Annotated in this window: 40 protein-coding genes and 2 tRNA genes; 19 read left to right on the forward strand and 23 right to left on the reverse strand. The window is 74.3% G+C overall.

The features are described from left to right. Nucleotides 1–218: 218 nt before the first annotated feature. The 4 genes from FHR78_RS06105 to FHR78_RS06125 all read left to right on the forward strand — a co-directional run bounded on the left by FHR78_RS06105 (nt 219) and on the right by FHR78_RS06125 (nt 4,725). Nucleotides 219–740 (forward strand): GNAT family N-acetyltransferase, encoded by a 522-nt coding sequence (locus FHR78_RS06105; protein ID WP_166759750.1) that lies wholly within the window; start codon nt 219–221, stop codon nt 738–740. A 202-nt stretch (nt 741–942) separates the two neighbouring features. After that, nucleotides 943–2,016, forward strand: a complete 1,074-nt coding sequence (locus FHR78_RS06110) for a hypothetical protein (protein WP_166759534.1) — start codon at nt 943–945, stop codon at nt 2,014–2,016. A 129-nt stretch (nt 2,017–2,145) separates the two neighbouring features. Further along, nucleotides 2,146–4,188, forward strand: a complete 2,043-nt coding sequence (locus FHR78_RS14835) for a chaplin family protein (protein ID WP_208392766.1) — start codon at nt 2,146–2,148, stop codon at nt 4,186–4,188. Nucleotides 4,189–4,326: 138 nt separating this feature from the next. Beyond that, nucleotides 4,327–4,725: a hypothetical protein gene (locus FHR78_RS06125; RefSeq protein WP_166759535.1), complete on the forward strand. Its 399-nt coding sequence runs from the start codon at nt 4,327–4,329 to the stop codon at nt 4,723–4,725. Nucleotides 4,726–4,906: 181 nt separating this feature from the next. Here FHR78_RS06125 and FHR78_RS06130 read toward each other — a convergent pair whose 3' ends face one another. Then, on the reverse strand, nt 4,907–5,296 hold the full coding sequence (locus FHR78_RS06130; RefSeq protein ID WP_166759536.1) for a YchJ family protein: 390 nt from the start codon (nt 5,294–5,296) through the stop codon (nt 4,907–4,909). Between the two features lie 163 nt (nt 5,297–5,459). Further along, the gene (locus FHR78_RS06135) at nt 5,460–5,879 is read right to left on the reverse strand and encodes a VOC family protein (RefSeq protein ID WP_166759537.1); all 420 of its coding nucleotides are present in this window, start codon (nt 5,877–5,879) and stop codon (nt 5,460–5,462) included. Nucleotides 5,880–6,127: 248 nt separating this feature from the next. On the opposite strand from FHR78_RS06135, the gene FHR78_RS06140 reads away from it, so the two are divergent. From FHR78_RS06140 to FHR78_RS06150, 3 genes are all read left to right on the forward strand, one after another. After that, nucleotides 6,128–6,544, forward strand: a complete 417-nt coding sequence (locus FHR78_RS06140; protein WP_166759538.1) for a hypothetical protein — start codon at nt 6,128–6,130, stop codon at nt 6,542–6,544. A gap of 157 nt (nt 6,545–6,701) precedes the next feature. Beyond that, nucleotides 6,702–7,664, forward strand: coding sequence for a metallophosphoesterase (locus FHR78_RS06145; RefSeq protein WP_166759539.1), 963 nt, complete (start codon nt 6,702–6,704; stop codon nt 7,662–7,664). 274 nt (nt 7,665–7,938) lie between these two features. Further along, nucleotides 7,939–9,012 (forward strand): NAD-dependent epimerase/dehydratase family protein, encoded by a 1,074-nt coding sequence (locus tag FHR78_RS06150; protein WP_347878072.1) that lies wholly within the window; start codon nt 7,939–7,941, stop codon nt 9,010–9,012. A 345-nt stretch (nt 9,013–9,357) separates the two neighbouring features. Here FHR78_RS06150 and FHR78_RS06155 read toward each other — a convergent pair whose 3' ends face one another. Beyond that, nucleotides 9,358–10,026, reverse strand: a complete 669-nt coding sequence (locus tag FHR78_RS06155) for an HAD-IA family hydrolase (protein ID WP_243862016.1) — start codon at nt 10,024–10,026, stop codon at nt 9,358–9,360. Between the two features lie 663 nt (nt 10,027–10,689). On the opposite strand from FHR78_RS06155, the gene FHR78_RS06160 reads away from it, so the two are divergent. Next, on the forward strand, nt 10,690–11,592 hold the full coding sequence (locus FHR78_RS06160; protein ID WP_166759540.1) for an aminodeoxychorismate lyase: 903 nt from the start codon (nt 10,690–10,692) through the stop codon (nt 11,590–11,592). A 237-nt stretch (nt 11,593–11,829) separates the two neighbouring features. Beyond that, nucleotides 11,830–12,105, forward strand: a complete 276-nt coding sequence (locus FHR78_RS06165; protein WP_166759541.1) for a hypothetical protein — start codon at nt 11,830–11,832, stop codon at nt 12,103–12,105. 197 nt (nt 12,106–12,302) lie between these two features. Here FHR78_RS06165 and glgX read toward each other — a convergent pair whose 3' ends face one another. The 8 genes from glgX to FHR78_RS06205 form a co-directional block, all read right to left on the reverse strand. Next, complete coding sequence (gene glgX, locus FHR78_RS06170; RefSeq protein WP_166759542.1) at nt 12,303–14,366, reverse strand: glycogen debranching protein GlgX; 2,064 nt, start codon at nt 14,364–14,366, stop codon at nt 12,303–12,305. Between the two features lie 225 nt (nt 14,367–14,591). Beyond that, nucleotides 14,592–15,527 (reverse strand): hypothetical protein, encoded by a 936-nt coding sequence (locus tag FHR78_RS06175; protein WP_166759543.1) that lies wholly within the window; start codon nt 15,525–15,527, stop codon nt 14,592–14,594. A gap of 303 nt (nt 15,528–15,830) precedes the next feature. Next, the gene (locus FHR78_RS06180) at nt 15,831–17,645 is read right to left on the reverse strand and encodes an APC family permease (protein WP_243862240.1); all 1,815 of its coding nucleotides are present in this window, start codon (nt 17,643–17,645) and stop codon (nt 15,831–15,833) included. Between the two features lie 350 nt (nt 17,646–17,995). After that, entirely contained in the window at nt 17,996–18,691 is a 696-nt protein-coding gene (locus tag FHR78_RS06185) for a response regulator (RefSeq protein ID WP_166759544.1), read from the reverse strand. 229 nt (nt 18,692–18,920) lie between these two features. Continuing rightward, nucleotides 18,921–21,515 carry a sensor histidine kinase gene (locus FHR78_RS06190; protein ID WP_166759545.1) on the reverse strand — a complete coding sequence of 865 codons (2,595 nt, stop codon included), beginning with the start codon at nt 21,513–21,515 and terminating at the stop codon, nt 18,921–18,923. A gap of 158 nt (nt 21,516–21,673) precedes the next feature. Further along, nucleotides 21,674–21,763, reverse strand: a tRNA-Ser gene (locus FHR78_RS06195). 730 nt (nt 21,764–22,493) lie between these two features. Beyond that, nucleotides 22,494–23,957 carry an LCP family protein gene (locus tag FHR78_RS06200; RefSeq protein ID WP_166759546.1) on the reverse strand — a complete coding sequence of 488 codons (1,464 nt, stop codon included), beginning with the start codon at nt 23,955–23,957 and terminating at the stop codon, nt 22,494–22,496. Between the two features lie 158 nt (nt 23,958–24,115). Further along, nucleotides 24,116–25,309, reverse strand: a complete 1,194-nt coding sequence (locus FHR78_RS06205; protein ID WP_166759547.1) for a mannosyltransferase family protein — start codon at nt 25,307–25,309, stop codon at nt 24,116–24,118. Nucleotides 25,310–25,500: 191 nt separating this feature from the next. On the opposite strand from FHR78_RS06205, the gene FHR78_RS06210 reads away from it, so the two are divergent. Together FHR78_RS06210 and FHR78_RS06215 are read left to right on the forward strand one after the other, a co-directional pair. Then, the gene (locus tag FHR78_RS06210; protein WP_166759548.1) at nt 25,501–26,304 is read left to right on the forward strand and encodes a sugar phosphate isomerase/epimerase family protein; all 804 of its coding nucleotides are present in this window, start codon (nt 25,501–25,503) and stop codon (nt 26,302–26,304) included. Nucleotides 26,305–26,393: 89 nt separating this feature from the next. After that, entirely contained in the window at nt 26,394–27,470 is a 1,077-nt protein-coding gene (locus tag FHR78_RS06215) for a Gfo/Idh/MocA family protein (RefSeq protein ID WP_347878092.1), read from the forward strand. A 536-nt stretch (nt 27,471–28,006) separates the two neighbouring features. On the opposite strand, the gene FHR78_RS06220 is transcribed toward FHR78_RS06215, so the two are convergent. Together FHR78_RS06220 and FHR78_RS06225 are read right to left on the reverse strand one after the other, a co-directional pair. Next, nucleotides 28,007–29,305: a glycoside hydrolase family 6 protein gene (locus FHR78_RS06220; protein ID WP_208392767.1), complete on the reverse strand. Its 1,299-nt coding sequence runs from the start codon at nt 29,303–29,305 to the stop codon at nt 28,007–28,009. A gap of 649 nt (nt 29,306–29,954) precedes the next feature. Beyond that, entirely contained in the window at nt 29,955–30,671 is a 717-nt protein-coding gene (locus tag FHR78_RS06225; protein WP_166759551.1) for an MBL fold metallo-hydrolase, read from the reverse strand. Nucleotides 30,672–30,724: 53 nt separating this feature from the next. Here FHR78_RS06225 and FHR78_RS06230 point away from each other — a divergent pair, with 53 nt between their 5' ends. From FHR78_RS06230 to arfB, 3 genes are all read left to right on the forward strand, one after another. Beyond that, nucleotides 30,725–31,288, forward strand: coding sequence for a TetR/AcrR family transcriptional regulator (locus FHR78_RS06230; protein ID WP_166759552.1), 564 nt, complete (start codon nt 30,725–30,727; stop codon nt 31,286–31,288). A gap of 198 nt (nt 31,289–31,486) precedes the next feature. Next, a complete protein-coding gene (locus FHR78_RS06235) occupies nt 31,487–31,939 on the forward strand; it encodes a hypothetical protein (RefSeq protein ID WP_166759553.1) in 453 nt (150 codons plus the stop codon). A 351-nt stretch (nt 31,940–32,290) separates the two neighbouring features. Beyond that, nucleotides 32,291–32,713, forward strand: a complete 423-nt coding sequence (arfB, locus tag FHR78_RS06240) for an alternative ribosome rescue aminoacyl-tRNA hydrolase ArfB (RefSeq protein WP_166759554.1) — start codon at nt 32,291–32,293, stop codon at nt 32,711–32,713. Nucleotides 32,714–32,734: 21 nt separating this feature from the next. Here arfB and FHR78_RS06245 read toward each other — a convergent pair. From FHR78_RS06245 to serS, 3 genes are all read right to left on the reverse strand, one after another. After that, nucleotides 32,735–32,822 (reverse strand) — tRNA-Ser (locus FHR78_RS06245). Nucleotides 32,823–32,975: 153 nt separating this feature from the next. Then, complete coding sequence (locus FHR78_RS06250; protein ID WP_347878073.1) at nt 32,976–33,878, reverse strand: HAD family hydrolase; 903 nt, start codon at nt 33,876–33,878, stop codon at nt 32,976–32,978. Beyond that, entirely contained in the window at nt 33,875–35,140 is a 1,266-nt protein-coding gene (serS, locus tag FHR78_RS06255; protein WP_166759555.1) for a serine--tRNA ligase, read from the reverse strand. The genes FHR78_RS06250 and serS overlap by 4 nt, the downstream gene beginning before the upstream one ends. Nucleotides 35,141–35,266: 126 nt before the next feature. Here serS and FHR78_RS06260 point away from each other — a divergent pair, with 126 nt between their 5' ends. Beyond that, nucleotides 35,267–36,286: a diacylglycerol/lipid kinase family protein gene (locus FHR78_RS06260; RefSeq protein ID WP_166759556.1), complete on the forward strand. Its 1,020-nt coding sequence runs from the start codon at nt 35,267–35,269 to the stop codon at nt 36,284–36,286. A gap of 70 nt (nt 36,287–36,356) precedes the next feature. Here the strand turns inward: FHR78_RS06260 and pheA are convergent, their stop codons facing one another. Next, nucleotides 36,357–37,307 carry a prephenate dehydratase gene (gene pheA / locus FHR78_RS06265; protein WP_166759557.1) on the reverse strand — a complete coding sequence of 317 codons (951 nt, stop codon included), beginning with the start codon at nt 37,305–37,307 and terminating at the stop codon, nt 36,357–36,359. A 69-nt stretch (nt 37,308–37,376) separates the two neighbouring features. Here pheA and pgm point away from each other — a divergent pair, with 69 nt between their 5' ends. Then, on the forward strand, nt 37,377–38,996 hold the full coding sequence (gene pgm / locus FHR78_RS06270) for a phosphoglucomutase (alpha-D-glucose-1,6-bisphosphate-dependent) (protein ID WP_166759558.1): 1,620 nt from the start codon (nt 37,377–37,379) through the stop codon (nt 38,994–38,996). A gap of 194 nt (nt 38,997–39,190) precedes the next feature. On the opposite strand, the gene FHR78_RS06275 is transcribed toward pgm, so the two are convergent. Then, the gene (locus FHR78_RS06275) at nt 39,191–40,063 is read right to left on the reverse strand and encodes a M15 family metallopeptidase (RefSeq protein WP_166759559.1); all 873 of its coding nucleotides are present in this window, start codon (nt 40,061–40,063) and stop codon (nt 39,191–39,193) included. 294 nt (nt 40,064–40,357) lie between these two features. Between FHR78_RS06275 and FHR78_RS06280 the strand changes: the two genes are divergently transcribed. Together FHR78_RS06280 and FHR78_RS06285 are read left to right on the forward strand one after the other, a co-directional pair. Beyond that, nucleotides 40,358–42,163, forward strand: a complete 1,806-nt coding sequence (locus FHR78_RS06280) for an MDR family MFS transporter (RefSeq protein ID WP_166759755.1) — start codon at nt 40,358–40,360, stop codon at nt 42,161–42,163. Nucleotides 42,164–42,395: 232 nt separating this feature from the next. Further along, a complete protein-coding gene (locus FHR78_RS06285) occupies nt 42,396–43,001 on the forward strand; it encodes a MarR family winged helix-turn-helix transcriptional regulator (protein WP_166759560.1) in 606 nt (201 codons plus the stop codon). 238 nt (nt 43,002–43,239) lie between these two features. Here the strand turns inward: FHR78_RS06285 and FHR78_RS06290 are convergent, their stop codons facing one another. Beyond that, nucleotides 43,240–44,127, reverse strand: coding sequence for a DNA-methyltransferase (locus FHR78_RS06290; RefSeq protein WP_166759561.1), 888 nt, complete (start codon nt 44,125–44,127; stop codon nt 43,240–43,242). A 59-nt stretch (nt 44,128–44,186) separates the two neighbouring features. Between FHR78_RS06290 and FHR78_RS06295 the strand changes: the two genes are divergently transcribed. After that, nucleotides 44,187–44,471: a GNAT family N-acetyltransferase gene (locus tag FHR78_RS06295; protein WP_166759562.1), complete on the forward strand. Its 285-nt coding sequence runs from the start codon at nt 44,187–44,189 to the stop codon at nt 44,469–44,471. Between the two features lie 186 nt (nt 44,472–44,657). On the opposite strand, the gene FHR78_RS06300 is transcribed toward FHR78_RS06295, so the two are convergent. The 4 genes from FHR78_RS06300 to FHR78_RS06315 form a co-directional block, all read right to left on the reverse strand. Further along, the gene (locus FHR78_RS06300; protein WP_166759563.1) at nt 44,658–45,707 is read right to left on the reverse strand and encodes a lipoate--protein ligase family protein; all 1,050 of its coding nucleotides are present in this window, start codon (nt 45,705–45,707) and stop codon (nt 44,658–44,660) included. Between the two features lie 9 nt (nt 45,708–45,716). Further along, entirely contained in the window at nt 45,717–46,592 is an 876-nt protein-coding gene (locus tag FHR78_RS06305) for an alpha/beta fold hydrolase (protein WP_166759564.1), read from the reverse strand. A 150-nt stretch (nt 46,593–46,742) separates the two neighbouring features. Beyond that, on the reverse strand, nt 46,743–48,170 hold the full coding sequence (locus tag FHR78_RS06310; protein ID WP_166759565.1) for a DUF418 domain-containing protein: 1,428 nt from the start codon (nt 48,168–48,170) through the stop codon (nt 46,743–46,745). A gap of 366 nt (nt 48,171–48,536) precedes the next feature. Beyond that, nucleotides 48,537–49,265 carry a PepSY domain-containing protein gene (locus FHR78_RS06315; RefSeq protein ID WP_208392768.1) on the reverse strand — a complete coding sequence of 243 codons (729 nt, stop codon included), beginning with the start codon at nt 49,263–49,265 and terminating at the stop codon, nt 48,537–48,539. Between the last annotated feature and the right edge of the window lie 402 nt (nt 49,266–49,667).

A 49,667-nucleotide genomic window follows, 5' to 3' on the forward strand; every position in this document is an offset into this window, starting at 1 on the left:
GGCCCCCCCCCCCCCCCCCGGGCCCCCGGGCCCCCCCCCCCCCCCCCCCTTTGGCCCCCCCCCCCCCCCCCCCGCGGGGCCCACCCCCCACTTCGGGGTTCGGCGGCGGGAAGGCCGACGGCGGGGCGGCGGCAAGGCGGACGGCGGGGCGGACGGCGGGGCGGCGGGCGACGCGACGACGCGCGGCCGGGCCGGGCCGCGTCTGGCACCCTGGCGAGATGAGCCCGCGCACCCCGAGCACCGTCACGATCCGCCGCACGACCGCCGACGATTGGGAGCGGGTGCGCGACCTGCGGCTCGAGATGCTCGAGGACACCCCGCTCGCCTACGGCGAGACCCTCGCGACGGCCCTCACGCACGGCGAGCCCGAGTGGCGCTCGCGCGGAGCCCGAGGCCAGGCCCCCCACAGCGTGCTGCTCGCGGCGATCGACGACGAGACGGGCGAGTGGGTCGGCACCATGGGCGGCTACCTCGACGCCCCCGGGGTGCCGATGCTGATCGGCGTCTACGTGCGTCCGTCTCACCGAGGCAAGGAGGCGGGGGTCGCCGACGCCCTGCTCGACACGGTCGTCGAGTGGGCCCGGTCCGAGGGCACGTCGCTGACGCTCCACGTGCACGAGGACAACCCGCGCGCGGTCGCCTACTACCGGCGCCGGGGCTTCGAGTCGACGGGCGTGACCGTGCCCTACGTGCTCGACCCCGCGAGCCGCGAGCTCGAGCTGCGCCTGCCGCTCGGCTGACCTGCTGCGGACGGGGGCGTCCCCAGGGGCTCGGCCCGCGCCTCCTCCCCAGGAGATCCCCAGGTGCCGTCAGGGGTACAAATGAGGCAATCTCGTGGACATCGCCGGACCACGAGCGTAGAAAAGGGGCACAGCGGGACCAACCACCCCGTCGTCGGGCCTCACGACCCGGCAGCAGCTCAGCGACCGAAGAAGGTGCGCCGTGGATCAGACGGCCGAGGGGACGACACGGCGACCCGCCGCGCTCTCCCTCGTGCGCCTCCTCGTGGTCTCCGGCCTGGCCGCGCTCGCGGTCGTCCTGCTGAGCTTGTTCTTCTCGTCGACCTCCGCGTCGGCCGCACCCGCCGCTCCCCCGGCCGACCCGTCGCTGCTCGGCGGCGTCACGTCGGCCGTCGGCGGCGTCGCCCAGTCGCTCGACGCCCCCGTGGCCGCCGTCGGGACGACCGCAGGAGGCGCGGTGTCGTCGGTCACGCAGGTCGCGACGCAGGCCACCGCGGTGGCTCCCCCGGTGCAGCAGGTCGTCCAGGCCGTCGCTCCCGTGGTGCCGCAGGCCGTGCAGCAGGTGGCCGCCGCGGCTCCGGTCTCGCAGGTCGTGGCCCCGGTCGCGCAGGTCGTCGACTCCGTCGTCGCCGCCACCCCGGTCGTGCCCGCCGTCGTCGGCAAGGCGCCCGTCGGCACGGTGACGGCACCCGTCGCCGAGGTCGTCGACACGGCTGTCGGCAGCGTCGCCGACGCGGCCGACGCCGCCGCTCCCGGCCTTCCCCTCCCGCCCGTCACGACGCCGCTGCCCGGCACCTCGACCGGCGCCGTCGGCGACGGCACGACTCCCGCGACGCACGCTCCGGCGGGCCTCCAGGCGGGCCTGGCGGGCGACGACGTGACGGCCGCCGACCTCTCCGACACCGCCGCCGCACCGGCCGCGGACGTCGTGACCACCGACCCCGCGAGCGCCCTCCGCGCCGCGATCGCCGCGCACTCCGCCGGCTCGGCGCAGGGCGCCACGACCACCGGCGGCGCCTCGGCGCCTGCCGCCCCGATGCCCGCCGACCACCGCTCGCCCCTCGGCGACGACGGCCTGCCGGGCCTGCCCTCGGGCAGCACCGGCTCGGCCGGCTCGGGCTCCGCCGGCGCAGGTGCCGGCTCGGCGGGAGCCGTCGTCGGAGACGCGGCCCGCCCCTCCTCGCTCCCCGGTCTCGCCGTCTCGGCGGGCTCCGCGGACGGCGACGACGACCTCCCGTCGACGCCCACGTACGACACCGACAGCTCCCCCGACTGAGGTCGGTCGCGTCGTCAGGGCCCCGCTGCACCCGCAGCCGGCCCGAGACCTGGCACTCGCCGGTCGACGACACACGCGACCACGCCGCGAGACCGCGGCACCACACCTCATCTCATCTTGGAGTTCGTCATGAACAAGCACGTCTCGAGAGGGCTCATGGGAGCGCTCTTCGTCGGGGGCATCTGGGCCCTCGGAACCACCGCCGCCAACGCGGCACCTGCCACCACCGGCGACGACGGGCTGCTCTCGGGCACCCAGGTCCAGGCCGTCGTCGACGCCCCCGTCTCGGCTCTCGGGAACGCGGTGTCCGTCGTCGGCGACAGCACGGCGGCAGCCCCGGTTGCTGCTCCGGCCCCGGCTCCGGCCGCGGCTCCGGCTCCGGCTCCGGCTGCTGCTGCGCCTGCCACCGCACCCGCGGCTGCACCGGCCGCTCCGGCGCCGGTCACGACCACCAGCGGAGACTCCGGCCTGCTCTCGGGCACCCAGAGCATCGTCTCGGTGGACGTCCCGATCACCGTCACCGACACCGCGATCTCGGTCCTCGGGGACGCGGCCAGCACGTCGGCAGCCCCGGCCGCTCCGGCAGCGCCCGCTGCACCCGCCGCGACCTCCTCGGGGAGCGACTCGGTCGGCGGGGGCTCGCAGGCCCTGGTCGACGCCAGCCTGCCGGTCACCGTGTCGGGCAACGCCCTCTCGGTGCTCGGCGACAGCGCGAGCACGGGAGCAGCCGCACCGGCGACGAGCGCCCCGGCGTCGTCGGCTCCGGCATCGGCCGGCTCGACGACCACGGGTGAGGACGCCGTCCTCGGCGGCACGCAGATCGTCCCCGGCGTCTCGGTGCCGGTCACGGTCGGCGGCAACGCGATCAGCGTCCTCGGCGACAGCAGCTCCACCGGCACCGGCACGACCGGCACGGGCACCGCGCCCGCCGCCGGCACGGGCACCGGCGGCAGCACCTCGGGCGACGACGGCATCGCCGGCGGCACCCAGGTGATCCCCGCCGTGGACGCTCCCGTCACGGTCGGCGGCAACGCGATCAGCGTCGTCGGCGACAGCAGCAGCACCGGCACGACCACCGGCAACGGCACCGGCACCACGCCCGCCGCCGGCACCGGCAGCACCACCACGGGCGACGACGGCATCGCCGGCGGCACCCAGATCATCCCCGTGATCACCGCACCCGTCACCGGAGGCGGCAACGCCGTCAGCGTCATCGGCGACAGCAGCAGCACCGGCACCACCACCGGCACGGGCACCAGCACCACGCCCGGCACCGGCAGCACCACCACGGGCACCGACGGCATCGCCGGCGGCACCCAGATCATCCCCGTCATCACCGCACCCGTCACCGGAGGCGGCAACGCCGTCAGTGTCATCGGCGACAGCAGCAGCACCGGCACCACCACCGGCACGGGCACCAGCACCACGCCCGGCACCGGCACCGGCACCGGCACCGGCAGCACCACCACGGGCAACGACGGCATCGCGGGCGGCACCCAGATCATCCCCGTGATCACCGCACCCGTCACCGGAGGCGGCAACGCCGTCAGCGTCATCGGCGACAGCAGCTCCACCGGCACCACCACGGGCACCGGCACCACGCCCGGCACCGGCACCGGCACCGGCGGCACCACCACCGGCGAGGGCAGCATCGGCGGCGGCACGCAGATCGTGCCCGTCATCACGGTGCCGATCGACCTCGGCGGCAACGCGGTGAGCGTCGTCGGCGACAGCGACACCACCGGCACCGGCACCGGCACCGACACCGGCACCGGCACCGAGCCGACGGACCCGACGGTCCCGACGGTCCCCGCCGTCCCGGTCGTCCCCGTCACCCCGGTCGTCCCCGTCGTCCCCGTCGTCCCCGTCACCCCCGCCACCCCGTCGGACCCCACCACCCCGACGACCGGTGACGACGGCGACGTCGTGACGATCGGCGGCGACGTCGCGACGACCGACACCGGCGCCGGCGTCGTGACCGCCTCGACGACGGGACGCACCGTGTCCGTCTCGACCGCCTCCTCGGCTTCGCAGCCGTTCACGACGGCGGCCGACTCCACCTCCCTCGCCTACACGGGCAGCGAGTCGACGGGCGGCCTCGCGGCGGCCCTGCTGGCCCTGCTCGCCGGCCTGGGACTGCTGCTGACGGCTCGTCGTCGGGCTCGCGCCTGAGCGGCGACGAGGCAGCCAGCCGCACGGCGGCGCACCGCAGACCGGTTCAGGGTCTGCGGTGCGTCGCCGCGCGCGGGCGCTCGCGCTAGGTTGTCGACCAGCGCTCGACCGGGCGCGAGGGGACGACGCGGGGGACGCATGGCCGACAGCAGCTACGACTACTTCTTCACCGGGCCGCACGACGAGTCGCGCCGGCTCGTCGACCACGTGGCCGGGTCGCTGGGCTTCCGGCTCGAGCAGATGCCGAACGGCAGCACGAAGGCCTCGCGGGGCGACCTCACGAAGACGCTGTTCCTCGGGGTGCTCGCGGGCAAGTCGTTCCACGTCACGCTCTGGCTGCAGTACTTCGTCGACGACGCGGGCCGCCTCGTCGTGCGGCTCAGCCGCGACCTCGGCACCGGCCTCGTCAAGGGCGGCGCGCTCGGCGCGGCCCGCTCACAGGAGGCGTTCGCCGAGCTCGCCCACGCCCTCGGCCGCGCGTCGACGGGCGGTCAGCTCGACCCCGGCGGGCAGCCTGGCGGCAGCGCGCAGGCCTAGTCGCACGGGTGGGGCGGACCAGCGGTCCGTCCGGTGCGGGCCGTGCCTGCGAGTGCGGCGGGTCGCCGTGGCCTACGGCGGGCGGGCGCCCACCCGCCGGCGACGACGGGGACCCGCCGACACCGGGCACCGCGCCCCAGCACCCAGCACGCAGATCGACGCACCGCGCCCCGCACCAGCCCTACCCCGCCACCCCGTCGACGTACAGCCACCGCCGCTCACGGTCCCGGACGAACCGGCTGACCTCGCGCTGCACCTCCGCGCGCCCGTCGACCCGGTGGTGGGCGGCGAACTCGACCACGCCGCGGTCGTCGAGCGGCCCGCCCCGCTCGGTCCGGAGCACGTCGAGCCGGTACCACCGCACCTCGGGGTCGAGCTCCAGCTCCTCCGGACGGGTCGACGGGTGCCACGTCTCGAGCAGCCACGCGACGTCGCCGACCACGAAGGCCGAGTACCGCGAGCGCATCAGCCGCTCGGCGGTCGGAGCGGGTGCACGATGCGCGTGCAGGGGGCCGCAGCACGCCCCGTAGGTCTCGCCGCTCAGGCAGGGGCAGCGCGCGGAGTCGTCCATCCCCCCATCATCCCCGAGCCCCGAGCCCCGCCGGGCGACCCACCGCAGGAGGCGCCGCGCATGCCCCAGCCGACCCGCACCTCCTCGGATCCCGCCGTCCCGACCCACCGCAGGAGGCGCGGCGCACGCCCCAGCCGACCCGCACCTCCTCGGGTCCCCGCCGTCAGGCCGCGGCGCCCCCGATGTTCACCATCCAGTGGATGCCCCAGCGGTCGTCGACCTGGCCGAAGCTGTCGCCCCACGGCGCCTGGGCGAGCGGCAGGTTCACCTGCCCGCCCTCGGCGAGCGCCGCGAACCAGCCGGTGAGGCGCTCGGAGTCGTCCGCGTCGCCGAAGAGCGACAGCGAGATCGCGTTCTCGCCCTCGAGCGGCACCGCGTCGGGCCGGTCGGCGGCCATCAGCACCAGCCCGTGCGGAGTCGCGAGGTGGCCGTGCATGACCTTGCCTCCCTCGTCGTCGCCGCCCATGCCGTACTGGGCGTAGGTGACGCAGGTCGGCTCGCCGCCGAAGACGGAGGCGTAGAAGTCGAGCGCCTCGCGCGTCTCCGAACGGAACGCGAGGTAGGGCGTGAGCTGGACGGTCATCGGGACTCCCTGGGGCACGACGCCGGCGGGTCAGGTCGGCGGCGTGCACCGGCGACCACGCTGCCTCCCCGCATGATGGCACCGGCGAGGAGGCGGCACCAGCCCCGTCCGCACCCGCCGACGACCCGAGGAGGCGCCCGTCGCCCCGGCGCCGCCGCCCACGCCCCTAGACAGGTCGCTCCACCCCTGCCCGGGTCGGCCCCGAACTGGGCGTCGCCGCAGCTCGGCTGTCCTGTCACAGTGGTCCGATGACCACCCCTCCGCCCCCTGGCACCCACCCCGTGCTCGAGCCGGAGCTGGTGTTCGCGCACGAGCGGGCGCGCCTCGAGGCGAGCACGATCCACGGCGACCCGGGCGACGGCCGTCGTCGGCTGCCGCGGCTGTCGCGGTCGGCCACGGCGAAGGCGCTCACCGCGGGCGGGTTCCGCACGCTGACCGGGCTCAACGTCACGGCGTCCGACCTGAGCCGCGACGGCACGCAGTTCCTCGACGACACCGAGACGGTGCTGCTCGAGACCCTGGCGCTCGGTCGCCGCTTCTACGGCCTGTACGTCGAGCCGCAGAACCCGTCGCACGAGCAGTGGGACGCGGTCACGGCCATGTTCAGCGAGCTCGGCGCCAAGCTCGACGCGCGCCTCGGGCCCGTCGAGCAGTTCCTCGCGTAGCGACCGTCGAGGGCGGGCGCGGCCTCGCCGTCCGCCGGTGCTTCACCGTCGAGGGCGGGTGTTCCGGGCCGAGGGCGGGTCGGCGGCGACCCGCCCTCGAGCCGGAAGACCCGCCCTCGGCACCGGCCGGGGCCGCGCGCGCGGGTAGGGTCGGCGCATGTTCGCCCTGCCGCCCGGATCGCTGCGCCTCGTCCACCTGAGCGACTCGCACCTGACCGGCGACGGCCGGCTGCACCAGGGCTCCGTCGACACGCTCGCCGCGCTCGACCGGGTCCTCGCCGAGGCGGCCCGCGTCGAGGGAGCCCGGCTGCTCGTCGGCTCGGGCGACCTGTCGGACGACGGGAGCACCGCCTCCTACGCCCTGCTGCGCGACCGCCTCGAGGCGTGGGCTGCGGCACGGGCCGCGGCGCACACGCCCGACGCCGTGTCCGCGCCCGACGCAGCGCCCGCACCCGCACCCGCACCGGCGCCCGCCGTCGTGCTCGTGCCCGGCAACCACGACCTGCGCGGCGGCTTCGTCGAGGTGCTCGGCGACGGCCACCTCACGCACCCGGACTCCGACCGGCCCGGCCCCGACCCGGAGCACCCCGTCGACGGCGTCTCGCTCGTCGACGGCTGGCGGATCGTCACGCTCGACACCTCGGTGCCGGGTGCCGGCTACGGCCTGCTGCGCCCCGCCCAGCTCGAGGGGCTGCGCGACCTGCTCGCCGAGCCCGCCCCGCGAGGAACCGTGATCGTGCTGCACCACCCGCCGCTCCCCGCGCCGACGACCCTGCACGAGTCGCTCGCCCTGCAGACGCCGGAGGCGCTGGCCGCGGTGATCGAGGGCACCGACGTCCGCGTCGTCCTCGGCGGCCACTACCACCGCCACGTCGTCGGGTCGACGGCGGGCGTGCCCGTGCTCGTCGCGCCGGCGATCGCGAACGAGACCGACGTGTGCGCGCCCCACGGCACGGAGCGGGCCCTGCGCGGCTCGGGGTTCCTCGTCGTCGACCTGCTGGCCGACGGCACCGTCTGCTCGACTCCGGTGCGCGTGCACGACGAGCACGACGGCGACGAGGTGTTCGTCCTCGACGAGGAGGCGGTGCTCGCGATCGCCGCCGCGGCCGGCGCCCCCTGACCCCTGCCCGCCCTGCACCCGCACCCTCATCCCCTCCCGCACCCGCACGCACCCGCAGGCACGCCCGCACCAGGGAGGAGTTGCCCCGAACGGTCGCCTCGCCGCTTTGCCGGCGACCGTTCGGGGCAACTCGGGCGATCGGGCGATCGGGCGATCGGGCGACCCGGGCAACTCGAGGCGGCCGGGGCGGCCGGCGACCGGGACGACTCGTCCTCGGGCCGACGGCGGGCCGCCGATCAGGGGGGTCGCGTAGGGTCGAGACGACGTCCGGTCCGTGAGCACGGAGCGGCACGTCGACACCGTCCGAGAACCGTCCGAGGGAGCCCGCAGCATGCGCGTGGTCGTCGTCGGAGCCACCGGCAACCTGGGCACCGCCCTGTTGACGCGGCTCCAGTCCGAACCGGCCGTCACCGAGCTGGTCGGCGTCGCCCGGCGCGCGCCGCGCACCGCCTCCCCGCCCTACGGCGACGTGCAGTGGTTCACGATCGACGTCGGCGCTGACGCGTCGCCCGCCCGCCTCGCCCGCGCCTTCGTCGGGGCCGACGCCGTCGTGCACCTCGGCTGGGCCCTGCAGCCCAGCCACGACCGCGACGCCATGTGGCGCACGAACGTCGTCGGCACGCGGCACGTGCTCGACGCGGTCGCCCTGGCCGGGGTGCCGCACGTGCTCGTCGCGTCGTCCGTGGGCGCCTACAGCCGGGGGTCGAAGACCCGCCGCGTCACGGAGTCGCACAAGACCAAGGGCGTCCGCCGGTCGAGCTACTCGCGGCACAAGTCGGTCAACGAGCGGCTGATGGACGCCTGGTCGGCGAAGCACCCCGACGTCGTGCTCACCCGCATGCGCCCCGGCCTCGTCTTCCAGCCCGCCGCCGCGAGCGAGATCATCGGGCTGTTCCTGGGCCGCTGGGTGCCGACGCGCTGGATGCAGCACCACCGCCTCCCCTTCCTGCCCCTCGCGCCGCGCTTCGTGTCGCAGGTCGTCCACGCCGACGACGTGGCCGACGCCTTCTGGCGTGCCATCGACCGTCACGTCGGCGGAGCGTTCAACCTCGCCGCCGAGCCCGTCGTCGACCCGCACATGGTCGCCGAGGCGTTCGGCACGCGGATGCTGCCCGTGCCCTACCGCGTCCTGCGCGCCGCCGCCCTGGTCACGTGGCTGCTCCGCCTGCAGCCCACCGAGCCCGGCTGGCTCGACATCGCCGCGAAGGTGCCCGTCATGTCGACGGACGCCGCGCGCGAGCAGCTCGGCTGGGCTCCGCGGCACAGCGCGGGCGAGACCCTGCGCGCCTTCGCGCGGGCGATCGGCCGCCGCGACTCGCACCCCGGGTCGCACCCCCTCAGCGGCTAGCCGCCGCGCCTGCTCGCCGCGCCCGCCCCGTACGTCCCCGCACCCGTGCGCGCCGCCCTGCACCTCCCGACACCGCCGAGTGAACGGAACACCGCCGTAGTGGGCGGTGTCCGGTTCACTCCGCGGTGTCAGCGCGCGGCGGCGTCGAACCGGGCTACTCGAGGCAGGCGCGCCGGCGCACGCGCTGCAGCTCCCGACACCGCCGAGTGAACGGAACACCGCCGTAGTGGGCGGTGTTCGGTTCACTCGACGGTGTCAGCGTGCGGCGGGGCCGACGGGCCAGTCCGGCGAGCAGGCCCGGGCCGGTGGGTACAGGGCGGGCACTCGCGGCGCGCCCGCGCCGCGTCAGAGCGTGAGCGTCAGCAGCCCGTCGTCGGCGACGGCGACGCCCGCGCCGCGGTAGTCGGCGATGCGCGGCAGCCCCTCCGCCGCCGGCCCGTCGTGGTCGCCCACGACCACGACCTGGGCCCCGGAGGCGCGTGCGGCCCACAGCCCCGCCTCCGCGTCCTCGAACACGACGACGTCGCCCGGGTCGACGCCCAGCAGCTCGGCGGCCCGCAGGTACCCGTCGGGCGCGGGCTTGCCGACGGCGACGTCCTCGGAGGCGAGGACGACCGCGGGCAGGGCGACCCCGGCCACCGCCGTGCGGCTGTGGGCGATGCCCCCGGGCGCGCTCGTGACGAGCGCCACCTGGGCCGCGGGCAGGGCGGCGACGAACGCGGCCGCTCCGGGGATCTCGACCACGCCGTCGGGGGCCGACCCCTCGACCGACAGCAGGGCGTCGACGTGCCGGAGCACCGCCTCCTCGTCCAGGTCGGGCTGGAAGCGCCGCACCGTGTCGGCCGTCTGGCGGCCGTGCGCGAAGGCGAGGACCTCGCCCGGGTCGAGGCCGAGCGGACCGCACCAGTCGGTCCAGATGCGCTCGACGAGGGCGGTCGAGTCGACGAGGGTGCCGTCCATGTCGAAGACGACCGCCCGGGCGGTCAGGGTCGTGGGACGCGGCTCGGGGCTCATGGCGACAGTCTGCCCCACGCGTCCGACGGGACCGCGGCCGGGCGCCGGACGCAGAGCCCATCCGACGGCGGACAGGAGGCCGCCCGACGGCAGACGACGAGCCGCCCCGACGGCGGACGACGGGGCCTCCCCGCGCGGGACGGGCGCACCGTCCGGGGCACATGCGTTCCTGTGCATGCCGTGCACGTTCACGGACCCCCGTCCGGGGGCTACGGCGACACGCGTAGCCTTGCCTCGTGGGGGCCTTCACCGGCCCCGCACGGTGTCGGCCGTCGCGAGCGTCCCTGCCCGTGAAGCTCAGGTTCGCGACCCGGCACCGGGGCCGCGCCCCTCCTCGGGGGGCGTGGCCCGCCTCCGGTCGCCCGCCCCTCCGGACACGACACGGAGGAGGGGGACGGAGCAGTTCGTCGTGACTCCCCGCAGCGAACGTCCCTGCGTGAAGCTCCGACGGAGCGGAGAGCCACGTGCCTGCACGAGGCGGGCTCCGCCAGCCTACGACGGCGAGGCCCCCGCCGACAGGGGTTGACTCCTCCCGAAAAGGCTGGTCAGCATCCGTTTTCGCTAGACAGTCTCGCTACCTGCGCAGGCGGGCGGCGGCGCTGCTAGCGTCGGGTCGTCGCGCCCCGGCCGGGGCCCGCGCCCCGCCTGCCCGATGAGGACCCCATGACCGACGCCCCGCCTCCCGTTCTCGTCGTCATCGACCGGGCCGCCGCCGGCGGGCCCCCGCTCGGCCCGGGCGAGACCGGCTTCCGGGTCGTCGACCCGGCCGCCCCGACGATCCACGTCACCGACCTGGGCGTCACGCGCGGCGACGGCATCTTCGAGGGCCTCGGCGTCTCGCACGGGTCGATCCAGGCGCTCGAGCCGCACCTCGCCCGCCTCGCCCGCTCGGCCGCGCTGCTCGACCTGCCCGAGCTCGACCTCGACGTGATCCGCGCCGCGTGCCTCGAGTCGGCCCGGCTGCACGAGCCCGCGCCGCTCCTCCTGCAGAAGCTCGTCGTCACGCGGGGCGTCGAGGGCGGCGACGGCTCCCCCACGGCCTGGGTGCGCACCGAGCTGATGCCCGACCACGACCGGGAGCGCCGCGAGGGCATCCGCGTCGTCTCGCTCGACCGCGGCTACCGGCACGACGTCGCGCAGACGTCGCCGTGGCTGCTGCAGGGCGCGAAGACGCTCTCGTACGCCGTCAACAAGAGCGTGCTGCGCGAGGCCGCCCGCCGAGGCGCCGACGACGTGCTCTTCGTGAGCAGCGACGGGTACGCCCTCGAGGGGCCCTCGGCCTCGCTCGTCGCCCGCGTCGACGGCCGCTACCTCACGCCGCGCACCGACCAGGGCATCCTCGAGGGCACGACGCAGGCCGACGCCTTCGAGGTGCTGCGCTCGCTCGGGCACGACGTCGCGGAGGAGCTGCTGCCGATGGACGTCGTCCGCCGGGCCGACGCCCTCTGGCTGCTCTCGAGCGGCCGGCTGATCGCGCCCGTCTCGGCGCTCGACGACGTGCCCGTCGCGATCGACGCCGAGCTGACCCGACAGCTCGGCGACGCGCTGGTCGACCGGCGGGCCTGACCGGCGGGCCTGACCGGCGGGCCTGAGCGGCGCGAGCGGCGTGCCCGACGGGCGCGCCGCCCCGGACGCGAGACGCCCTCACGTGGTAGTGGACGGTATCCGCCACGCGAACAGTAGTTAGGCGAGCTAGACACCTGCCGGTGCGGCTGCGACAGTGAGACCGTGCCGATTCACGGCGGCACGACCATCATCCGCAGTTCGATCAGGCGTTCGCAGGGCGCCAGGAATGAGCCGAACATGAACACCGACGCACCCCGTCCCACCGTCCGATCCGTGTCCGCCCGCGAGCTCGCAGGCCTCGGCGCGGAGCAGCTCGTCGAGCACGTCCGCAGCCGGGTCGACGTGACCAGCGGCAGCTCCTACCAGCGGCAGTCCGGCGTGCCGGCCGCCCGGGTCGGCGCGTACCCCAAGCGCCGTCGCACCTCGACGGCGCCCCGCGTGCCCGTCGTCTCCGAGGGCCCCTCGTACGCCGACTTCTTCGTCGAGCCGGCCCGACAGCTCGTCTCGGCCTGACCGCCGCGGGCCAGCCCCGACACCGCCGGAGGGCGGGCACCGATCCGGTGCCCGCCCTCTCGTCGTCTCAGCCCTCGACCGTCCGCCCGGCTCCCGACGCCCGCTGACCGGAGCCGAGGAGGCGACGCGCGCCTCCTCGGGTCCGGCCTGCCGCCTCCCCCGGTCCCGTCCTGCGTCCGGTCGGGCCCGGGTCGTGCCTAGGAGGCGCGGCTGCGGAGCAGCGTGAAGCTGGCGTCGCGCACGAGCAGCGTCGTGACGGGGCCCTCGACCTGCTGGTCGGGGTCGCTCGAGCTGGCGAGCTCCCACTCGCCGTGCGGCGCCTCGGGCACCTGGAACTCGACCACGCTCGTCGAGCCGTTGGTGAGGAACGCGAACGCGTCGGCGTCCTTGTGCGTGAGCACGAAGGTGATCGCCTTGTTCTCGCCCTGCTGCCAGTCGCCGGTCGAGAACGAGTGGTCGTCGGCGCGGCGCACCTGCACGTGGTCGTCGCTCTCGACCTCGGGCGCGTAGCGGAACCAGTCGGGGCGCAGGGCGGCGTTCTCGCGACGCAGCGTGATCAGCTCGGTCGTGAAGGCGAGCAGGTCGCGGTCGGCGCGCTCCCAGTCGAACCACGAGATCTCGCTGTCCTGGCAGTAGGCGTTGTTGTTGCCGCCCTGGCTGCGCGCGATCTCGTCGCCGCCGAGGATCATCGGCACGCCCGCGCTGAGCAGCAGCGTGCCGAGGAAGTTGCGGCGCTGACGGTCGCGGTACTCGTTCACGGCGCCGTCGTCGGTGGGGCCCTCGATGCCGCCGTTGAACGACTTGTTGTCGCTCTCGCCGTCGGCGTTGTCCTCGCCGTTGGCCTCGTTGTGCTTCTCGGCGTACATCGTCAGGTCGGCCAGCGTGAAGCCGTCGTGCGCGGTGACGAAGTTGACGCTCGACAGCGGCGAGCGGCGCGAGTCCTCGTAGACGTCGGGGCTGCCGAGCACGCGGTCGGAGAACGTCGACAGGACGCCGGGCTCGCCGTTCCAGAACTCGCGGACGTCGTCGCGGAACTTGCCGTTCCACTCCGACCAGTCAGCGGGGAAGCCGCCCACCTGGTAGCCGGCGGTGTCCCATGGCTCGGCGATCATCTTGACGCTCTGCAGCACCGGGTCCTGGTGGATCAGCGTGAGGAACGCGCTGTGCTCGCTGGCCTCGCCGCCCTGACGCGTGAGCGTCGTGGCGAGGTCGAAGCGGAAGCCGTCGACGTGCATCTCGGTGACCCAGTAGCGCAGGCTGTCCATGATCAGGCCGAGGGCCGCGGGGTGGCTCACGTTGAGGCTGTTGCCGGTGCCGGTCGTGTCGAAGTAGGCCGACTCCTCCCCCTCGACGAGGCGGTAGTAGGCGGCGTTGTCGATGCCCTTGAACGAGATCGTCGGGCCCATGTGGTTGCCCTCGGCGGTGTGGTTGTAGACGACGTCCATCCACACCTCGAGGCCGGCCTCGTGGAAGGCCTTGACCATGGCCTTGAACTCGGCGACCTGGCCGCCGCGCGTGCCCGCGGCCTCCGACGCGTACTCGTCGTGGGGCGCGAAGAAGCCGATGGAGTTGTAGCCCCAGTAGTTGCGCAGGCCCTTCTCCTCGAGGTGGCTGTCCTGCACGAACTGGTGCGTGGGCAGCAGCTCGACCGCGGTCACGCCGAGGTCGGTGAAGTACTTGATCGAGGCGGGGTGCGCGAGGCCCGCGTAGGTGCCGCGGATATCCTCGGGCACGTCGGGGTGCTGCTGCGTGAAGCCCTTCACGTGCACCTCGTAGACGACCGTGTCCTCGAGGGCGGTCAGCGGACGCTCGTCGTCCGCCCAGTCGAAGGCGCGGTCGGCGATGACGTTGCGGGGCATCGCTGCCGCCGAGTCGGTCTCGTCCATCGTCTCGGGGTCGTCCATGTCGTGGCCGAAGACGGCCTGGCCCCAGTCGAAGCGGCCGTCGAGGGCCGTGGCGTACGGGTCGAGCAGCAGCTTCGCCTCGTTGTGGCGGAGGCCCGAGGCCGGGTCCCAGGGGCCCGCGACACGGAGGCCGTAGCGGGAGCCGACCCGCGCCTCCTCGACGACGGTGTGGAACACGTGGCCGGTGCGCTCGGTGAGCTCGAAGCGCGTCTCGGCGCCGGCGCTGCCGTCGTCGGCGTCGTCGAACAGGCAGAACCAGATCTTGTCGGCGGTCTCGGAGTACACGGCGACGTGGGCGCCGCCGCCCTCGAGGGGCGCGACGCCGAGGGGGTAGGGCAGGGAACGAGAAGCGGTCATGCCTCAGACATACAGGAACCCCGGAGGCGCGGGCCAAGCTGAGCGCCCCTCCGCCGCCCCGTACCCCGCGCCGCGCGCCGCGCGCCCCGGGCGCCGCCCCCGCCGCCCGCCGCGCGCCCGCCGCCCCCGCGCCCGCCGCCCGCCGCCCGCCGCCCACCGCCGGCATCGAACCCCGTTCCGTTCAAAGAACCACGTTGCACGGTGGTTCTTTGAACGGAACGGGGTTCAGAGCGGTCTGGCGGCGAAGCGACGGGCCGCCGCGCGCACGGAGTGCGTCACTCGACGCGGATCCACCGTGACGCCGGCTCGGCGCAGATGACCCGTCAGTCGCTCGGGGTGGACCACGTCGTCGTACTCGCAGTGCACCACCCGCCGTACGGACGGCGCAGCGAGGAGGCGCTGGTCACGTCGGTTCTGATCACGAGCTGCCTCGGCAGGCGTGCGTCCGGCGAGCATGGCCGGATCGGTCAGCTTGACGAAGCCGTCGAGCTCGACGGCCGTGTCGTGGTCCTCGAGGAAGGCGTCGACGCGACCGGCCGCACGACCGCCGACCCTCACGACGCGCTGCAGGGTCACCTCACCGACTCCGAGTTCGTGCAGGACGATCCGGAGCAGGGACTCGCCCCCGTTCTCGGCCCACGGCGAGGCGAAGGCGAGGGCACGACGTGCCGAGGTCCCGCCACGGCGCCCGGGAGGGCCCAGCCGGTCGCCGAGGACGCCCCGCCATCTCGCGAGACGTGCCTCGACGGCGGCGCCCTCCGCGTGGCCGCGGGGCAGGACCAACCGACGCAGGACGCCGTCCAGGCAGAGCACGGCCTGCTCGAACGACGCGGTGAGCGCGACGTCGGTCGCCGTCCGGACCAGCGACGTGACCTTGATCTCGCCGACCCGTTCGACCTCGTCGGCGGGCACGGTGCCCGGCCTACGCCGGAGATGGGTCGAGACGCGAACGGTCTCACGGCGCGGGTCGACGACGTCGACGACGCTCGCGGGCGGGTGCACGCGCGGCAGGCCCAGGGCCTCCACCGCCGACGCGTGCGAGACGACGCACCGTGGTCCGAGGGCGGCGACGACGGCCCGGCAGAGCAGCACGTGGCGCCCCCGCGGGTCGAGGGCGGCCACGTCCGGCGCAGGCGCGTAGACGCCACGGTGGACCCTCACCAACGCGCCGCCGGCAGACCCCCGACGCAGGGCGAGCGTCTCCTTCGCTCCGTCCCCGTGGGTCGCGGCGAAGGACAAGGGGACGCGGAGGGGATCCGGAGCGGACGGCATGCCCCGAGCATGGCGACGGTGGTCCCTCGGAGGCGACGACCGCCTCCGTGGCCTGTCGACAGCTCGGCCGTCGCCGGCCCTGTGGAGGAGCGGCGATGAACCCCGTTCCGTTCAAAGAACCACGAAGGAACGTGGTTCTTTGAACGGAACGGGGTTCTCTGCGGCGCGGGGCGCGGCGGCGGCCCGGGCGGGCTAACTGACGTGCACGTCGGGGCGGCGCGAGCGGTGCGGCTCCGCCTGCCGCAGCACCTCGCGCGTCACGGGCGCCACCTCGCCGGCCCCCGTCACGAGGAACCGCCCCATGTTCGACAGCGGGCTGCCCTCGGTCCACTCGAAGTAGACGTCGGGCACGACCCCGGTCTCGTCGCGCACCGCGAGCAGCACCGAGGCGATCGTGTTCGGCACGGCCCCGCTCGTCACCCGGAGCACGCGGTAGCCGTGCACGACGCAGCCGGTGACGACGAGGTCCTCCTCGAAGTCGGACGAGTCGCCGGGGTGCACCTCGAGGAAGATCACGGGCGACCGCTGCGGGATGCCGCTGTACTTGCGCTCCGCGCTGAGCTTCTTCTTGTAGATCTCGGCGACCTCGCGGCCCGGCTCGTGGGCGATGACGCGGATCGAGCCGTACTCGTCGGCGTCCTCGCGCACGTAGCCGAGCGCCGTGTCGTCGAACGAGATCGACGTCGCGCGCAGCTGGAAGGACCGCCGCACCCGCGAGACCAGCGACACCGCCATGATGCCGACGATGAAGATCGCGGCGATGCGGACGCCGTCGGGCCGCTCGACCACGTTGACGACGGTCGTGTAGACGAACACGAGCGCGATGACGCCGAAGGCGACGGTCCGCTTGCGCTGGCGCGCACGTCGCGCCGAGAGCGTGACGGCCACGGAGGCGCTGGTGATCAGCACGAGCACTCCCGTCGCGTAGGCCCCGCCCTGGGCGTCCACGTCGGCGTCGAACACGATGGTGATGACGAACGCGATCGCGGTGAAGACCAGCACGAGCGGCCGCACCGCCCGGGCCCACTGCGGCGCCATGCCGTAGCGGGGCAGGTAGCGCGGCACGATGTTGAGCAGGCCGGCCATCGCGGAGGCGCCCGCGAACCACAGGATGCAGATCGTCGCGACGTCGTAGAGGGTGCCGAACCCGTCGCCCAGGTAGGCGTGCGCGAGGTAGGCGAGGGCACGGCCGTTCGCCTCGCCTCCTGCCTGGAACTCCTCCTGCGGGATCAGCAGCGTCGTCGCGAAGCTCGACAGGATGAGGAACGAGCTCATGATGATGGCGGCCGACGTCAGGAGGCGACGTGCGCCGCGGATGCGCCCGACCGGCTGCTGCGGGGTGTCGCTCGCGTCGCCGGTGATCTGCGGCATGACGGCGACGCCGGTCTCGAAGCCGGACAGGCCGAGCGCCAGCTTCGGGAACACGATCAGGGCGATGCCGACCATCACGAGCGGGTTGCCGTGCTGCACGGTGAGCGCCTGCCACCAGTCGCCGATGACGACCGGGTTCTCGGCGACGTGGGCGAGCGACACGGCGATCACGACGAGGTTGAGCGCCAGGAACACGCCGACCAGGACGACGGCGATGCCGATCGCCTCCTTGAACCCGCGCAGGAACACGGCGGCCAGCAGCGCGACGAGGAACAGCGTGAGCGGCACCTCCGCCCCGTGGAACCAGGCGGGCGCGAAGGGGTTCTCGACGGCGTGGGCGGTGGCGTCCGCCGCCGACAGCGTGATGGTGATCATGAAGTCGGTCGCGGCGAAGCCGAGCAGCACGAGCACGAACACCTTGCCGCCCCACCAGGGCAGCAGCCGCTCGAGCATCGCGATCGAGCCCTCGCCGCGGGGGCTCTCGCGGGCGACGCGCCGGTACACCGGCAGGGCGCCGAACAGCGTCAGCAGCACGAGCACGATGGTCGCGAGCGGCGACAGCAGGCCGGCCGCGACGGCGGCGATCGCCGGCTGGTAGCCGAGGGTCGAGAAGTAGTCGACGCCGGTGAGGCACATCACGCGCCACCACGAGTGCGTCTTCTCGACGGTGCTGGCGTGGGGGCCCTGGTGGGCGCCGCTGTTCTCGGTGAGGCCGCCCAGCAGCCAGCCACGGAGGCGCGATCCCGACGTGCGGGAGAGCTGCGGTTCCAGCGCGTCGGCGTCGCGCTGCTCGGACGTCGTGGACACGGTGACCTCTCGTCGCTCGTCGCGCTCGGGACGGCACGACGGAGCAACGGTACGCCCGCCGCGACGCCGTCAGGGGCGTCGGGCGTAAGGATGTCGTGAGGATGTCGCGCGGCGGCGCGGCGAGCCCCGCCTGCGGGGTCTCGACCCGCGGCGCAGCCCGGCACCCAGGCGACCGGTGCTCAGGAGGCGGGGGCGCCTCCGTCCGGCACGAAGCGGTAGCCCATGCCCAGCTCGGTGACGAGGTAGCGCGGCTCGGCCGGCACGGGCTCGAGCTTCTTGCGCAGCTGGGCGAAGTAGAGGCGGAGGTAGCCGGTGTCCTTCGCGTGGAACGCGCCCCACACCTGCGTCAGCAGCGTCTCGCGCGTGACGAGCTTGCCCGGGCTCTGCAGCAGCAGCTCGAGCACGCGCCACTCGGTCGGCGTGAGCCGCACCACCTCGCCGGCGCGGACGACGGTCGTCGCCGACAGGTCGACCCGCACGTCGCCGAACTCGACGACCGGCGAGTCGTCGTCGCCCGGCGCGAGGCGGCGGGTGAGGGCGCGGATGCGGGCGAGCAGCTCCTCCATGGCGAACGGCTTGGTCACGTAGTCGTCGGCGCCCGCGTCGAGCGCCTCGACCTTGTCGGCGGCGTCGGTGCGTCCCGAGACGACGAGCACGGGGGCCGTCGACCAACCGCGCAGGCCCGCGATCACCTCGACGCCGTCGAGCCGCGGCATGCCGAGGTCGAGCATGACGAGGTCGGGGTGCTGCGTCATCGCGAGGTCGAGCGCCTCTCGACCGTCGGCCGCGGTCACGATCTCGTAGCCGTGGGCGCCGAGGGTCACCTTGAGCGCCCGCAGGATCTGCGGGTCGTCGTCGGCGATCAGGATCTTCACGTGCCCTCCTCGACGACGGTACCGCCCCGAGGAGGCGCGGCGCAGGCCCCCGGCGTAGGGATCCCGTCAGGATGCGGCGCGAGCCCCCGGCGCCGTGGCTGAGGCCGTGGCTGAGGCCGGGGCTGCGGGCCCGCGCCGGGCGGACGCCGGTTCCGCGATCCAGGAACCCGGCCGCCCGCGCTGCTGGACCGTGCACGGCTCAGGACCGAGCGTCCGATCCGGGCACGGATCAGGACGCGGGTTCCTGAACGAGGAGAGCGGCGACGGGGGCCTCGGGGAGCGAGACGACCATCGTGAGGCCGCCGCCCGGGGTGTCGTCGAGCGACAGGGTGCCGCCCATCGCCTCGACGAAGCCCTTGCTCAGGGCCAGTCCGAGGCCGAGGCCGGTCGCGTTGTCGGTGTCGCCGAGCCGCTGGAACGCCACCATGATCTCGTCCCGGCGCTCGGGGGGCACGCCCGGTCCGCGGTCGACGACCCGCACCTCCACCCGGCCCCCGAAGCCGCTCGTCGAGATGCGCACGAGGGTGCCGTCGGGCGAGTGGCGCAGGGCGTTGTCGAGCAGGTTGACGAGCACCCGCTGCAGCAGCACGGCGTCGGCGAGCACGGGCGGCACGGAGGTGCGCAGGGCGAGCTCGACGTCGGCGGGGCCCAGCCCGAGCTCGTCGAGCGTACCGAGCACCACGTCGTCGACGTCGACCACGGCGGTCGTCACGGCGAGCGCGCCTGCCTGCACGCGGCTGACGTCGAGCAGGTTGGTGACGAGCGTCGACAGCGACTCGAGGCTCTCCCACGCGGTGGCGAGCAGCTCGTCGCGGTCGGCGTCGCTCCACTCGACGTCCTGCTGGCGGAGGCCGCTCACGGAGGCGGTCGCGGCGGCGAGCGGACGGCGCAGGTCGTGCCCGACGGCGGCGAGCAGGGCGCTGCGCATCCGGTCGACCTCGGCGAGCGGCGCCACCTGGCCGGCGGCCCTCGTCAGCGCGGAGTGCTCGAGGGCGGCCTCGACCTGGGCGGCGACGACGGCGAGGAGGCGTCGGTCGCCCGCCTGCAGCGGCTCGCCCGTCAGCTCGAGCACGCCGTCGTCGCCGGCGGGCAGGGTCGTCACGCCCACGCCCACGCCAGCGCCAGCGCCCGAGCCCGCGCCCGCGCCCGAGCCCGTGCCCGTGCCCGTGCCTGCGCCCGCGCCCGGCCCCGCGCCGGCTCCCCCGTCGGCCCCGCTGTCGCCCAGCACCTCGTCGCCCGACAGCACGCGCACGCGCGTCAGCCCGAAGGCCTCGCGGGTGCGGGCGACGAGCGCCTGCAGCGCGTCCTGCCCGCGCAGCACGCTGCCCGACACGGTGGCGAGCAGCTCGGTCTCGGCGAGGGCGCGTGCTGCCGCCCGGCTGCGCCGGGCCGCCTGGTCGACGACCCAGCTGACGATGGCGGCGTTGAGCACGTAGAGCACGAGCGCCAGCAGGTGCAGCGGCTCGGCGATGGTCACGCTGTAGATCGGCGCGATGAAGAACAGGTCGAGCGTCACGCCCGAGAGCAGCGCGGCGAAGAGCGCCGGCCAGACCCCGCCCGTCACCGCCACCACGACGACCAGCAGCTGGAACAGCAGCACGGTGCCCGCGATGCCGTCCTCGCTGCGGTGGTCGGCGAGCAGCCAGGTGAGCAGCGGGCCGACGACCGCGGCGAGCACGAAGCCGGCCGCGACGCGCGAGCGGGACAGCGCCCCGCCGAGCTTCGGCAGCGACCAGCCCCGCCCCGCGGCCGAGTGCGTGACGATGTGCACGTCGAGCTGCCCCGACTCGCGGATGACCGTCGCCCCGATGCCCGGCCCGCTGACCAGCGAGGCCAGTCGGCCGCGTCGGCTGACGCCGATGACCAGCTGGGAGGCGTCGGCCCCCTTGGCGAAGTCGACCAGCGCCCGCGGCACGTCCGACCCCACGACCTGGTGGTAGCTGCCGCCGAGCTTCTCGACCAGGGCGCGCTGCGCGGCGAGGGCGCCGGGGGCGCCCTGGCGGAGGCCGTCGGGCGTGCTGACGTGCACGGCGACGAGCTCGCCGCCGGCGCTGCGGGCCGCGATGCGCGCGGCGCGACGGATCAGCGTCTCGCCCTCCGCGCCTCCGGTGAGGGCCACGACGACGCGCTCCCTGGCCTCCCAGGCGCTGTCGATGCCGTGCTCGACGCGGTAGGCGCGCAGGGCGCTGTCGACCTCGTCGGCGAGCCACAGCAGGGCGAGCTCGCGCAGCGCGGTGAGGTTGCCGAGGCGGAAGTAGTTCGACAGCGCGGCGTCGACCCGCGCCGCCGGGTAGACGTCGCCGGCCGCGAGCCGGTCGCGCAGGGCCTGCGGGGCGAGGTCGACGACCTCGATCTGGTCGGCCCCCCGCAGCACCGAGTCGGGCACCGTCTCGCGCTGGGCGGCCCCGGTGATCTGCTCGACGACGTCGGCGAGGGACTCGACGTGCTGCACGTTGACGGTCGAGACGACCGAGATGCCGGCCTCGAGCAGCGCCTGCACGTCGCGCCACCGCTTGTCGTGGCGGGCGCCCGGGGCGTTGCTGTGCGCGAGCTCGTCGACGAGGGCGACCTGCGGCGCCCGGGCGAGCACCGCCTCCAGGTCCATCTCGTCGAGCTCGACGCCGCGGTGCACGTGCACGGCACGCGGCACCACCTCGAGGTCGCCGAGCCGGGCGGCGGTGGCGGCCCGGCCGTGGGTCTCGACGACGGCGACGACGACGTCCTTGCCCTCGTCGCGCAGGCGCGCGCCCTCCTCGAGCATGGTGAAGGTCTTGCCGACGCCGGGGGCGGCGCCGAGCAGCACCCGCAGTCGCCCTCGTGTCATGCGCTCAGCTTGGCACGCGCCGACGACACCGCCGGGGCGGGGATCGCGAGCACCCCCGGGGCCGGGGGAAGGACACTGCCCGTGGGAGGAAACGGGCCCGGAAAAGGAAAAAGGCCCCGTGCACTGATCTGGCGAGATCACAACGCGACGGGGCCCCGCGGAGCCGGTGGGATTTGAACCCACGGTTCCCACAAAGGGAACTCCACCTTAGCAGGGTGGTGCACTAGGCCGAACTATGCGACGGCTCCCTGCGCCGACTCGTGCGGGACGTGACGACGCACCCACGATCATAGCGGGCCGGACGCGATCTGCCGAACCGCACCTCCGCGACGGGCCGGCGGGCGCCTCCTCGGCGGGGCCGCTCACCCGTAGTTCACCCGGTCCTCCCCCGTTCGGGGGGCGTCGCGCCCTTGTCGGCAAATATGCGGACTCATAGAGTACCCCTGGCGCCGAAGACGGCAGAGGTCGTGCACCACCCGACAGCACGGGTGCGTCCACGGACGCAGCGACTCCCCCTGATCGGCGCCGACAGCCCTCCGACATCCTTCCCGACGGACCGCCGCGACCCCCGCGGCACCGGTCGGAGGCACACACGCCGACGACGACGTCGACATCACGCCCCCTGCGGCGCCGAACCCCTGATCCCGGCACCGCAGGGCCCCCTGCGGCGCGTTCGGGCGCCCGCACGGGGATCCCCGGTCGCCCCGGCGAGCTGGTTACTCGCCGGGGCGCCCTCTCCCTGCGCACGTCGTGCGCCGCCGCGAGAGCGACCGCGGGATCAGCTGCGGCTGCGAGAGCCGCTGCGCCCGCGGGATCAGCTGCGGCTGCGACTGCGACTGCGGCAGCGGCAGCGGCAGCGACAGCGGGACCGAAAGCGAGAGCATTCCGCCCGCGATCGGCACGACACCGCAGGAGGCGCAGCGCCGGGACCAGGAACGCTCTCGAATCCGAGAGCGCGCCCCGCCCCGGGCCCAGCCCCTACTTCTTCTTCAGGAACCCGACCGAGCAGGTCTGCTCCGACGCCGACTGGCCCGTCAGGCCCGAGATGACCTCGGGGCCGGCCGGCGCCTCGGCGGCCGGAGCGGTCGCGGCGTCGGTCGGGGCCGCCGCGTCGGCCGGAGCCGCCGGAGCGGACGTGGCGGGAGCCGCAGGTGCGGACGTGGCGGGCGTCTCGGGAGCCGCAGCCGCGCCTCCTGCAGCAGCGTCGCCGGTCGCCGCGTCGGCCGCGGCGGCAGATGCCGCGCCGAGGCCCTCGCTGCCCGCCTCGAGCGTGAACGGCTGGTCGGCGCGGATCGCGTCGAAGAGGCGCGTCGCGACCGACGTGACCGGCTGCACCTTGCCCTCGTAGACCCCGGAGCCGCCCGTGCTGCCCGGGTACTGGACGAAGTTGACCTGGTCGAGCGGGAGGTCCTTCAGGGCCGACCCGATCTGCACCATGGTGTTGACGTCGGTGAGACCCTCCGAGAGGGTCATGTTGCTCGCCGCCGCGCGCGCCAGCGAGTAGAGCTTGGTGGGGTTCGTGAGGGTGTCGGCGCTCTTCACCGTGCGCAGCAGCGACGACAGGTAGACCTGCTGGCTGCTGATGCGGCCGAGGTCCGAGCCGTCGCCGACGCCGTGCCGGGTGCGGAGGAACTGCAGCGCCTGCTGGCCCTGCAGCACCGTCTCGCCGGCCTCGATGTCGAGGCCGGTGTACTTGTCCTTGATCGGGGTGGCCGCGCAGACCGGCACGCCGCCGACCGCGTTCGACATCTCGATGACGCCGTTGAACGAGATCATGCCGGCGAAGGGGATCTCGAGGCCGGTCAGCTCGGACACGGTCGAGACGACGCAGCTGAGGCCGCCGTACGAGTAGGCCTCGTTCATCGGGCGGGCCGACATGGCCGAGTAGTAGCCGGAGCCGTCCTCGCGGGCACAGGCGGGGATCGGCACGACCATGTCGCGCGGGATGCTCACGGCCGTCGCGTTCGAGTGGTCGGCCGAGACGTGCAGCAGGATGTTGACGTCGTTGAGGGTGGCGTCGCGCTCGCCGTACTCGTCCTCGTCCTGCGCCTCGTCGTTGTCGGTGCCGACGATCAACACGTTGAAGCCGCCGGGGTAGGCGTCGATCGAGGGCGGCGAGGCGACGACCGACTTCTGGCCCTTGGCCGCGGGCAGGGCGACGCCCGTGCCGAGGTCGGAGCGCACCTGGTAGGCGGCGATCGCGCCGACGGAGGCGCCGCTCACGAGCACCACGGCGAGCGCCCCGGCGAGCACCTTGCCGACGGTGCCCAGCGGGCCGGTCGTGCGGAGGCGCCCGTGCCGGGCCACCCCCTTGCCCGACGCCTCGGCGGCACGACGCGACGTGCGGCTCGCGGGGGCGGCGACGCCGTCGGGGGCGCCGGCGGTACCGGTGGTGCCGGTGGTGCGGTCGCTGCGGGCGGTGCGGTCGCGGTGGTCGCTCACGCGGAGTCCTCTCGGTCGACGCGGGCACGCCGACGACCCGGTGACGGTCGACGGGGAGGTGCCTGCGCGCTGGGCGGGCAGAACGGCATCGTAACTGGTAGGGCTCCACGAATCGGTGGGTCGCCCAGAACGGGGGGCCTCGGCGGGCGGGCCGCGGGCTAGGGGTACCCCACGAACCAGAGCAGCACGACGGCCACCGGCTGCAGGGCGATCCCGGCCCCGAGCAGCAGCCAGCGGAGGCGCGGCACGGCCACGATCCCGGGGTGGCCGAGCAACGGCGCGACGGGCAGCAGCAGGCGCGGCAGGCTCTGCTGCGGCAGGAACACGGCGACGAGGTAGAGCAGGTAGCCGCCGGAGTACGAGACGACCTCGACGCCCAGCGAGCGGGTCGAGCGCCGGGTGAACCACCACGCGACGACGCCGAGCAGCACGCCGACGAGCACGACGCCGGCGACCCCGAGCCAGGTGCCGGCCATCACGAACCACGGCGTCAGCGGGGCGAAGTGCTGCCGCCCGACGAAGCCGACCCACCACGACAGCTCGGTGTCGAGGTACGCGCCCGGCCGCCCGGTCACGTGGTCGGCGATCACCGGCCACGCGAGGCCCGCCGCCGAGATCAGCAGCCCGGCCACGACGAGCGAGGCCCGCTCGCGCCTCCGGAACCCTCGCCCCTCGCGGCGCAGCCGCACGACGCCCGTCACGGCGAGCGCCAGCGCCAGCGCGAGCACGCCCGGTCGGGTGAAGGCCGCGACGACGCCGAGCGACGCGGTCACGAGGTAGCGGTGCCGCAGGGCGGCGAGCAGCGCCCCGAAGACGAGCAGCAGCATGAGGCTCTCGGCGTAGGCGACCTGCAGCACGAACGAGAGCGGGCCGAAGCAGAACAGGGCGGCGGCCCAGAGCGCGCTCTGCGGGCCGGACGTCTCGAGGACGATCCGGTGCAGCAGCACGGTCGCACCGCCTCCTGCGACGACCGCGACGACGAGGCCGATCGCGAAGAAGGCGTTGCCGGCGAGGTCGACGCCGAGCACCGCGGCGACGCCGCGCACGAGCCCGGGGAACACCGGCAGGAACGCCCACGGGTTGGGCAGCACGTGTCCGTCGTCGTCGAGGGGCAGCTCGGTCGGGTAGCCCTGCTGGGCGATGGTCCGGTAGAAGCTGGCGTCCCACGATCCCGAGAAGGAGGCGAAGCTCGGGTCGGCGCGATGGCTCGCGAAGGCCCAGCCCTGCGAGGTCGCGAGCGAGAACAGGCCGCCGAGCCAGGCGCTCGACACGAGCCGCGAGAGCGCGTACAGCACGAGCACGACGACCACGGGAGGGGCGGCCTGCAGTCGGGTCGCGGGTCGCAGGCGCACCTGCCCAGCCTAGGAGGCGCCTCCTCGACACGAGGACCGGCCCTGTCGATCGTCGTAGATCTTTTGTCACGGGTCGACAGAAGTGGCAGAGTTGGCCTGCACGCCCCGCACCACCCCGCCGCAGGGCGGGACGGTCCCCCGCTCAGCTGCCCGGGCCCTCGCCGAGATCCACCACGACAAAGGAGTTCGCCATGACCTCGTCACCCTCCGTCCAGCTCTACACGGTCAGGGACGCCATCTCGGCAGACCTGCAGGGCGCCGTCGCCCGCGTCGCCGAGATCGGCTTCACCAAGGTCGAGCCCTACGACTTCGTCGCCCGTGCCGACGAGCTCGAGAAGGCGTTCGCCGCCTCGGGCGTCACGGCCCCCTCGGCGCACGCCCCCGTCATCGACTCGGCCGAGCCGGAGCGTGCCTTCGCGGCCGCGGCCCAGCTCGGGGTGCAGACGGTGATCGACCCGTTCATCCCCAGCGACCGCTGGCAGACCGCCGACGACGCCCGGGCCATCGCCGACCGCGTCAACGAGCTGCAGGTGCTGGCCGCCGCCTCGGGGCTGGGCTTCGGCTACCACAACCACCAGTGGGAGTTCGCGAACACGGTCGACGGGCGACCCGTGTACGAGTTCTTCCTCGAGCGCCTGGACGACGACGTCGTGCTCGAGATCGACACCTTCTGGTCGACCGTCGGCGGCATGGACACCCCGGCGCTGCTGCGTCGGCTGGGCGACCGCGTGCAGTTCCTCCACGTCAAGGACGGCGCGATCTCGGGCGACATCGCCACCGCGCTGCCGAGCAGCGAGAGCGCCCTCGAGGTGCCCGACGCCCTCGCCGCGGCGTTCAAGGACCAGGTGCCGGCGGGGCAGGGCGACGTCGACGTCGCCGCCGTGCTCGCCGCCGCCCCGCACGCGCTGCGTGTCGTCGAGTTCGACGACTACGCCCTCGACGTGTTCGACGGCATCGCGGCGTCGCTCGCCTGGCTCGCGGAGAACGACAAGTGACGGGTGGCGAGGCGGGCGCGGGGCGCCCGGGTGCGGGCGCGGGGGCCGGCCGCACGGGGGCCGGCCGCACGGGGCGCGTCGGCGTCGGGGTGATCGGGGCGGGCGTCATCAGCGGCACCTACCTCGAGAACATGACGTCGTTCCCCGACCTCGAGGTGCTGTTCGTGGCCGACCTGATCCCCGAGCGCGCGCGCTCGCGGGCCGAGGAGCACGGCGTGCCCGGCCACGGCACCGTCGACGAGCTGCTCGCGATCGACGAGATCGAGATCGTGGTCAACCTCACGATCCCCGCCGTGCACGCCGAGGTGGGTCGCCGCATCGTCGCCGCCGGCAAGAGCGTGTGGAGCGAGAAGCCCCTCGCCCTCGACCACGCCTCGGGCAGCGACCTGCTCGCCGCGGCCGACGCCGCCGGGGTGCGGGTCGCCTGCGCGCCCGACACCGTGCTCGGCGCGGGCGTCCAGACGGCGATGCGTGCGATCGCCCGGGGCGACATCGGCGAGCCGCTGACCGCGACGACGCTGTTCCACGTGCCGGGTCCCGACGCGTGGCACCCGGACCCGGAGTTCCTCTTCGCGAAGGGCGCCGGCCCTCTGTTCGACATGGGCCCCTACTACGTGACGACGCTGGTGCACGCGTTCGGCGCCGCGAGCTCGGTCAGCGCCGTCTCGTCGACCGCGCGCACGACGCGCACCATCGGCAGCGGCCCGCGGGCCGGCACCGACTTCGCCGTCGAGGTGCCCACGCACCACGCGGCGATCGTCTCGTTCGAGGGCGGGCAGTCGGCGCAGTCGACCTTCTCGTTCCAGAACGCGCTGCCCCGCATGGGCTTCGTCGAGATCAGCGGCACCGAGGGCACGCTCGTGCTGCCCGACCCGAACACGTTCGACGGCGACTCGACGCTCTGGCGCCTCGGCGAGGACGAGCCGACCACCCTCACGGCCGCCGGCTCGACATGGGGACGCGGCTCGGGCGTGCTCGACCTCGCCCGTGCGCTGCGCGGCGGCGACGCCGAGCGGGCGAGCGGCGCCGTCGCGTCGCACGTGCTCGACGTGCTGCTCGCGATCAGCGAGGCCGCCGAGTCCCGCACGGTCGTCGACGTCGCCTCGACGGTCGCGCAGCCGCAGCCGCTCGCCGAGGGCTGGGATCCGTCGGAGGCCACGCTCTAGCCCGGCCGACCGAGCCCGGGCGGCCCCGCGGGGGCCACCCGACCGCCTGCAGGAGGCGCGGTGCGAGCAGGTCTCGCACCGCGCCTCCTGCGCGTCTGCCCTCCGAGACGCCTGCTCCCTCTGCCGCGCCCGCCCCTGCCCGCGCCCGCGTCCGCGTCCGCTGCCCGCTGCCCGCTGCCCGCTGCCCGCTGCCCGCTGCCCGCTGCCCGCTGCCCGCTGCCCGCTGCCCGCTGCCCGCCATACCCCCTGCACATGCCGACCGCGCGCCCTGTAATACGCGCTTTTCCCGGTACGTTCGGGCCCTCACGCCGCGTGTTGTCGGGTTCTGCAGCTCGGACGTCCCCGGCGACGAGACCCGGGCCCGTCCCGACTCGTCCTGCCCCGTCCCGCCTCGTCCCGTCCCGGTGTCCCCCCGAATTTGAGAGCGATCCGGCGTCGGCGGCGCCCAGCGCCCGCCCGTCACGGCCGCGCGCGGACGGAATGCTCTCGTCCTGCGCGAGGGCTCGGCACGCCCACGCCCACGCCCACGCCCGCGCTCAGCGCCGGTTCGCCACCAGTGCGGTCGCGTACTCCGGGAACCACACCCCCGCGGCAGGCCCGCCGTTGCAGGTGCCGTCGCTCGCGCCGGGAGTCTTGACCCAGAGCAGGGCGTCGAGGCGCGTCGCGCCCGAGGTGGCGACGCGCGGGGTCTGGCCGAGACCCGCTCCGGGAGCGTTGCACCACGTGCCCTTCCAGCCGCGCCCGTTGCGCGACACGTCGATCACGTAGCGCGCCCCGCCCGTCGCGGCGGAGACCTGCTCGGCGTACGTCCGCTCCTGGTCGACGGGGTAGTAGTTCGCGACGTTCGTGAAGAACCCGCGGGCCTGGTCGACGCCGGCCGCGCGCAGCCGGGCGGCCATGTCGGCGGGCTTGACCCAGTTCGAGTTGCCTCCGTCGAGGTAGGCGGGGACCCCGGCCCGCGAGAACGCCCCGACGGCCGCCGCCAGGGTGGCGGTGCGCGTCGCCGTCATGGCCGGGCACGCGTCGAGGTGGCCCAGCGAGTCGGGCTCGACCAGCACGACGGCCCGGTGTCCGGCGAGGGCCGACGCGACCTTGCCGTTCCACGCGAGGTACGCGGCGTCGCTCGCCGCGCCTCCTGCGGAGTACCCGCCGCAGTCGCGACCGGGGATGTCGTACGTGACGAAGACGGGCGTGGTGCCCTTCTTCTCGGCGGCGGCGACCGTCCGTTTGATCACCGTGACCAGCATCGCGTCGTCGTACCAGGAGCCGAGCCAGACCGCGATCGGCTGCGCCGCGATCGTGCGGGCCGCGGCGGCGTCGGCGGTGCGGCCCTGCGCGGCGAGCTGGGACGCGGCGGTGGCTGCGGCGCCCTGCTGCTCCACGTGCAGCCCGCCCGCGTAGACGGTCGCCGGCGGCGCGGTGCGGATGGTCGAGGAGGTGGTGGTGGCGGTCGTGCGCGGGGCCGCGGTCGGGCGTGCGGTCGCGGACGCGGTCGGGCGCGGGGTCGCGGTCGGGCGCGGGGTCGCGGTCGGGCGCGGGGTCGCGGTCGGGCGCGGGGTCGCGGTCGGGCGCGCGGTCGCGCTCGTGCGCGGGGCCGCGGTCGGGCGTGCGGCGGCCGACGCGCTCGGGCGGCTCGCCGCGGTGGCACGGCCGGCGGGCGCCGTCGGAGCGGCCGACGTCGTGCGGCCGGCAGGCGTCGAGGAGGCGGTGGTCGCGGTCGAGCGACCGCCCGCGGCCGAGGCGGTGGACGAGGAGGCGGCAGGCGCGACGACGAGACCGGCCGCGAGCGCGACGACGGCCCCGGCGACGACGCCCGTGCGGGCGAGGTCGAACACGGGCAGGTCCTTCGGGGTGGAGGGCGGAGAGGTGCAGGCGGCGAGGGAGCGGCTCCGGCGCCGTGGCGGCGTCAGGCTGCGACGGCCGGTCGGTCGGCGGGGCCGGACCGGCCTCCCCTGCGACGGGACCCAGTGCACCACGACGTCGACGTCGCTCCCACCCCCCGTCCGGAGGCGGTCGCCGCCCGTCTTCGGGGGCCGGGGTACGGCGCCGGTCCCCGGCGCTGCGGACCGCCCGCCCGGGGTCGCCCGCCCCCGCCGCGCCCGCGCCCCGCAACGCGCCGACCAACTCGCACGCCGAACACCCCGAAGTGGACGAAACACCCCGTCGTTTCGGGGTGTTTCGTCCACTCCGGGGTGTTTCGGTGGAGCAGACCGGCGCAGGCAGCGCGGGTCACCGGCCAGCCGCGCGGCCGCAGCGACGCTGGCGACGCTGCCAGAGTCGCCCTCACCCGCAGCCACACCCGCGCGACGCATCGGCGCACTTGCACGCCCGAACACCCCGAGGTGGACGAAACACCCCGTCGTTTCGGGGTGTTTCGTCCACTCCGGGGTGTTCCGGCAGGCGGCAGCGCAGCGCGGCGGCGCGGCGCGGCGGCGCGGCGCGGCGGCGCGGCGCGGCGCGGCGCGCTAGCGGAGCGCGCGACGCCTACTGCGCGGCAGCCGCCCGCACGGCGTCGACCGCCGCCGCCACGCCGCCGCCCCAGGGCGCCCCGTGCCCGGGCAGCACCCACGTCGCGCCCGTGCCGACCAGCGCCTGCAGCGAGTCGAGCGCCCGCCCGGGCTCGTCGGTGAACGGCGCCGGCTGGGGGCCCTCGACTCCGGTGAGCACGTGGCGCGTCGTGAGCGCGTCGCCGACGAAGACGGCGTCGACGAGGGGCACGTGCACGGCCACGCTGCCCTCCGAGTGCCCGGGGACGCAGATGATCCGCGGCGAGCCGGGCAGGTCGAGCACGTCGCCGTCGTGCACCTCGACGACCTCGGTGAGCCACGTCGTCCGTGCGCCGCCCTTGCGCACGAAGTACGAGAGGAACCCGAGCATCGCGCCGATCCTCATCTGCTGCTTCAGCCCGGCGGGCTTGCCGCCTCCCTTCGCGCGGGAGGCGTCGGCCGCGTGGACGTGCACGGGCACCCCGTGCTCCCTCCGCAGCCACTCGGCGAAGCCGACGTGGTCGGAGTCGCCGTGCGTGAGAACGACGCCCTTCACGTCGGCGGGCCCGAGGCCGAGCGAGGCGAGCTCGGCGAGCAGCTCACGGCGGTGGGCCGGGAGGCCGGCGTCGACGACGGTGACGCCCTCGGGCGCGACGACGAGGTAGGCGGCGACGACGGCGTTGCCGATGCGGTGGAGGTTCTCGCTGAGCTTCATGATGGCTACGATACATAGCCATCATGGCTACGGTCAATAGGTATGGTGGACGGATGCCGACTCCTGAGCGCACCTCCCTCGAGGCCATCGTGACCGCAGCCCGCGACCTGCTCGAGACGGAAGGGCTGCCGGGCCTGACCATGCAGGCGGTGGCCGAGCGCGTGGGAGTCCGTGCCCCCTCCTTGTACAAGCGGGTGCAGGGGCGCGACCAGCTCGTGCAGCTCGTCGCGGAGGCGACGCTCGTCGAGGTGGCCGAGCGGCTCGAGGCGAGCACCGACCTCGTCGACCTGGTCGACCGGTTCCGGGCGTTCGGGCACGAGCGGCCGGCGGCGTTCCAGCTGGTCATGACGCCGGGCCCGGGTGTGCCGACCGCGCGGCCCGAGTTCGGGGCGGCGACGAGCGGGCCGATCCTGCGGCACGCGGGGGCCCTCGCGGGCGAGTCCGAGGCGCTGGAGGCGGCACGCACGGTGACCGCATGGGCTGCGGGATTCGTCAGCATGGAGCTCACGGGCGGGTTCGGCCTCGGCGGCGACGTCGACGCCGCGTGGCGCTTCGGCGCGGAGCGGATCGTGGCGGCGGTGGGCTCGGGGGCCCAGGGTCGCGACCCCGTGTCGTGACGCGACTGGTCGCCGACCGGGGTCGTCACCGCTCCGGGCCGTGACCGCTCGGGGTCGTGACCGCACGGGTCGTGACCGCTCGGGGTCGTGACCGCTCGGGGTCGTGACCGCTCGGTCGTGACCTCTCGGGGTTGTGACCGCTCGGGCACGCAGCCAAGATGAGCGCGGGCGGGGGCACCACGACGAGAGGACGACACCATGGCATCCACGGACGAGGGCTTCAGCAAGGAGGAGCGCGCCGCGATGAAGCAGCGCGCGGCCGAGCTGCGGGCCGAGGCGAAGCGGCAGAAGTCTGCCGACAAGGCCGCCGCCGACCTGCAGTCGGTGCTCGACGCGTTCGCCGCCATGCCCGAGGAGGAGCGGGTCGTCGCCGAGGGACTGCACGCGCTGGTCCTGGAGCACGCCCCGATGCTCGCCCCCAAGACCTGGTACGGGTTCCCGTCGTACGCGGACGAGGCAGGCAAGGTCGTGGTGTTCTTCCAGCCGGGCTCGAAGTTCGGCGGGCGCTACTCGACCCTGGGGTTCCAGGACGCGGCGCAGCTCGACGACGGCGACATGTGGCCCACGTCGTACGCCCTGGCGAGCGTCGACGAGACGACGAGCCCGGCGATCGCGGCACTGCTGCGGAAGGCGACGGGGCAGGCGGAGTAGCCCAGGCCGCGGGGGCCGCGCCTCGCGGGCGTCGACGCCCCGCCGCCCCCGAACGGGGGGCCAACCGGGCGGGCTGTCAGACCGAACAACTGATGGGGGTGGGGACCCCCGCGAGCGGCAACCGCGGGTTCGGGCCCGCGTCGCTCCCCGCCGGTGCGTCACGGAGCAGAGCCCGTGGCGGGCCGGCGGTCTCCCCTGCGCTCCGGGCGGGTGAGCCCGGGGAGTCCGGCGGATGAGCCCGGGGAGTCCGGGCGCAGGCGCAGGTGCAGGTGCGGCAGCGGGTGCAGGTGCAGGTGCGGCAGCAGGTGCAGGCGCGGCGGCGGGCCCGTGGCCGCGTGCGATGCTGAGGGCATGGACCTCGTCGTGTCGCGTGCGCTCACCGTGCCCGCGGCTGAGCTCGTCTGGCGCTTCTCGCGCTCGTCGGGTCCCGGAGGTCAGCACGTGAACACGTCGGACAGCCGGGTGCAGCTCTCGTGGGACGTCACCACCTCGCTCGCCCTGACCGACGCCCAGCGGGCCCGGCTGCTCGAGCGCCTCGGCGGCCGGCTCGTCGACGGGGTGCTGACGGTCTCGTCGTCCGAGCAGCGGTCGCAGCTGCGAAACCGCGAGACGGCGCTCGCCAAGCTCGCCGACGTCGTCGCCACGGCGCTCGCCCCCGATGCGGCACCGCGCCGGCCGACCCGGCGCACGCGCGGCTCGGACCGCCGCCGCCTCTCCGCCAAGAACGAGCGCTCGGCCACGAAGCAGCAACGCCGCCGGCCGACCGACGACTAGCTCGCGAGCCTCAGCTCGCCGTGGCGGAGGGCGTGGGATTCGAACCCACGAGACATCTCTGCCCACTTGTTTTCAAGACAAGCTCCATCGGCCGCTCGGACAGCCCTCCCGGTGCACCTGCCGGAGCCGGTGCGACCGCGCCGAGTCTAGCCGAGGCGCTCCGCCCGCCGACGAAGCGACGAGACGACGCAGAAGGCTCTCGGGCGGCCCCGGAAGAGCCGTTCTCGTCGGCTCACGCCCCCGGAGGGAGCACAGAGCCGGGTCAGAGCCTCGCCAGCGCCTCCGCCAGCCCGTCGTCGAGGTCGGTGCCGGTGCGCTCGTTGGCGACCTCGTGCACGTCGTCGGGCGCCTGGCCCATCGAGACCCCGCGGCCCTCGACGGCGGCCCACTGCAGCATGGCCGTGTCGTTGCGCCCGTCTCCCACGGCGAGCACGCGGTCGCGCGGGATGTCGAGGTGCTCGCGCACGCGCTCGAGCGCCGTCGCCTTCGTGACGCCGTCGGGCGCGATGTCGAGCCACGCCGTCCAGCCGACGTTGTAGTTCACCTTCTGCAGGCCCATCCGCTCGACGACCTCGAGGAAGTCGTCGGTGTCGTGCGACGGCGACACGACGACGACGCGGGTCGCCGCGACCTCGAAGAGCTGCTCGAACTCGACCTTCTCGGCTCCGCCGGTGTGCTCGACCTGCGGGAACGAGCCGCAGTAGCGCATGACGCCGTCGCGGTCTTCGACCGCGTACGCCGCCTCGTGGAGCCCCTCACGGATCGTGGTCAGCACGTCGGTCGGGTCGAACTCCTCGACGTGGGCCTGCGAGTAGCCCGTCGGCGCCGACTCGTCACGCCCGAGCGTGATCGCGCCGTTCGCGCAGACGACGTACTCGGAGACGAGCCCCAGGCGGTCCATCACGGGCAGGGTCATCGACACCGACCGCCCGGTGGCGATCATGACGGCGTGCCCCTGGGAGGCGAGCCTGCCGATCTGCTCGGCCACCGCCTCCGAGATGGTGCCGCCCTCTTGCATGATCGTGCCGTCGACGTCGAGCGCGACGAGCCAGCGCTCGTCGGCCGACACGGCCGACCCCGCCGAGACGGTCGACGCAGCCGACCCCGCCTCAGGGCCCACGCCCGGGCTCACGAACTCCCCCGTCACCACGTCGCCCCCGCTCACGCGACGGGCTCGATGACCTCGAGGCCGCCCAGCCACGGACGCAGCGCCTCGGGCACCACGACCGAGCCGTCGGCCTGCTGGTGCGTCTCGAGGATCGCCACCAGCCACCGCGTCGTCGCGAGCGTGCCGTTCAGCGTGGCGACGGGCGCCGTCTTGCCCGACTCGGTGCGGTAGCGGGTGTCGAGGCGGCGGGCCTGGAAGGTGGTGCAGTTCGAGGTGCTGCTGAGCTCGCGGTAGGTGCCCTGCGTCGGCACCCACGCCTCGATGTCGAACTTGCGCGCGGCGCTCGAGCCGAGGTCGCCGGCCGCGACGTCGATCACGCGGTAGTTGAGGCCGAGCGCCTGCATCATCGACTCTTGCAGGGCGACGAGCGCGTCGTGCTCGCGCTCGGCCTGGTCGGGGTGCACGTAGCTGAACATCTCGAGCTTGTTGAACTGGTGGACCCGCAGGATGCCCCGGTTGTCCTTGCCTGCGGCGCCCGCCTCGCGGCGGTAGCAGGTCGACCAGCCGGCATAGCGGATCGGGCCGTCGGCGACGTCGAGGATCTCGTCGGAGTGGTACCCGGCGAGCGCGACCTCGCTCGTGCCCGTGAGGTACAGGTCGTCGGCCGGCAGGTGGTAGACCTCGTCGGAGTGCGAGCCGAGGAACCCGGTGCCCGCCATGATCTCGGGCCGCACCAGCGTCGGCGTGATCAGCGGCGTGAAGTCGTTCTCGACTGCCTTGTCGAGCGCCATGTTCATCAACGCCAGCTCGAGCCGCGCACCGATGCCGCGGAGGAAGTAGAAGCGCGAGCCCGACACCTTCGTGCCCCGCTTGATGTCGATCGCGCCGAGCTTCTCGCCGAGGTCGGCGTGGTCGAGGGGCTCGAAGTCGAAGGAGGGGCGGGTGCCGACCTCGCGGAGCGTCGCGAAGTTCTCCTCACCGCCGGCGGGCACGCCGTCGACGACGACGTTGCCCAGCGACCGGACGGCCCTGTCGAAGACCGCGTCGGCCTCGGAGGACGCGGCCTGCGCCTCCTTCACCTTCGCGGCCAGCTGCTGGGCCTGCGCGACCAGAGCCGCCTTCTCGGCCTTCGGGGCCTTCGCGACCGTCTTGCCGAAGGCGTTCTGCTCGGCCCGCAGCTCTTCGAAGGCGGCGATCGCGGCACGGCGGGCGGAGTCGGCCGCGACCGCGTCGTCGACCAGGGACTCGGACTCACCCCGGGCACGCTGGCTCGTCTTGATCACGTCGGGGGCATCGCGCAGCAGCTGGGGATCGATCACGGGTCCATCTTATGGACGGCCCCCGACGCTCAGCACTCTCCCCAGGCGCGGGCGCGCACGGCGCGTCCGTCCACAGGCCCACGGGGAGGCGCGCCCCGCGTCGTCCCCGCCGGTTACGGTGGGCGGATGACGACCTCCCCCGCCGCCTCGCCCGCCGAGTCCTCCTCGACGCCCGACGCCGCGACGGCCCTGAAGACGGCCGCCGTCGTCTACAACCCGATCAAGGTCGACGTCGCGGCGGTCCGCGCCTCGGTGAAGCGCCACGAGGCCGAGGCGGGCTGGGGGCCGAGCCGCTTCTACGAGACGAGCGTCGACGACCCGGGCGGCGGGCTGACCGCGCGGGCCGTGGCCGAGGGCGCCGACGTCGTCATCGCGGCGGGCGGCGACGGCACCGTCCGCGCGGTCGCCGAGGCCCTGCGCGGCTCGCACGCGGCGCTGGCCCTGCTGCCGAGCGGCACGGGCAACCTGCTGGCCCGCAACCTCGACCTCACCCTCGACCACCTCGACGGCTCGGTCGCGACGGCGTTCCGGGGCCGCGACCGCGCCATCGACCTCGGCATCGTCGACGTCGAGCGCGAGAACGGCGAACGCGAGCGCTTCGCCTTCGTCGTCATGGCCGGCATCGGCCTCGACGCGAAGATGCTCGCCAACACGAACCCGAAGCTCAAGGCCCGCGTCGGCTGGCTGGCCTACGTCGACGCGATCGCCCGGTCGCTGCGCGACGACAACAGCATGGTCATCCGCTACGACCTCGACGGCCAGGGCCGCAGGACGATGCGCGCCCACACGGTGCTCGTGGGCAACTGCGGCCTGCTGCCCGGCAACATCATGCTGCTGCCCGACGCCGCGGTCGACGACGGCGTCTTCGACATCGTCGCCCTGCGCCCCGACGGCCTGCTCGGCTGGGTGCAGATCTGGGTCAAGATCGTCTGGGAGAACGGAGTCCTGCGTCGCAGCTCCGTCGGACGCAAGATCATGGCGCACAGCCGCGAGGTGCGCACGGTCCGCTACTCGAAGGGGCGCGAGATCGTCGTGCGCCTCGACGAGCCGCAGGACTTCGAGATGGACGGCGACTCGGTCGGCAAGGCCGTCGCCATCAAGACGTGGGTCGACCCCGGGGCCCTGACGGTGCGGGTCCCGGCCTGACGACCCGCGCCTCCTGCGGGGCGGGGGCCGGTCGCGACCGGCCCGTCACCGGCAGCCGAGGAGGCGCGGGTCAGGCCCCCGAGACCAGCCCGCGCAGCCAGTCGCGAGCGTCGACGAACGCCTCGTCGTCGTAGCGCGGCACGACGCTGACCGGGCGGCCGTCGGCGCGCGGGTACGAGCCGAGGAACATCACGTTCGGGCTGAACCGCTTCAGGCCGAGCAGGGCGTCGGCGACGCGCTCGTCGAGCACGTGGCCCTCGAGGTCGATGACGAACCGGTACCGGCCGAGGGCGTCCCCGATCGGCCGCGACTGGATGAGGCTCAGGTTGATGCCGCGCGTCGCGAACTGCTCGAGCATGTCGACCAGGGCCCCCGCGCCGTCCTCGGGCAGCTCGACGATGATGCTCGTCTTGTCGGCCCCGGTCGCGGGCGGCACGGGCACGGTGCGGCTGACGAGCACGAAGCGGGTCACCGCGTTGCGGTTGTCGCCGATCTCGCGGGCGAGCACCTCGACGTCGTGGTGCTCGGTGATGGTCGGCGGGGCCACGGCGGCGTCGGCGCGGCCGGCGCCGGACGGCCCGGTGAGCAGGTCGGCCGCCGCGGCGACGTTGGAGGTGGCGGGCAGGTGGCCGTGCCCGGGCAGGTTGGCCTCGAGCCAGAGGTGGGTCTGGGCGTAGGCGACCGGGTGCGCGTTGACGACCCGCACCTCCTCGAGGCGGGTGCCGGGCCGGGCGACGAGCACGAAGTCGACGGCGACCAGGTGCTCGCCGACGATGCGCAGCCCGGGGACGGTGGCGAGGGCGTCCTGCGTGGCCGAGACGCCGCCCTCGACGCTGTTCTCGATGGCGATCATGGCGGCGACGCTGCGGCCGGACACGACGTCCGCCAGGGCCTCGCCCACGTTGTTCACGCTGCGCCACTCGGCGCCCGCGGCCTCGGGCACCTGCTTGAGGGCCGCCTCCGTGAAGGTGCCGGCCGGGCCGAGGTAGCTGTAGGTCGACGAGGAGGCGGGGGTCGGCATGTCCGAGAGCCTACTGAGCACCGTCGTCCGGTCGCGACGCGCGTCGGTGGCTGGTGCCAGGATGAGCGCATGACCGATCGCGCAGGCACCCCCGCACTCGACAGCGACCTCATCGACACCGGTGAGCTCGTCGACGCCTACTACTCGCTCGTCCCCGACGTGTCGGTGCCCGAGCAGAGGGTCGTCTTCGGCACCTCGGGCCACCGCGGGTCGTCGCTCGACACGGCGTTCAACGAGACCCACATCGCCGCCATCACGCAGGCGATCGTCGAGTACCGGGCCGGCCAGGGCATCACCGGTCCCCTCTTCATCGGCCGCGACACGCACATGCTGAGCGCCCCCGCCGAGCGCACCGCCGTCGAGGTGCTCGTGGGCAACGGCGTGCACGTGCTCGCCGACGCCGACGGCGGCTACGTGCCCACGCCGGCCCTCAGCCACGCGATCCTCGTGCACAACGCCGACCCGGCGAACACCGAGAAGGCCGACGGCATCGTCGTCACCCCCAGCCACAACCCGCCCCGCGACGGCGGCTTCAAGTACAACCCGCCGCACGGCGGGCCTGCCGACAGCGACGCCACCACGTGGATCGCCGACCGTGCCAACGAGATCATCGCGGCGGGCAACGTCGACGTCGTCAAGGCCGACGGCAGCGCCGGGCGCCACGACTTCCTGCGCGGCTACGTCGGCGACCTTGGCAACATCATCGACATGGACGCGATCAAGGCGGCCGGCGTCAAGATCGGCGCCGACCCGCTCGGCGGCGCGAGCGTCGAGTACTGGGGCGCCATCCGCGACGTCTACGGCCTCGACCTCACGGTCACCAACCCGGGCGTCGACCCGACCTGGCGCTTCATGACGCTCGACTGGGACGGCAAGATCCGCATGGACCCGTCGAGCGCCTCGGCGATGGCGAGCGTCGTCCACCGCAAGGACGAGTTCGACGTGCTCACCGGCAACGACGCCGACGCCGACCGCCACGGCATCGTGACGCCCGACGGCGGCCTGATGAACCCCAACCACTACCTCGCGGTCGCCATCGACTACCTCTACACGCACCGCCCGCAGTGGCGCGACGACGCGGCCGTCGGCAAGACGCTCGTGTCGTCGAGCATCATCGACAAGGTCGCCGAGAAGCACGGCCGCCGCCTGTGGGAGGTGCCGGTCGGCTTCAAGTGGTTCGTGCCCGGCCTGGTCGACGGCTCGGTCGCCTTCGGCGGCGAGGAGAGCGCGGGGGCGTCGTTCCTCCGCAAGGACGGCACGGTCTGGACGACCGATAAGGACGGCATCCTGCTCGCCCTGCTGGCCAGCGAGATCATCGCCGTCACCGGCAAGACCCCGACGCAGCTCTACGCCGAGCTGACCGCCGAGTTCGGCGACCCCGTCTACGAGCGGGTCGACGCCGCCGCCAGCAAAGAGCAGAAGGCGCGCCTCGGCAAGCTGAGCGGCGACGACATCACCGCGACCGAGCTGGCGGGCGACCCGATCACCGCGAAGCTGGCGGAGGCGCCCGGCAACGGGGCGTCCGTCGGCGGCCTCAAGGTGGTCACCGACAAGGCCTGGTTCGCCGCCCGGCCCAGCGGCACCGAAGACGTCTACAAGATCTACGCCGAGTCGTTCGAGGGCCCCGAGCACCTGAAGCGCGTGCAGGCCGAGGCCAAGCAGATCGTCGACGCCGCGCTCGGCGGCTAGCCGGCCGGGCCAGGCCTGGCCGGCCTGGCCCGGCCTGGCCGGCCTGGCCTGGCCTGGCCTGGCCAGGCCTGGCCTGGCCTGGCCTGGCCAGGCCTGGCCGGCGGCCAAGCCCCACACGACGGGCGAGTTCGACGCCGACGGTCCCTCACGACGGACCGGACGCGACGAACTCGCCCGTCGTCGTCTCCAGGGGCCTAGCCGGCGTACGTCGGGGCGGCCGGCAGGCCGAAGAACTCCTCGAGGGTGGTGACGCCGGTGTCGTGCATCTCCGTGGCGAGCGGCACGCCCACGTACCGGAAGTGCCACGGCTCGTAGGTGAACCCCGTGACGGCGGTCTTGTCGGCCGGGTAGCGCAGCAGCCAGCCGTAGCGCCAGGCGTTCGCCGCCAGCCACCGGCCCTGGGAGGTGTCGCCGAAGCACGCCTGCAGCGCGCAGCTCAGCGGCACCGGGCTGATGTCGGCGACGAGGCCCGTCTGGTGCTCGCTGTGCCCGGGCCTCGCGCTCTGGATGTCGGCCTGCGCCTGGCCGAGCTGTGACACCCACCCCTGGTACACGGAGACCTGGGTCGCGTACGAGCGGTAGGCGCTCTGCACCTGGAACGCGCCGGCGCCCTCCGCCTCGCCCGCGGCGAAGAGCGCGAGCAGCGCGTCGCCCGCCTCGCGACGGAACACGGGAGGGTTCTGCGACGCGACGTCGAGCGTGACGAGGTCGGTCGGCGCGTAGTCGACCGGCTTCAGCGGCCGCAGCTTGTCGCTGACCACCCACAGGCTCGCGGGGTCGTCGATCGAGAGCGCGGTCTTGTCGAAGCCGGGGGCCGGAGCGGGTGGGGTCACGGGTGCGGGCTCCTCGGTGGCCGGGGCGGGCGCGGCCGTCGCGACGGGGTCGGTGGCGGAGGGCGACGGCGAAGGAGGCGCGGTGCGCGTCGCGGTCGGGCTCGCGTCCGGCGTCGAGCCCGAGTTGCACCCCGCGAGCACGGCGGTCACCAGCGCGAGCGCGAGCGCCGCGGCGGCGGGGCGCGTCGCCCGACGTCCGATCCGGGCAGGGGCGGGGCGACGGGGATGCGACATGTCACCAGGTTACGGCCCTCCCCGGGGCAGGGCGAGCCCGGGTCGTCCACAGGCTCGCCGCCACGCCTGGCGGAAGCGGTGCGCGTGCATTACTTTTGCGTCCTGCGCAGGTTCACCCGCGCCTCCTTCGGCTGCAGCGTCGCCGCCCGTCACCTCCCGTCTCCGCCCCCGTCACCGCTCCGCCTCGTGCCTCCCGAAGGACGCCGCACCATGTCGAGAACCACCGCCTCCTCCTCCTCCCCTGCCGCCGCCTCCTCGGCGTCGTCGACCGCGCCGGCGGAACGGCAGGGGCTGATGACCCACCGGCAGATCCTGTTCGTGATCTTCGGCCTGATGGCGGGCATGTTCCTGTCCGCGCTCGACCAGACGATCGTCGGCACCTCGATGCGCACGATCGCCGACGACCTCGACGGGCTGAGCCTGCAGGCGTGGGTGACCACCGCCTACCTGATCGTGTCGACGATCTCGACGCCGATCTACGGCAAGCTGTCTGACATCTTCGGCCGTCGGCCGCTGTTCCTGATCGCGATCTCGGTGTTCCTGCTGGGGTCGCTGCTGGCCGGGTTCTCGACGAGCATGTACCAGCTCGCGATCTTCCGCGCCGTGCAGGGCATGGGCGCCGGCGGGCTGATGGCCCTGCCGCTGACGATCATGGGCGACATCCTCGCCCCGCGCGAACGTGCCAAGTACCAGGGCTACTTCCTCGCGGTGTTCGGCGTCTCGAGCGTCATCGGGCCGCTGGTCGGCGGGCTCTTCGCCGGCGCCGACCAGATCCTCTTCGTCACCGGCTGGCGCTGGGTGTTCCTCGTCAACCTGCCGATCGGCGTCGTCGCGCTGGCTATCGTGGTGCGGTTCCTGCACATCCCCGGGCAGGTCAGGCGCGAGAACGTGCGGATCGACTGGTGGGGCGCGGCCTCGGTGATCGTCGCCGCCGTGCCGCTGCTGCTGGTCGCCGAGCAGGGCCGCGAGTGGGGCTGGGCCTCGCCCGGCGCCTTCGCCTGCTACGTGATCGGCGCCGCCGGCATCGTGACCTTCGTGTCGGTCGAGCGCGCGATGGGCGACGACGCGCTGATCCCCCTCAAGCTGTTCCGCAACGCGACGTTCGCCATGGCCACCGTGCTCGGCGTGCTCGTCGGCTTCGGCATGTTCGGCGCGCTGCTCACGGTGCCGCTGTACCTGCAGCTCGTGCTCGGCTCGACGCCGACCGAGAGCGGGTTCCAGATGCTGCCGATGATCGCCGGGCTGATGATCTCGTCGATCGTGTCGGGTCAGCTGATCGCCCGCACGGGCCGGTACCGGATCTTCCCGATCACGGGCACCGCCTTCATGTCGCTCGGCTTCTTCTGGTTCACGAACCTGTCGTACGACAAGCCCTACTGGTTCATGATGATCGGCATGCTGCTGATCGGCCTCGGGCTCGGTCAGCTGATGCAGACGCTGACCATCGCGTCGCAGAACTCCGTCGGGCCCCGCGACATCGGGGTCGCGACCTCGGCGTCGACGTTCTTCCGGCAGATCGGCGGAACGCTGGGCACGGCCGTGCTGTTCTCGGTGCTCTTCTCGCGGATCCCGCAGACGATCGCCGCGGCCTTCGCCGACCCTGCGCTGCAGCGCGACGCGCAGGCGGCCCTGGCCGACCCGAGCGTCGCCTCCGACCCGGCGAACGCGAGCATCCTCGGCCTGTACCAGGCCGCGCAGAACGGCGACACGTCGGCGGTGGGCGGCGCCCTCGACGGCAACACGTCGTTCCTGAACACGGCCGACGGCCGACTCGCGGCGCCGTTCCTCGACGGCTTCGCCCAGGCCACCGTGACCGTGTTCTGGGTCGCCCTCGGCATCGTGCTGATCGCCTTCGTGCTGAGCTTCTTCCTCAAGGCGGCCCCGCTGCGCCAGAAGTCGGCCATCGACGAGGCGAACGACGACCGGCTCGCCGCCGAGCTGTCGGCGCAGGAGGCGGCGGCCGGGTCGGGTGCGCTGGTCGCGCCGGACGCGGGCGGCGGCGCGGCGGGGAGCGGCGCGAGCAGCTCGGGTGCCGGCCACGCGGACGCCCACCAGGCGGCCGTCTCGACGAGCGACCAGGAGCGACCCGCCTCGTCGTGAGGCAGGCGGCCGCGCCGAGCGGTGCCGTCGCTCGCTGACGGCGCCGGCGGCGCCGGGCGGCGCCGGGCGCGGCGGGCGGCGCCGGGCGCGGCGGGCGGCGCCGGGCGGCGTCGGGCACCGCCGGGCGCGCCGGGCATCGCCAGGCGGCGTCGGCCTCGAAGTCGCTGGGAACCGCGCACGGGGGTACACCGTGGTCTGGAACTCCCTGAGCGCGTTAGCTAGAGTCTCTAACATGCCTCCCGAGCAGACTCGTCGCACGTACGACGCCACCGGCTACTGGTACGGCTCCAGCGCGAGCGAGCGCGGGGTCGCGGTGCTGAACGCCCTCCGTCGCTACCGAGCCGCCGAGTCCGACATGCGCCGCCGCACGCGCGAGAGCATGAAGATGAACGAGACCGACCTCGCCGCCCTGCGGTTCCTCGTGCGGGCCGGGCGCAAGCACGAGCCCGTCAGCGCCAAGCTGCTCGCCGAGCACCTCGCCATCACCTCCGCGTCGACGTCGGTGCTCATCAACCGGCTCGTGTCGAGCGGCCACGTCGAGCGGCTGCCGCACCCCACCGACAAGCGCGGCGTGCTGCTCCGCGCGACCGAGGGCACCCACACCGAGGTCACCGACACCCTCTCGGGCATGCACGGCCGCATGATCACCGCCGCCCAGCAGCTCTCGCCCGACGAGACCGCCGCCGTCGTGTCGTTCCTCGAGTCGATGACGGCCGCGGTCGACGTCGACGACCACGCCCTCGCCGAGATCGCCCTGGCCGAGGCCCGCGCCGAGGCAGAGGCGGAGGCCGAGAACGCGCTGCGCGTGCCGTCCGACGAGGCCGCCGTCCGCGCCTGACCGGCACTGCACCTCCTCGGCGGGCCCAGCCCCTGCACCCCCGGCCCCTGTGCCCCGGGTCCCCCTGCACCTCGTCGAGAGGCCCGAGATCGACCTCCCTGCCGGCAGGAGGGTCGATCTCGGGCCTCCGGACGGCACACCGGGCGGGGTGAACCGACGTGAATGGTCGTTCCTGGGGCCACGAACAGCCTTCTGCGTCGGCTCACGCCCCGCAGCTGGCCGGGGCCGGGAGCCCGCGTCAGCTGGCCGGGTCGCCAGGGACGGGCTCGGCCTGGACCACCTGCGCGTCGGGCAGCCGACGGCGCATGACGGCCACCGCCTCCTCGTTGCTGTCGACCAGCACGTACCGCCGGCCCAGCGCCTCGGCCACGGCCCCCGTCGTGCCGCTGCCGGCGAAGAAGTCGAGCACCCAGTCGCCTTCGCGCGAGGACGCCTGCAGCATCCGACGGACGACGCCCTCGGGCTTCTGCGTCGGGTAGCCCGTCTTCTCGCGTCCGGTCGGCGACACGATGGTGTGCCACCAGACGTCGGTCGGCAGCTTGCCGCGGGCCACCTTCTCGGGCGTGACCAGCCCCGGAGCCATGTACGGCTCACGGTCGACGGTCTCGGAGTCGAAGTAGTACCGCTTCGGGTCCTTGACGTAGACGAGGATCGTGTCGTGCTTCGTCGGCCACCGGTTGCGGCTCTTGGCGCCGTAGTCGTAGGCCCAGATGATCTCGTTGAGGAACGAGTCGCGCCCGAACAGCGCGTCGAGCAGCACCTTCGCGTAGTGCGCCTCGCGGTAGTCGAGATGCAGGTAGAGGGTGCCGTCGACGGCGAGCAGCCGCCACGCCTCGGCGAGCCGCGGCTCGAGGAACGACCAGTAGTCGTCGAACCGGTCGTCGTAGCGCATCAGGTCGCCGCGGATCCGCTCGTAGCCCAGGCCCTTGAAACCGGTCACGGCGGTCACCGACTCGGGCACGCTGCGCACGGACGTCGTCGACCGCCGCGTCTGCTGCCGCCCCGTGTTGAACGGCGGGTCGAGGTACACGACCGTGAACGCGCCGTCGGGCAGCGCCGCGGTCGCGTCGAGGTTGTCGCCGTGGACCACGAGACTCGAGGAGGAGCGGGTCCAGTCGACGGGCATGGTCGCCATTCTCTCGTGCCCGCGGACAGGCCCCGAGCCACGCGGCGTACCGTGTCGGGATGAGCACCGCAGTGGAGAACCGCCCCGAGCAGAACCAGTACGTCCTCGTCGAGGACGGCAGCACCATCGGCCTCGCCGCCTACGACGTCGTCGGCGGAGAGATCCGCTTCACCCACACCGAGATCGACCCCGACCGCCGGGGCGCCGGCCTGGGCGCCCAGCTCGTGCAGGGCGCCCTCGACGACGTGCGCGCCGAGACCTCGCTGCGCGTCGTGCCGATGTGCCCGTTCGTCGTCGACTGGGTCGACCAGCACGCCGACTACCAGGAGCTGCTCGCGCGCTAGCCCCGGGGCGGTCTGGCCCGGCCAGCCTGGCCCAGCCAGCCCGGCCCGGCCCGGCCCGCTCCGGCCCTGTCGAGTGGTCGGTTCGAGTCCTCCCCGGCCCGGCGGACGACCGGAACCGACCACTCGATGCCCGTGGGCGCGAGCCCGAGCCCGTACCCGGGCCGGCCCCGACCCCGGCCCGGCCCGTCAGGGCACCCGGCGGAGCCACTCCGGCGTCGCGAACTTGGTCGTGACGAGCTGCTCGGCCTTCTCGAGCTCGTCGTCGGTGACGTGCCCGACCTCGGCGCCGTAGAGCCCCGCGAAGGTCTGCTTCATGCGCTCGATGATCTCGGCGCGGGGCAGCCCCGTCTGGCTGCGCAGCGGGTCGACGCGTTTGGCGGCGCTCGTCGTGCCCTTGTCGCTCATCTTCTCGCGGCCGATGCGCAGCACCTTGACCATCTTGTCGCCGTCCATGTCGTACGACATCGTGGCGTGGTGCAGCAGGGCCCCGTTGCCGAGCCGCTTCTGGGCGGCCCCGCCGATCTTGCCCTTGGCGCTGGTGATGTCGTTGAGCGGCTGGTAGAACGCGTCGATGCCGAGCGACTTCAGCGCCGTGATGACCCACTCGTCGAGGTAGGCGTAGCTGTCGGCGAAGCTCATGCCCTGCACGAGCTCGCCGGGCGCGTAGAGCGAGTAGGTGACGATCGACTGGGCGTCCATGAACATGGCGCCGCCCCCGCTGATGCGGCGCACGACCTCGAACCCGTGCTCGGCCGCGGCGTCGAGGTCGACCTCGTTGCGCAGCGACTGGAAGCTGCCGATGACGACGGCTGGCTGGTCCCACTCCCAGAAGCGCAGGGTCGGCCCGCGACGGCCGGCCCCGACCTCTTCGGTGAGCACCTGGTCGAGCGCGAGGTGCATGTTCGGCGAGACGGGCGCGTCGTGCACGATCTGCCAGTCGTGGTCGCGCCAGTCGGTGGCCTTCGACAGGCTGCGCCGGATCGCGACGGCCACGGCGTCGGGCGAGAAGCCGAGCAGCACGGCGTCGTCGGGCAGCCCCGTCTTGATCGCGCCGGCGATCGAGGCGGCGTCGGACTCGACGGGCAGGCCGTTCACCGCCCGGTCGATGGCGTCGAGCGCCGTGTCGGGCTCGAGGAAGAAGTCGCCCGCGAGGCGGAAGTCGGCGATGCGACCGTCACGCACCTCGAGGTCGACCACCACGAGCTTGCCGCCAGGGACCTTGTACTCACCGTGCATGGCAGCAGCCTATGCCTGGCCCCCGACGCGGTCGTCGAGCCAGCTCACCAGGTCGGCCACGACCTCGTCGCGGTTCGTCTCGTTGAGCACCTCGTGCCGCGCGCCCCGGTAGACCACGAGCTCGACGTCGCTCAGCCGGCTGCGCCGCAGGTAGGCCTCGGCGAGCTTGCGGGCGCTGTCCTCGCCTCCTAGGGGGTCGTCGTCGCCGACCATGATCAGCACGGGCAGGTCGCTGGCCAGCCTCCGCGACGGCCGGCCGACGAGGCGCAGGGTGTCGGCCGGGCCGAACAGCTGCGCCGCGGTGGCCTGCACCGCCAGGGGGTCGGCGGCCATCGCGGCGACGACGGAGGCGTCGCGGCTGAGCCACTCGTAGCCGGTGTCGCCGAGGTGCGCGTGCCGGGCGTTGAGGTCGCCGCCGTTCATGCTGCCCGGCAGGCGGTACGCCGTGCCGGTGAGGACGACGGCGTCGAAGCGGTCCGATCCCTGGTCGACGAGCTTCTGCGCCATCAGCGACCCCCACGAGTGCCCGAGCAGCACGAGGGGCAGGCCGGGGTTCCGTGACCGGGCGAGTCCCGTGAGCCGGACCACCGCCTCCATCGCTCCCCGCAGCCCCGACGGGCCGAGCCGTCCGAGCTTCGTGCGGTCGCCGCCCCACTGCCCGAGCCCGGTCTCGCCGTGGCCGAGGTGGTCGTCGGCCCAGACGCTGTAGCCGGCGCGGACCAGGTCCTGTGCGAGGGCCTCGTAGCGCAGCGCGTGCTCGCCGAGGCCGTGGGCGATCTGCACGACCGCCTTGGGCGTCGCGGCCTCCCACACGTAGTAGTGCACGGTGACGCCGTGCGCGTCGGTGAACTCGTGGTCGGCGCGGGCGGCGGAGAAGGTCGGCATCGGGCCAGTGTCCCATCCAGGGGGCCGTGCCGGGCGGACTGCGCCTCCCTGGTCACCGAGGAGGCGCCTCCCGCGTCCCTGGGGAGGGGGCACCGAGGAGGCGCCTCCCGCGTCCCTGGGGAGGGAGCACCGAGGAGGCGCCTCCCGCGCTCAGGAGGCGGGCCCGCCCTGGGCAGGTGCCTCGCGCCCGCGGGACCGCAGGGCCATGCGATCGGCCGCGGCGCCCACCAGGCGCTCGAGGGGGCCCCGGCCCACGAGGAGCGACCAGATCGTCGCGGCCACGAGGAGCCCTGTCCAGATGCTGGACCACACCGGAGTGCCCGACCCGATGTCGACCCAGCCCGCCTCCGTGGCGCTGGCCCACGCGGAGAGGCCGACGGCGTGCAGGACGTAGGCGGTGAGGGAGCAGCTGCCGAGCGCGGCGAGCGGCCAGACGACCCAGCGCAGGGGGCGCGCGACGAGCAGGCAGAGGCCGATGACGGCCAGCGCGACGCCCCCGGAGCCCACGATCTCCGCAGTTCCCGTCGAGTGCGGCGACGGGTCGACGAGCGCGGTGCCGGCGGCCTCGAGGTGCCCGGCGTCGAACAGGTCGAGGACGGTGGGCACGTGGAACGTCGCGTTCCCGGAGTCGCCGGCCGACGTGCACGTGATCGTGCCGAGGTCGTCCGTGCAGAGCTCGCCCTCGAGGTCGAGCTGATCCGCGGGGACGGGTCCGAGCGGGTCGACCGAGCCCTCCTCGCCCGAACTGATCGAGGTGATGGAGTCCGACTGGCCGAGGGCCGGGTGGTCGGGGGCGGCGAGGGTCCCGACGCCGTAGCCCGCCCCGGCGAGGACGGCACCGACGACGACGAGCACCACCCCGGTGCGGGCGTTCAGCGCGCTGCGCCCGATGACCATCCCCACGAGCACCAGGACCAGCCACTCCGTGACCGGGTAGCCGCCGACGAGGGCGACGGCGGCGGCGGCCCCCTCACCGAGGCCCGCGTCGGCGAAGAGAGCGAGGACGGGCGGGCAAACCACGGCCCCGACGGCGGCTGCCACGAGGAGGCGGCGCCGAGACCACGTGACGACCGGGATCACGGCCACGAAGGCGAGGCCGTACGTCGTGAGGACGACGGAGATCGGGGCGTTCAGCAGCTCCATGAGGACGCCGATCGTGAACACGGCCGCGCCGCGACCGACCAGGCCCAGCCGGATCGCACGCAGCTGCTCGACCGACGCCTCCCGGGCGCGGGCCGTGACGAACGCGACGGAGATGCCCGCCACCACGGCGAACAGGATGGACGACCGGCCGTGGACCACGGCGCTCCAGGTCGACGGGTCGCCCGCGTCGAAGACGTATGAGGCGCCGGCGTGCGCGCCGATCATGCCGATGATCGCCAGGGCCCGGGCGACGTCGATCGCGATGACCCGGGGCTCCTGCCAGTGGCGGGCGATGCGGTCGCGGAGCGAGCCGGCCGGCGTGCGTCGGCCCCTCCCCCGCGCGGGAGGCTGCTCGGGCAGCGGCGGACGGGGCGAGGTGTCGCCGAACGGGGGCGCCTGCGAGGGCGTGGTCGACGTGGTGGTGATGTTCTGCATGTCACCAGAGTGGCAGCGGCAGCTCGGGGGCACGAGGTCCGGACGTACCGTCGTCCTCGTCCCCGGGCACGAGCGGGGTCATCCTCGCGGCGGACGCCGACGCGCGGCGGGCCACGCCGCGCGGCGGGTCACGCCGCGCGGCGGGTCGCGCCGCGCTGCGGGTCGCGCCGTGCTGCAGGCCGCTGCCCGAGGGCCGAGGGCGGGTGTTCCGGGCCGAGGGCGGGTCAGCGACGTCCCGCCGTCGAACCGGAAGACCCGCCCTCGACAGGACGAGAGCGGGTCGGGCGGGTCGGGGCGGGTCGGGGCGGGGCGGGGCGGGGCGGGGCGGGCCGGGGCGGACGAGGAGGCGCGCCCCGCCCCCGCAGGTCAGCGCCGGTCGTCGACGTCGGTGCGGAGCACGGCGAAGGAGGCGTCGAGATCGACGTCGACCTCGGTCCCGTCGTCGAGGCGCACGTCGACCTCGTAGGCCACGTCGCCGTCGTCGCTGCGGTCGGCGTCGGTCACGGTGCCGCCGCCGGCCGCGGCGATCGAGGCAGCCGCGGCCTGGTCGTAGTCGGCGCCGACGAGCTCGTCGTCCGAGCTTGAGGCGCTGCCCGAGGTGCTGCTCGAGCCCGGCGTCGCGGTCGAGTCGTCGGAGAGGTCGTCGTCGCCTCGGCCGTCCCGGCCCGAGCGGTTGTCGCCCGAGTCGTCGTCGCTGCCGCGGTCGTCGCCGCCACGGTCGTCGCTGCCGGCTCGGTCGTCGCGACCCGAGCCGTCGCGACCGGAGCGGTCGTCGCCCGAGCGGTCGTCGTCGTCGACGCGCGACGACGTCACGCCGAAGTCGTCGCCCAGCAGCACCGTGCTCTCGCGGCCGTCGGGCAGCACGACGTCGACCTCGTAGCCGGGGAGGCCGTCGTCGAGACGGTCGACGTCGGTGACGGTGCCTCCGCCGGTCTCGGCGAGCGCCGCCTCCTTCGCCTGGTCGGCGGCCTGTCCGCCGATGCGGTCGTCGCCCAGGGTCGACGCGACGGCGACGCCGCCGCCGCCCAGGACGAGGACGCCGACGACGCCTCCCGCGAGGAGGAGGGCCTTCTTGTTCTTCAGGACGTTCTTCACGGTGTCTCCGATCGTGGGCCGCGGTGCGGCGGGGTGGTGCTCTCTCGAGCGATGACCCCACTGTCTCGGGGAGGCGCTGAAGCGCCCCTGAAGCGACCTGAAGGATCGTTCAGCGGGGCGGGCGCGCCTCCGCTCGGCCCCGCCCCGCCCCGCTGACACCGCCGAGTGGACGGAACACCGTGCACTGAGGCGGTGTTCGGTTCACTCGGCGGTGTCGGGAGGGGGCACTGCCGCGCGCATGCCCGGCGGGGCGCGGGCATGCCGGGCGCGGGCGCGCCGGAACACCCCGGAGTGGACGATGCACCCCGTCGTTTCGGGGTGCATCGTCCACTTCGGGGGGCGGGGGGGGGGGCGGCGGGGCCGGCGGGCCGCCGCCCGGGCTACTAGGCGCCGGGGCGGCGG

It is taken from the genome of Frigoribacterium faeni, assembly GCF_011761235.1.
GTDB classification, from domain to species: Bacteria; Actinomycetota; Actinomycetes; order Actinomycetales; family Microbacteriaceae; genus Frigoribacterium; species Frigoribacterium faeni_A.

What these genes read in the sequence shown, in the direction of transcription:
- FHR78_RS06105 (WP_166759750.1), top strand. Translation starts at nt 219, where the DNA reads ATGAGCCCGCGCACCCCGAGCACCGTCACGATCCGCCGCACGACCGCC.
- FHR78_RS14835 (WP_208392766.1), top strand. Translation starts at nt 2,146, where the DNA reads ATGAACAAGCACGTCTCGAGAGGGCTCATGGGAGCGCTCTTCGTCGGG.
- FHR78_RS06125 (WP_166759535.1), top strand. Translation starts at nt 4,327, where the DNA reads ATGGCCGACAGCAGCTACGACTACTTCTTCACCGGGCCGCACGACGAG.
- FHR78_RS06130 (WP_166759536.1), bottom strand. Translation starts at nt 5,296, where the DNA reads ATGGACGACTCCGCGCGCTGCCCCTGCCTGAGCGGCGAGACCTACGGG.
- FHR78_RS06135 (WP_166759537.1), bottom strand. Translation starts at nt 5,879, where the DNA reads ATGACCGTCCAGCTCACGCCCTACCTCGCGTTCCGTTCGGAGACGCGC.
- FHR78_RS06140 (WP_166759538.1), top strand. Translation starts at nt 6,128, where the DNA reads ATGACCACCCCTCCGCCCCCTGGCACCCACCCCGTGCTCGAGCCGGAG.
- FHR78_RS06145 (WP_166759539.1), top strand. Translation starts at nt 6,702, where the DNA reads ATGTTCGCCCTGCCGCCCGGATCGCTGCGCCTCGTCCACCTGAGCGAC.
- FHR78_RS06155 (WP_243862016.1), bottom strand. Translation starts at nt 10,026, where the DNA reads ATGAGCCCCGAGCCGCGTCCCACGACCCTGACCGCCCGGGCGGTCGTC.
- FHR78_RS06160 (WP_166759540.1), top strand. Translation starts at nt 10,690, where the DNA reads ATGACCGACGCCCCGCCTCCCGTTCTCGTCGTCATCGACCGGGCCGCC.
- FHR78_RS06165 (WP_166759541.1), top strand. Translation starts at nt 11,830, where the DNA reads ATGAACACCGACGCACCCCGTCCCACCGTCCGATCCGTGTCCGCCCGC.
- glgX (WP_166759542.1), bottom strand. Translation starts at nt 14,366, where the DNA reads ATGACCGCTTCTCGTTCCCTGCCCTACCCCCTCGGCGTCGCGCCCCTC.
- FHR78_RS06180 (WP_243862240.1), bottom strand. Translation starts at nt 17,645, where the DNA reads ATGTGCCTCACCGGCGTCGACTACTTCTCGACCCTCGGCTACCAGCCG.
- FHR78_RS06190 (WP_166759545.1), bottom strand. Translation starts at nt 21,515, where the DNA reads ATGACACGAGGGCGACTGCGGGTGCTGCTCGGCGCCGCCCCCGGCGTC.
- FHR78_RS06210 (WP_166759548.1), top strand. Translation starts at nt 25,501, where the DNA reads ATGACCTCGTCACCCTCCGTCCAGCTCTACACGGTCAGGGACGCCATC.
- FHR78_RS06225 (WP_166759551.1), bottom strand. Translation starts at nt 30,671, where the DNA reads ATGAAGCTCAGCGAGAACCTCCACCGCATCGGCAACGCCGTCGTCGCC.
- FHR78_RS06230 (WP_166759552.1), top strand. Translation starts at nt 30,725, where the DNA reads ATGCCGACTCCTGAGCGCACCTCCCTCGAGGCCATCGTGACCGCAGCC.
- FHR78_RS06235 (WP_166759553.1), top strand. Translation starts at nt 31,487, where the DNA reads ATGGCATCCACGGACGAGGGCTTCAGCAAGGAGGAGCGCGCCGCGATG.
- arfB (WP_166759554.1), top strand. Translation starts at nt 32,291, where the DNA reads ATGGACCTCGTCGTGTCGCGTGCGCTCACCGTGCCCGCGGCTGAGCTC.
- FHR78_RS06260 (WP_166759556.1), top strand. Translation starts at nt 35,267, where the DNA reads ATGACGACCTCCCCCGCCGCCTCGCCCGCCGAGTCCTCCTCGACGCCC.
- pheA (WP_166759557.1), bottom strand. Translation starts at nt 37,307, where the DNA reads ATGCCGACCCCCGCCTCCTCGTCGACCTACAGCTACCTCGGCCCGGCC.
- pgm (WP_166759558.1), top strand. Translation starts at nt 37,377, where the DNA reads ATGACCGATCGCGCAGGCACCCCCGCACTCGACAGCGACCTCATCGAC.
- FHR78_RS06275 (WP_166759559.1), bottom strand. Translation starts at nt 40,063, where the DNA reads ATGTCGCATCCCCGTCGCCCCGCCCCTGCCCGGATCGGACGTCGGGCG.
- FHR78_RS06280 (WP_166759755.1), top strand. Translation starts at nt 40,358, where the DNA reads ATGACCCACCGGCAGATCCTGTTCGTGATCTTCGGCCTGATGGCGGGC.
- FHR78_RS06285 (WP_166759560.1), top strand. Translation starts at nt 42,396, where the DNA reads ATGCCTCCCGAGCAGACTCGTCGCACGTACGACGCCACCGGCTACTGG.
- FHR78_RS06290 (WP_166759561.1), bottom strand. Translation starts at nt 44,127, where the DNA reads ATGCCCGTCGACTGGACCCGCTCCTCCTCGAGTCTCGTGGTCCACGGC.
- FHR78_RS06295 (WP_166759562.1), top strand. Translation starts at nt 44,187, where the DNA reads ATGAGCACCGCAGTGGAGAACCGCCCCGAGCAGAACCAGTACGTCCTC.
- FHR78_RS06300 (WP_166759563.1), bottom strand. Translation starts at nt 45,707, where the DNA reads ATGCACGGTGAGTACAAGGTCCCTGGCGGCAAGCTCGTGGTGGTCGAC.
- FHR78_RS06305 (WP_166759564.1), bottom strand. Translation starts at nt 46,592, where the DNA reads ATGCCGACCTTCTCCGCCGCCCGCGCCGACCACGAGTTCACCGACGCG.
- FHR78_RS06310 (WP_166759565.1), bottom strand. Translation starts at nt 48,170, where the DNA reads ATGCAGAACATCACCACCACGTCGACCACGCCCTCGCAGGCGCCCCCG.